This is a genomic window from Rhizobium sp. Root149, from assembly GCF_001427345.1.
GTDB lineage: Bacteria > Pseudomonadota > Alphaproteobacteria > Rhizobiales > Rhizobiaceae > Neorhizobium > Neorhizobium rhizoryzae.
Window position 1 is genome coordinate 288,013 of sequence record NZ_LMGD01000023.1, and the last position, 57,179, is coordinate 345,191.

The window sequence follows — 57,179 nt, forward strand, 5'->3', positions numbered from 1 at the left end:
TCCCTGCGCCGCCAGAAGCGGCTAAACCTCGCCCTGCTTCGCGAAGGAAAAGTCATGCAATCTGACGAGATCCGTTCGAACCTAATGCATCTTCTGTCGGAAACGCTCGGCGCTGATCCAGAACAGCTTACGAACTCAACCTACATAGAAGACCTGGCGGCAGATTCCCTTGAGGTGACACAGCTAGTGATGGAAATCGAAGCAAAATTTGGTCTCGAGATAGCAGATCGTGATGCTGAAGCCTTCAGGACGGTAGGCGACGTGGTAACCTTCCTGGAGATAAAGAAGAACCCGCAGCACTGAGCAACAGGTTCTATTGCGCATTGAGTGATTCAACGTGACGGCAACAACCGGTCTGGCATCTTGGTCAATCGAGATGCTTTGCTTTGATCCAAGCCTTTGACGATATCTTTGAATGAGAGCTGGAACTGCAGGCCATCTGAAGCATAGGTGACGGAGACCTCTGGTGCATAGGTCACCGGAAAGGCGCGTCGGATCAGTTTGGACCCAAAGCCTTCTTTCTCCGGAACAACGACGGGCGGCCCCTCATGTTCCGTCCATCGCAGCACGATGCGCCCGGCCTCGCTTCGCCAGCAGATGTCCACATACCCATCGTCTGACCGAAGTGAACCGTATTTTGTCGCGTTCGTGGCAAGCTCATGGATGATCAGCGACAAGGCCAAACNTTCGCCAGCAGATGTCCACATACCCATCGTCTGACCGAAGTGAACCGTATTTTGTCGCGTTCGTGGCAAGCTCATGGATGATCAGCGACAAGGCCAAACCAACCTCAGGATCGACCGGAATGGACGGTCCATCAATATGAAACCGTTGTCGATCAACGCTTTCGTAGGGTGTCAGAGTGTTGCAGATAACGGTGTCTATGTCGGCGCCGTTGCCTTCTTTTGCAAGCAGAAGATCGTAAGCCCGYGCCAATGCACTCARACGAGTTGCAAAAGACGCAAAACGGTCATCAGTGCCTTTGAAAGTTTGCCGGGCTATGGCGCCTACGATGGCAAGCGTGTTTTTCACCCGGTGATTCATTTCACGAGATAATAGATTACGCCGCTCCTCGGCTGCCTCCACCGCCGCAAGYCGCTGGTCGAGCTCGTCCAGAAGACGGTCGATCGAGTTACCGACCAGGCCCARCTCACTGCTATGTTCCGACATGCGCGTGCGGCTGGACGTGTTGCCTCTCTTCCAGTCTTCGAGAACATCGACGATGCGATAAATCGGCTTCAGGATGAAACGATTACCGACAAAGGAGGCAGCAAGGAATGCNGACGTGTTGCCTCTCTTCCAGTCTTCGAGAACATCGACGATGCGATAAATCGGCTTCAGGATGAAACGATTACCGACAAAGGAGGCAGCAAGGAATGCGAAGAGAGTGCTCAGAACCAGCATTGAAATGCTGGTAAGAGTAAGGCGATTGACGCCGGAAAATGCTTCGCTTTTCGCCAAACCGGCACTGACATAAAGCGGTTTGGCGGAGGAGATCGGATGGTATCCGAKAATCCGCTCAGTTCCGTCCTGGCTTCTTGCCTCGAATACGCCTGGTTCGGGCGCAGTTACCAAATACTGATACGCRTCAGGAATGCGAGTGCCWACAAACCGTTCGGCAAGCGGCTGCCGGGACAGAATAACGCCTTTGCGATCCGCAATCGTGATCGCGCTTCCGCCGGATATGCCCCATTCAGTCACCCTCGCCTGAAGCCAGTCAAGGCGTATTCCGGTCGCAATGACGCCNCTTGCGATCCGCAATCGTGATCGCGCTTCCGCCGGATATGCCCCATTCAGTCACCCTCGCCTGAAGCCAGTCAAGGCGTATTCCGGTCGCAATGACGCCAACGACCTGCCYRTCACGCTTCAACGGCATGGAAACAGGAAGAACTGCTCTCTGCGTCAACTTGCTGACGGTGTACTCCCCCACGACCATGTCGGGAGCGCTCARACCTTCCCGGACATAGGACCGATCCGAAAAATCCACGCCAGCGGCGTTGCCCTGGCTGTCACAGACAAGCTTCATGGACGTGTCCATCACGAGGATTGCACCCGTCATGGTCAAYCTGTCGGCAACCTGCCTTAAAACYRCGGTACAGTCTGCACTTTTCAGGTCTGTAACAGCAGGCAAAGCTGATACGGCAACCAGCAGACTACGCGTTCCCTCAAGTACTCGCCCGATTTCAGATGCAGCCAGCCTCGACGCCTGCAGGGCTTGAGCATTGATCTCTGCCGTTCGCTGTTGGCGATTAGCCATCTCGTTATATGCAATCAGGCCCAAAGCAGGCAAAAGAGCCGTAGCAGCGACTGCCAGTAGCCTCCTCTTCACCGTAGCTCTCCAGTGCTGGTTCTAAAGGGGGGTACGGGCCTACCCGGNCTTGAGCATTGATCTCTGCCGTTCGCTGTTGGCGATTAGCCATCTCGTTATATGCAATCAGGCCCAAAGCAGGCAAAAGAGCCGTAGCAGCGACTGCCAATAGCCTCCTCTTCACCGTAGCTCTCCAGTGCTGGTTCTAAAGGGACAGTTGCTTGAGATATGTTCCCTGGTATCTCACTCGCTTTTTCCAGACTCAATTCCGCACTTACTCAGCTGCATGTGCAGAGTGCCAATGCAGTTCGTTCAAGATCGTCGGGATGGAGCGCTTGACAGTATTCTTCCATAGACAGTCACGTCAAGCAAAGCATTCGAACTTGTTTATGGAGTTCGGCTATCGGTTGAAACGTCTATGCTCGACCTGTTGCAGCGGATAGTCGCGGACGCAGCGGCCGAGTGAACGGCGAAGACGTATCGTCCAAGGATTAGCCGTGACTGACGCCCGCAAGGCTCACCAATCGGCGTTCCATCCCTGAACCTGCTTCAGAACGAACGCGACCTGCGCTTCCGAAAACTTCGAGGCTCTCATCGAATTCTCCTCGTCTACCCATCAGGGATCACAAGTGGAAAATTCCAGTTCACAATGGCCTGATTTATCGGTTGCACGTCAAGCGGCGTGCCGCATCATCTCAGAAATTGTTCTTCGAATTGATCAAAGTCAAGTTTCAGTTCCTGATCCAGTTCTAAAAGTCAGTTGTGGGTTTATCAAGAATGGGCCTGAAGATGCCGAGAGAGGCGAAGACGCCTCGCCTGCATCTCTTCCAGTCATCTCGGGGAATACGAGCTTCCCCTAAAGCAGCGTTGCCTGAAGGAAGCGCTCAAGGATATCAATATGTTCAGTCACTCTCATCGCAGGTTCGGCGTTTGCTCGATCGCGATTCGTTGTCTTGCGCCGACGGCAATTGCTGTCCTCGCGCCTTCTACAGCCTCAGCACACGTAAAGTGGTTTGAAGCCTATGAGGTGGCGGCCAAGCCCACGTCTATCCTGACCACACTTGCACTTCCCTATTTCTGGGTGGCGCTTCTGCTGGTGCTGGCTTTCTTCATTGCGACGACTGTCCTCGAGCAGACACAACCAGGGAGGTTGGCACTGCAGGGAATGGACCGAGTAACTTCGGTACTACAGCTACGTGCCGACCAGTTTCTGCTGGGGGTACTTGCTGCATTCTTCGTCTCGCTCTTTGCAGTTGGCGGGACCTATTTGACGCCAGATCTGAAGACGCAGTCGGAGCTCGTCGCCTGGGCGCAGATCGGAATTGCGGCATTGATCCCCATGCGCCGCACCCGCCCAATCGCCGCAATTGCGATCGTTATCTTGTGGCTGTTTACCCTGCGGGACTACGATCTGTTCCATCTGTTCGACTATCTTGCGCTCGGCTTGGGTCTGGCGGGCTACCTTCTCTTGTCCGGTATGCCCGACGGGAAATGGCATGATCGTCGTTTCGGCGTACTGCGGTGGGGGATTGCCCTCGCACTTACCTGGTCCAGCATGGAGAAGTTTATGTATCCGCAATGGTTCATGCCGCTGCTGGAGGAAAAGCCGTTCCTTGCCTTCGGAATCCCGTTCCGTGAGTATACAACGATGGCAGGAGTCGCCGAGTTTACCCTGGGCTTCGGCCTTCTGTGGACGCCACTCGTTCGCCGGCTGTCTGCACTCGCTCTCTTCGCACTGATGTTTGCTGCTGTATACCCGTTCGGTCGCGTCGACATGATCGGCCATGCGACAATTCTTGCATCTCTCCTGGTGGTACTTGCGGACCCTCAGCGTGAAGACGCCCTGGAGATTGCGCCAAAGGGGAAACTTGCCACAATACTCGTGCCCGCAGGTCTGGCTGTTGCGCTGGCGGTGACCATGGTCTCATATGCCGGGCTACATAACGTAATCTACGATGGCACTACCGGCGTATTGGCAAACCTCCTGCGGCCAGAATCAAGAACGACTGCCAGTAGTACAGGCGCGGCTCCCGGTGCGTTTTGGCGCGGAAATGAACATTACCATGGTGATGCCACAGGAAACAGCGCGCCAGGCGCCGGGGCAGCTGCAGCGATGATTGAGCAAATGAACAACATGCATGCCAATACCAGCAGCGTCAGCGTAACCGGCGACGTGACACGTGATTTCATTGCTCTGATGGTGCCGCATCATCAGGCCGCAGTCGACATGGCTCGTATCTATCTCGAAACAGGCGACGATCCCCGGATGCGCCTACTTGCCGAACATATCATCTCGGAACAGGCGAAGGAAATCGAGCAGATGCACACCCTTGTCTCTGGAAAGAACAAGACGCAGACGCATCACTAAATCCAGCGGCGACGCAGTCCTTGGATGAAGTCGCCGCTTCTTTTCTCTTCTCTTCTCTTCTCTTCTCTTCTGTAAAGATATGAGGTCACACCTCCCGAAGCTGAAAAGGCCCAGGTCATCTTGGGCCGTTCCAATCCGCTACGATACTTAAGTTTCAAAACTTTAGCCAATCCTCGGCCCTGCTTGTCCGGTATTACCCCTCAACCCCGGTCAAACTTTGGCCGTTTCACCAGCTTCGCGCCGGACTACGAATTCCGACGTCACCTCGCGCAGATTATCGCTTAGCCAACGAGCCATTGCCTCTTCTTCGGAAAGGTTTTCCTTGAGGCCTGCGATGCTGCTTTGATGCCCACACATCTCCGCCATGACCAAGAGCGCATTATACGCCGCGATCTCGAAGTGCTCGAAGGCAAAATTGGCAAAGGAGTTCTTCAAGATCTCATCATCGGCCATCGTATGGCCCAACGCAGCCATGCTGCCGGTTGCAGACAGCATCCAGTCCTTCAGTGTCGAATTGTCTTCATTGAGGCCGGCGAGAATATCTTCGATACGTTTGATTTGAGCTTCTGTTTCGCGAAGATGCTGTTCCAAGCGGGCTGCGACCTGCGGATAATTCTCGATGCGCGAAAGCTGCGGCTTGATGATGGAGAGAGCCTGATTCTCCATGGCGTGAGCATTCTTGAGGCCAGCCACGAACAGGCTGCGTCGGTCTTCTGTCATGATGTTAAGTCTCCTTCGTCAGACCTGCCGAACTACGGGATCACGAGTGGGTTCCGTCCAATCAAGGATTGATCTGCCTTGATGCCACGGGCTGTCGGCCGGCGCCTAATCGCCTTTGGTCTTCATCGCGTCAGTGACCTTGCGCTTGACCGGATCGGCGTTGGTCTCGCCCACTGCATCCTGGTGCGTATCCGGATCGTCCTTTGCTGGCAGATAGCCTCTCGGTCTGTTCTCCTGTGGGCCTTCCCAACGTGGTGACTGGTCCGTCGTTCCCGGTGCTCCGTCCTTTGGTGAATCGATACCCATCATAGATCTCCTTTTGCTTGCTGGAACGAACATCGAAAACCCCCGCAAGTTCCGGGCACATCCTTTCCCGACACCAGTTTTCCATGCGGCCAGATGTCTCCACCCGTCCGGATACGTACCGAGACACGGTTATTCAGGCGAAAGGGAACCGGTGCCTTTTGCAACAGTTGGCGCACCGTCAACTCCTGGATTGGACCGGCGAAAACGTCCCCCTCTGCAGGACACGAATGACTACGAATGGCAGACAGATACGTTGAACAAATGACGTCCTGCTTCAGGGATCAGAAAGCGCCGGGATAGCGTCCGCTCATCGTTTGAAAAAGGAATGAATCTTTGCCCATTGACCAACAGATGATCGCAGTTGAACTCGGCGTAACGCCGGATTTTGATGTTGCTACAGAGGTACGCGCCCGCACAGAATTCCTGGCTCAATATCTGTCGCTGTCATCTTGCCAAACTTATGTTCTCGGGATCAGCGGCGGAGTTGACTCATTGGCTGCGGGCCTTCTCGCACAGGCGGCAGTTTCGCTTGTTCGCGCCAGAGGACAAGTCGCGCGTTTCATTGCCGTTCGATTACCGTACGGAGCACAGGCTGACGAAGCAGATGCGCAATGCGCCCTCAACGTCATCAAGCCTGATCGAACCGTGACCGTCGATATCAAAGCTGCCGCAGATCAGATGATGCGTGCCGTCACAGACCAGGCAAATGAGCTATTCGATCCGATGCGAAAGGATTTTCATCTTGGAAACATAAAGGCTCGCCAGCGGATGATCGCCCAATATGCACTGGCCGGCGCGAGTAAGGGGCTTGTGATTGGCACCGACCAAGCCGCCGAGGCTCTCATGGGTTTCTTCACGAAATTTGGTGATGGGGCGGCAGACATTCTCCCACTCTCGGGTTTGACGAAGCGCAGGGTACGGGCATTGGCGACACATATGGGGGCGCCAGAAAATCTTGTGTTCAAGGTGCCAACAGCTGATTTGGAAACGGACGCACCGCTAAGACCGGATGAAGAGGTCTATGGGGTATCCTACGACGAGATTGATGATTTTCTCGAAGGCAAGCCGATAAGCGAGGCGGCAAAAGCGATTGTCCTTCGAACTTATGCAGCAAGTGCTCACAAGCGACATCTCCCTGTCGTTCCGCCGCAGCACCCTTGAAAATGGCTGCCACGCTCGCTGCTCAGTCAGATGCGGGGAACTTCGAATTGTTGTCAGGGATCGCGTTCGGGAGGCCGCAATGACTTTCAAAAACTGGATCCATCTATGTATCGATATGCAGCGGATGTTTGCTGAGGATACGCCATGGCATGTTCCCTGGATGAAGGAAGTTTTGTCTCAGGTCGAGGAAGTTGCACGGTGGCACCCTGATCGAACGGTGTTCACTCGTTTCGTACCGCCCAAGCGTGCATCCGACATGCCTGGCATGTGGCATGACTATTACAGGAAGTGGGATATGATGACCTTGGATCGGCTGGGGCCGAGTATGGTAGATCTTGTTCCGTCGCTCAAAGTGCTTGTTCCACCAGCGCGTATTTTCGACAAGATGACCTATTCACCTTGGACCACCGGCGAACTTGACCGGGTGCTTCGAGCTGAAGGTATCGACGCTGTGGCCATTTCCGGGGGTGAAACTGATGTCTGTGTCCTGGCGGCAGCGATGGGAGCGATTGACCTTGGCTATCACGTCATTCTCCTCAAAGATGGCGTATGTAGCGGTGCTGATCAGACGCATGATGCCTCCCTTGAATTGTTGGGGGACCGTTTCTCGGTTCAGCTGGAGATCCTTTCAACAGAGGCCTTTCTGGCGCGTGCCTGACAGGATCACCGCCATCGACACGTAGAGTTTCAACCGGCGGATTACGCTCTGTCCACTCATGAACTCTGATTCCTCGAGTCCGTTGTTCGCCTGATTTCGTCTCGAATGAGTTTGAGCGACTGGCGACCAACGCCGGGAATCTTCAAGAGCTGCTCGTCGGAGAGAGTGGCAATAACGCTCATTCTCTTGATGCCACTTTGCCTCAGGACCCGGACAACCCACTGTGGCAGACCACTCCTCAGCACCAGATCAGTCGCTCGCGTCGGCGTCTTTTTTCCCAGTTGAAACCTTTGCTTCTGCATCGGAGCCTCGCGTCGTTTGCCGCTCGAGAACCAAGATGATGGTGGACAAGTTCCGCGGGTTTCACACGCCTGCATTTTTTCTCTCCACCCATGTCCTTGCTCTAGGCGCCAGTATAGATCCGGTCGATCACTTCAGCGACACAAACGAGATTTTCGGCCTCAGTATCGAATGTCCCGTTTCTGACGAGCTGCCTCGCCCACGCCGTGGCCGCACGTCCTCCCCATTCGTCTGGTGGACCGGCAAGCTGCTCTGTAACGGTCCCGGAGAAGCGGTGGGCGACAAAGTCATAAAATGACCCCCCGACGTTCCGCATGGCCGCCCCACCAGCAGTGCCATAGAAGGTGGCGTCGATGATACAGTCTTGCCCGGCGTTCAGACGCCAGGAGCAGGCCAACCGGACGACTGTGCCGGTTGCCAGAACCAGTGTCGCAACCGCGTAGTCCTCCACCTCTTCCGGTGTGCTGGATAAGGGCCGTCCCTGGGCAAACAGGTTGCTCGTCACGTCGATGACCTGAGGGAAATCGAGTGCCCAAAGAGCAAGATCGATCAGGTGGACGCCGAGATCTATGACACATCCGCCGCCGGAGAGCGCCTTGTCATAGAACCACGGCTTGTCCGGGCCGTAGGCATTGTGAAACGTCAGGTCTACAGCGCTGATCTGACCCAGATGCTGTGCCTGCAGCAATGCCTTGATGCGTTGCATCGCTTCGGTCTGCCGGTAGGAGAGGTCTACCCCGATGAGACGGTCTCTCTGTCTCGCGGCCTCAAGCACGGCTCCAACCTCCCGAGCCGTGCGGCCCAACGGCTTCTGGCAGAAAACCGCCACCCCGGCATTGAGGGCTTGAATGGTTTGTTCCGCATGTTGGGCGCTGGGTGTCGCAATGACCACCCCATCGAGGTCCTCTGCCAACAGCTCGTTGAAGTCGGACAGCACCTTGGCCTGAGGTGCCGCCTTCATTGCTGCCTCCCGCATTTCAGGAGAGGGGTCGACAATCGCGACGGCTTCCACAAGTCCCGTGGCAAGCATGGCCTCCATGCGATGGCGTCCGATCCAGCCAACTCCCAGGTAACCGACCCGTGCCGGGCGGCCGATGGCCTCCACATCGTTCTTCATCATGATCGTATTCATGAGTTTATCACCAGTGCCTTGATGAAATTGCCGGGACGGTCGCGTGTGTCATTGAGGGCCTGGTCAAGCTGAGCCAAAGGATAGCGGTGTGTGTATAGCGAGGAAGGATCAAGACGTCCGTCAACGACGGCATCGATCGCCTCACGGATCCCCTGGATGTAGATGGCAGGATCCCGCTCATGCGCATTGACGACGTCAAGGCCGCGCCAGTTCCAAAGCTGCATGTTGACCTGACGGGGACCGTCCTGATGGTAGCCAGCAATAATGAGACGTCCACGCTCCATAGCCAACTCGCCAGCCAGGTCGAGCGGCCATTGCTGACCGACCGCCTCTATCACCCGGTCGCAGAAGCGACCGTTCGTGAGCGCTTTGACGTCTTCAATGACGCGCCAATGATCATCCATTACGATCGTTTCGGCAGCACCCATCCGCTTTGCTGTTTGCAGCGAGGCATCGCGCCGGGAGATGGCAATGACGCGGGCTCCCGCTTTGGTCGCGAGTTGCGTCAGCAAAGCGCCCAGAAAGCCGATCCCGATGATCGCGACCGTCTCTCCGGCACGGATGCCGGAGCGCTTGAAGATGTTCATCGCACAACCAAGCGGTTCCCCCGGAAATGGTATGCCGTCCAGCACGGAGGGAAGCGGGACCACCATGCTCGCCGGAGCATAGTCGTGGGTCGCGTATGCATGGTAGCTCAGGACTGCAACCCGGTCGCCGATGCTCAATCCGTCGACACCCGGACCCAACGCATCGATCCGTCCCCAGCCTTCGTGGCCGAGACCGCCCGGCTCCGTGGGAAATTGCATCCACTCCGGTCCTGCCCAGGGCGTTAGGTTCGAGGCGCAGACGCCGCACCCTTCAAGGCGTACCCGCACCTGTTCAAATCCCGGTTCTTCAAGTGCCAGGTTCAAGAGTTGCGTCTTGCCTGCTTTGGGAATGATTACGGCGGAACGCTGCCCGGCAGCTCCCCGGTTGGACACATCCATTCGTCAACTCCTTGGAATACGAAAGAAACTCGATCAGAGGGGAGAGGCAGCGACCCAAGCCAAGGCGTGACTGCCGCGCCGCCACGATCGTGAACACATCGGGTGCCGAACTTCACAACCCATCGGGAGTTCCGGATGACATTGAAGAAGTCACTGATGTAAATGATGAAGGAACTTTCGCTGTCCCCTCAGGTTCGAGCACCGATTTCAAGCTTACGAACCAGGGAGGCCTCATGGCCAAGATTCTTGTGACCGGCGGATGCGGCTTTATTGGCCGGCATGTCACGGAAGAACTTCTCGATCAGGGCTACGAGGTCCGTATCCTGGATGCTTTGATCGAGCAGGTGCATGGCGACGCGGAGGCAGCGGTGGCACCGGAGGCCGAAGTGATCCGGGGAGATGTGAGAGACAAGGTTGTCGTAGAGCAGGCTCTCACGGGCGTTGACGCTGTAATCCATCTTGCTGCTGAAGTCGGGGTTGGCCAGTCGATGTACGAGATCGCTCGTTACGTCGGTGGAAATGATCTCGGCACCGCCGTTCTTCTCGAAGCCATGATTGGCAAAAAGATCAGACGCATCGTCGTCGCATCATCCATGAGCGTCTATGGCGAGGGGCGCTACCAGACACGCGATGGGCGCCCGCTCGATCTGGTGCGTCGAAGTGCTGACCAGATCAAAGCTGGACAGTGGGCGGCAACCGGTCCCCATGGCGAAGAACTCGTTCCGGTTCCGACCGATGAGGAAAAGCCTGTCGACCTCGCCTCGATCTATGCCCTGACGAAATATGCGCAGGAAAAACAGGTGCTGATTTTTGGGCAGGCGTACGGCGTGGAAGCCGTCGCGCTTCGCCTCTTCAACGTCTTCGGCGCTGGCCAAGCCCTTTCCAACCCCTATACCGGTGTTCTTGCCAACTTCGCGTCACGGCTTTCCAACGGGCAACCACCGATGATTTTCGAAGACGGCCGACAGCGCCGGGATTTTGTCCATGTGCGCGATGTCGCGCGCGGCTTTCGTCTCGCCATAGAAAAGCCCGCTGCCAACGGCCATGTCATTAACATTGGCAGCGGCCAAGCCTACACGATTGCCGAGGTTGCCGCCTTTCTGGCGGAGGCCATGGGGGTGCCGGAGATATCTCCCGACATCATGAACAAGGCGCGCTCAGGCGATATCCGCAATTGCTTTGCGGATATTTCGAAAGCGCATGAGTTGCTGGGCTTTGAGCCCCAGCACCGACTGGAGAATTCGCTCGGGCCGTTTGCCGAGTGGGTTCGCAGCGCCGGTGCAATCGACCGCGGCGCGGAGATGAAGCGGCAACTGGAAGAGCGGGGGCTCGTATCATGACGGAGCCCCAATCAACCACTGTCCGGAAGCCTCGCCAGTATGGTTTTGTCGAATGGTTCCGTCCAGGCGAATACGAAAGGACGGAGCGCCTGCTGCCGCAGATCATCGCCAGCGGTGCAAGTTATCTGCGCACACATCTCTCCTGGGCCGAATACCTTGCTCCCGGCGGCGAGGAATGGTTTGACTGGCTGATGCCACGGCTTGGCAGCCAGATCGAGCTGCTGCCGTGCCTTCACTATACCCCGCCGTCACTGTCCCGGACAGGTCGGGTCAACGGACCGCCGCAGGACCTGAAGTCCTATGCAGACTTTCTGGATCATGTGCTGACCCGCTACGGCAAGCATTTCACGCATGTGGAACTGTGGAACGAGCCGAACAATCTGCTGGATTGGGATTGGCGCGAAGACGCGGATTTCCTGCTGTTTTCCGAAATGGTCGGAGGCGCCGCCTATTGGGCCAAGCAGCGCGGTTTCAAACCGGTACTTGGTGGACCTTGCCCCTTCGATCCCTATTGGTTGAACATGATGGGTGAGCGTGGCGTACTCAACGTCGTCGACGCTGTTGGCTTCCATGGTTTCCCCGGCACGTGGGACAGCGAAGAAGGAACCTGGGGCGGCTGGGACATGCATCTGGGCGAAATGCGCCGGATCCTGGACCGCTTCAATCCCTCATCCGAAATCTGGATCACCGAAACGGGCTACTCCACTTGGCGCAGCGATGACATGGAACAGGCGCGCCGCTTCATGAGGGCGCTCAATGTTCCGGCAGACAGGATGTACTGGTATTCGTGGCAGGATGTAGCGCCGGATGTGCCTGTCCAGGAAGGTTTGTGGTTCGACCCGCGGCACTATCACCTCGGTGCAGTGACCTATGACAATCAGCCGAAATTGCTCGCCCGACTGTTGCTGGAAGGTGGCGTACATCGTGTGGAAGACGTGGCAAGGCTCGCTACGCCGAGCCTTTCCACGGGCGCGGCACCGATCCTGATTACGGGTGGCAGCGGCTTCATCGGGTCCAACCTCGCCGACAGCTTCCTCAAGGACGGTGAAGATGTCGTCATCCTGGATAATCTGGGCCGTCCGGGCGTCGATCAGAACCTCGGTTGGCTCACACAGCGCCATGGCGACCGTGTTCATCCGGTGCTCGCCGACATTCGCGACTTGCGAGGCATAGAGGCGGCTTTCACCGACGCGAAGGCAGTCTTCCATCTGGCAGCGCAGACGGCGGTAACGACCAGCCTCGTGCATCCGATCAACGACTTCGACGCAAATGCACGCGGCACAATCAACGTTCTTGAATCGGTTCGCCGGGCGGGCAAGCGCGCGCCGGTCATCTTTGCCAGCACCAACAAGGTTTACGGTGCCTTGGAAGACGTGGAGATGCTGGAACTGGACGACCGGTATGTTCCTGCCGATGAAGCGATCCGTGCACATGGAATAGGTGAAACCCGTCCGATCAACTTCTGCACACCTTATGGTTGCTCCAAAGGCGTCGCGGATCAATATGTGCTGGATTACGCGAAGTCCTATGACATGCCGACGGCGGTCCTGCGCATGAGCTGCATCTACGGACCCCGCCAGTTTGGTACGGAAGATCAGGGCTGGGTGGCGCATTTCCTCATTCGGGCGCTGGCTGGCGACGAAATCTCGATCTATGGCGACGGCAAGCAGGTACGCGACATTCTGCATGTGGACGATGCCGTATCGGCCTATCGCCAGCTGCTCTCTGCGATTCATCAGGTCAAGGGACAGGCGTTCAACCTTGGTGGCGGCCCCCGGAATTCGGTCAGCGTCCTCAGCGTATTGCACGAGATCGAGAAACTCACGGGCCAACCGCTGAACACGCAGTTCGGCGACTGGCGCGCTGGCGACCAATATTTCTTCGTGGCAGATACCCGGTCACTGGAGAGCCGGCTCGGCTGGCAGGCCAGCATTCACTGGCGCAAGGGCCTCCAGCACCTCGCAGAGTGGCTGGCCGATACCCGCTTTGGCGGACGCTCGGTGCTCCGGCCGGAAATGCGGAAGGTTTCGGCATGATGATGCCGAAGCGCCCGTCCCCTATCCGAATCCTCATGACGATCGACGCGGTGGGCGGCGTCTGGCGGTATGCGATGGATCTGGCTGCAAGCCTGCGGCCGCAAGGCTATGAGTTCCTGTTTGTCGGGCTCGGCCCCCAACCTTCTGTGCATCAGGAGAAAGAAGCGTCAGAGCTTGGACGTTTGCATTGGCTCCAGGCACCGCTGGACTGGATGGTAAAGAGCGAAGACGATCTCTCCCTTGTCGGGCCTGCCATCGCAAACCTGGCGCATGCGGAAGCGGTCGATTTACTCCATCTGAACCTTCCTTCCCAGGCGGCTGCAATCGAGACGAAGTTGCCGGTTATTGTCATGTCGCATTCCTGCGTGGTCACCTGGTTTGCTGGCGTCCGTCGCGAGGCGGTACCACTGGACTGTCAGTGGCACCACAAGATCAATCGCTGCGGCCTCATGCGCGCTGACGTCGCGCTTGCGCCGAGCAGAAGCCATGCCAGGATGCTCGAGAACGCCTATGGCGCAATGGATAGGCTGCATGTGGTCTATAATGCCAGCCGGTCGCAAAAGACCTCCCAGATAAAGGACAGGATCGTCTGTGCCGCTGCCCGCTGGTGGGACGACGGCAAGAACGGACAGACGCTTGATGAGGCCGCAGCACTGACTGCCTGGCCAATCATGATCGCAGGACCGAACACCGGTCCAGACGGCCAGACGCTGCCGATCCGCCATGCCCAACACCTCGGCGCGCTATCGCATGCGGATGTCATGGCGCTGATGGGCCGCTCGTCCATCTTTGCTTCGCCATCCCTATACGAGCCGTTCGGGCTCGCGGCGCTTGAAGCCGCTCGCGCCCATAGCGCGCTGGTGTTGGCGGACATTCCGACTTACCGCGAACTGTGGAGTGAAGCTGCCCTTTTCGCAGACCCTGGAGCCCCCGAGGCCTGGGCAGCCGGGATCAATCGCCTCTGCGAGGATAACGATCTGCGGACACAACTGGCTGACAAGGCTGCGGAGCGTGCGAAACGCTTCGATCTTTCGTCTCAAGCCGAAGCCATGGCGGGTTTCTACACATCCCTGCTGCGACAAAAATCTGAGCTTTCTGCTGCGGAGTAAACGATGAAATTCGTGTTTTACACCCACTCGCTGATATCTGACTGGAACCACGGAAATGCGCATTTCCTGCGGGGCATCATGCGCGATCTGATCCGCCGCGGCCATCAGGCGGTGGCACTTGAGCCTCTCGAATCCTGGAGCCGCAACAATCTTGTGCAGGACCAGGGCGCAGCAGCACCGAATGATTTTGCCACGCAATTTCCGGAACTTGATGCAGAAATCTATGATGCCGGATTCAGCCATGAGACAGCTCTTGCCGATGCGGATGTGGTCATCGTGCACGAATGGACGGACCCGGCGATCGTGGCCGAAATCGGCCGCATCCGTGCCAGCGGTAACGCGTTTACCCTGCTGTTCCATGACACGCATCACAGGGCAGTGTCTTCGGCAGGCGACATCGCCGCGCTCAACCTTGCGGAATACGACGGCATCCTTGCCTTCGGGGAAACCCTACGCCAACGGTATCTGAAAGCCGGCTGGGGCAGTACCGTGTTTACCTGGCATGAGGCTGCCGATGACACCTTGTTCAGGCCGATACCTGAGGCGCACAAGACGGGCGACTTGATCTGGGTCGGCAATTGGGGTGACGATGAACGCTCCGCAGAGATCGTCGAGTTTCTGGTGGAACCGGCAAAGGCACTTCAGCTCAAGACGCTGGTGCATGGAGTGCGCTATCCCGACCATGCGAAGAAGGCACTGAAGGATGCCAACATCACCTTCGGCGGCTGGATTGCCAACGCAAAGGTTCCATTTGCCTTCGCCCAACATCGGGTGACGGTGCATATTCCGCGGCGCCCCTATGTGCAGAACCTGCCGGGCATCCCGACCATTCGTCCGTTCGAGGCACTTGCCTGCGGGATACCGTTGATCTCGGCGCCCTGGGACGATGCGGAACATTTGTTTCGCTCTGGGAAAGATTATCTGACTGCGAGGGATGGCGTGGAGATGACGACACGCCTGCGAGAGGTTCTCTCTGACGCGGACCTCGCTCAATCGCTTGCCAGCTCGGGCCGCGAAACGGTGCTGGCGCGCCACACCTGTCGCCACCGGGTCGACGAGCTCCTCACCATTCTGGCTCACTGCGGTACCCATCGCGTCATCCGCAAGATCGTTTCTCAGGAGGCTGCAGAATGAAGATCGCCTTTTACGGTTCCAGCCTTGTGTCCGCCTACTGGAACGGCGCTGCTACCTACTACCGCGGCCTGCTACGGGCACTGGCAGAGAAAGGGTACGACATTACCTTCTACGAGCCTGACGTCTACGACCGCCAGAAAAACCGCGATATTGATCCGCCCGAATGGTGCAAGGTCGTCGTTTTTGAGGGCACGATTGAAGCGCTCAAGGATGTGGCAGCACGGGCTGGTGAAGCAGACGTGGTCATCAAGGCGAGCGGCGTCGGCTTCGAGGATGATTTGTTGCTGGACGAAGTCCTCCGCGCCGCGAAACCTCAGGCTTTGAAGATCTTTTGGGATGTGGATGCGCCGGCGACGCTCGGGGAGCTGCGTGCAGCGCCGGATCACCCACTGCGCCATGCCCTTTCAAAGATCAACCTGGTGTTGACCTATGGTGGAGGCGATCCGGTAGTCGATGCCTACCGGGCAATGGGAGCGCGCGATTGCATTCCCATCTACAATGCGCTCGACCCGCAGACACACCATCCTGTCGCCCGAGACGTTCGCTTCAACGCCGATCTTGGTTTCCTCGGTAACCGACTGCCGGATCGCGAAGCTCGCGTCGAACACTTCTTCATGGAGCCGGCCGCAAAGCTTCTCAACGCGAGCTTCATGCTCGGCGGCTCGGGCTGGCATGACAAGCCGATGTCCGCCAACGTCAATTATATCGGCCATGTTCCCACCCGCGACCACAATGCATTCAACGTGACGCCCAGGGCAGTGCTCAACGTGTCACGCGACAGCATGGCGGAAAACGGATTTTCGCCAGCAACGCGCGTGTTCGAGGCAGCAGGCGCCGGCGCCTGCCTCATTACCGACTTCTGGGAGGGCATCGAATTGTTCCTGAAACCGGACAAAGAGGTTCTGGTGGCGCGCGACGGAAAGGATGTGAGTGACATTCTTGCAGGGCTGAGTGCGGACCAGGCCCAACTGATCGGCAAGCGGGCACTCAACCGCGTGCTGGCAGACCACACATATGCCAGCCGCGCCATGACCGTCGATGCGATCTTCCGCGCCTATGCAGCCCGACAGATGGAGGCTGCGGAATGACGCGGAAGCTCGACATTGTCATCATTGGACTTTCGCTCTCCTCATCCTGGGGCAATGGCCATGCGACCACATTTCGGTCGCTGATCCGTGGACTGGCTGCTGACGGTCACCGGGTGCTCTTCCTTGAGCGCGATGTTCCCTGGTATGCCAACCAGCGAGACCTGCCCGATCCCGATTTCTGCCATCTGGCCTATTACTCCAGTGTCACGGAGCTATCCGAAAGCTTCGGCACGGTCATCAAGTCGGCAGATGCCGTGATCATCGGCTCCTATGTACCCGAAGGGGTAGCCGTCATTGAAGCTGTGGCGGCTCTGTCGCCCAAGCTCTTGTGCTTTTACGACATTGATACACCGGTAACGCTCGCCAAGCTCGACCGCGGCGACGAGGAATATCTGACGCTTCAGCAGATTCCGGTTTTCGACGCCTACTTTTCCTTCTCTGGTGGAGAAGTACTGACCCGATTGGAAAAGAACTACGGCGCACGCCGGGCCATCGATCTTTATTGTTCCGTGGATGCGCAGCGTTACGAGAACACGGGAGAAACCTGCGAATGGGATCTTGGCTATCTCGGAACCTACAGCCCTGATCGTCAGCCGACTCTCGAGCAGTTGCTGATTGAGCCAGCGCATGCCTTACCGCATTTGCGCTTCGTCGTCGCCGGTCCGCAGTATCCCGATACGATTGACTGGCCCGCCAATGTGGAGCGGATTGAACATCTGCCGCCGCAGGGCCATCCGAGCTTCTACAGCCGACAACGTTTCACCTTGAACGTAACGCGCGCTGACATGATCGCGGCCGGCTGGTCACCAAGCGTGCGGCTGTTCGAAGCAGCCGCGTGCGGAACCCCGATCATCAGCGACGATTGGCGTGGGCTTGGCGAGCTTTTTCCAGAGGGCGAGGCGATCTGCATTGCGCGCAGTACTGATGACGTCGTTGACGTCCTCACCGGGATGAATGAGCGACGGCGAATGGACATGAGCACCACAGCGCGCGCCCGGGTCATGGAGTTGCACACTGGAAACGCCCGCGCCCTTCACCTGGTGTCGGCGCTAGAGCGACTAGCGGATGATCCGGCCGCACGGGGCGAAAGATCTCAAAGATTTCAGGACGAGGACCGAGGAGAACGCAATGTTGCAAAGAGTGCATGACGGAAAAACCAGAACTATCCTCGTGGCTGGCGGAGCTGGCTTTGTTGGCTCGCATCTCTGCGACGCCCTGCTGCTGCGGGGGGACAGAGTGATATGCGTTGATAGCTTCCTGACGGGATCGAGAACGAATGTCCGACCGCTGGAGAACCATCTCCGGTTCCGCCTGATCGAGGAAGATGTGTGCCGTCTCTCCGACATCGACGAGCCGGTTCACCAGATCTACAATCTGGCCTGTGCGGCGTCCCCACCCTTTTATCAAGCCGATCCGGTTCATACGATGATGACCTGCGTGACGGGCACGGGCAATCTGCTTGCGCTTGCGGAGCGCCACAAAGCGTCCTTCTTGCTGGCTTCAACCAGCGAAGTCTACGGCGATCCGGAAGAACATCCGCAACGTGAGGATTATCGGGGTAACGTCAGTTGCACCGGGCCACGCGCCTGCTACGACGAAGGCAAACGCGCCGCCGAAGCGCTTTGCTTCGATATGCTGCGGGCCGGTCGTGCTGATGCACGCGTGGTGCGCATCTTCAACACCTACGGGCCGCGCATGCAGCCAAATGACGGACGCATCATCTCGAACCTTCTCGTCCAGGCGCTCTCGGGGAACCCGTTGACGATCTACGGTAGCGGCGAGCAAACTCGGTCGTTCTGTTTCGTAACGGACCTTGTAGAAGGTTTGATGGCACTCATGGATATCGATCCAAATCCGGGCGTGCCCGTTAACCTGGGTAATCCAGGTGAGTTCACCATCAACGAGCTTGCCACAATGATCCGGGCGATTGTGCCCTCATCCTCCGAAATCGTTTTTCGACCTCTGCCGCAGGACGATCCGCTGCGTCGCCGTCCGGATATCGGCCGTGCCAAGGACTTACTGGGCTGGGAACCCAAGGTGCCGCTTTCGCAAGGGCTGCAGCAGACAGCCGATTATTTTGCATCGGTTCTTGCCCCGCCTGATCTGCGTAAAGCGCCCGTTCGTGAAAAGCCCCGTTCCGGGCTGACGGATACGCTGCAACTCGGAGCCTAGGGAATGGACGTCGCAAGAAAAGCAGAAGATGACATCAGGCGTCGACTCGTCGAACTTGGTCCATGGTTCCACAACATTGAAGTGCAGGGGGTGCCCACCGCCCCCGACCATTTTCTGGGGGATTACCCATCGTTCAAGTGGCAGGGTTTCAAGGAGGTGGTCCCGGAGGATCTGGCAGGGCGCAGCGTCCTCGACGTTGGGTGCAATGCCGGCTTTTATTCCTTCGAGATGAAGAAGCGCAATGCCGGGCGAGTGCTGGGGATCGACGCAGATCCACACTATCTCCGGCAGGCCCGTTTTGTGGCCGAGCAGACGGGCCTGGACGTGGAGTTTCGCCAGATGTCCGTATACGACGTCGGAAAGCTTGGAGAAAAATTCGACCTCGTGCTTTTCATGGGAGTGCTCTACCATCTGCGCCACCCTCTGCTTGCGCTCGACCTTCTCTATGAGCATGTCGTAGCGGACCAGATGTTGTTCCAGTGTCTTCAACGCGGGGACGAGCGTCTGCCGGAGCTTCAGGAGAATTACGACTTCTCCGAGTGGTCCCTTTTTGACCGGGCTGATTATCCCAAGCTGTTCTTCGTGGAGGAGCGCTACGCATCCGATCCGACGAACTGGTTCATTCCCAACAGGGCAGCCATGGAAGCCATGTTGCGCAGTTCCGGCTTCTCGATTGAGGCCCATCCGGAACGGGAGGTCTATCTTTGTCGCCGCGCTCAGCGGCACTACGCGGCCGAAGCTCCACCCCGGATCTGTTGAACAAGCGGCACCAAAACGCCTCGCGTTCGGTGGGACCTGCAACTAGTGGGTGCCAAACGGTGCCGGAAAAGGGATGCCGATGAACAGTGCAAATGCGGAAAGTCCGACAAGACCCGCACCTGATGGCCTTACGCCGGCTCTTGCGCGCAACATAGATGCAGTCATGCAGCGGCGGCGCGAAACAGCAAATGCGGCTTCGTTACAAGAACGCGCAGCGGCCGCGATCAGCCGCTTCGCAGGATCGATGATCTTCGTCTACATTCATCTTCTTCTGTACGGGACATGGATCCTGGCGAATCTAAACCTGCTGCCAAGAGTTCGCCCGTGGGATCCATCGCTCGTCATTCTCGCTATGGAGGCGTCGGTTGAAGCCATTTTTCTCTCCACTTTTGTTCTGATCAATCAGAATAGAATGGCCGCCGAAGACGATGTGCGGGCTGATCTCGATCTACAGGTGAATTTGCTGAACGAGCACGAAACCACCCGCCTGATCGCAATGGTGGAAGCGATCGCCAAAAAACTGGAGGTGCCGATCGAGGCTGGCGATGAGCTAAGCGAGCTGAAGAAGGATGTCGCTCCTGAAGCCGTGTTGGACCGAATTGAAGCGAAAGAGAATGATTAGGGTGAAGACCCGGTGGCATTCTCGAAGAAGTGTAGCTCCAATTCTTGAACTGCTATTCGCTGTATCATGAGACCGGCCATGGCGTCGAAAGAAGGCTCAACGCCATGATCCTGTTCAAGTCTGCAGCAAGCCGTTTTCAAATCTTCAGCTTGTGTCTGTCCAGTTTCACGCAGTCAAAACAACCTTGATGCAGTTGTCTTTCTTGTCGCGGAACGTCTCGTAGAGTTCCGGTCCCTGATCCAGCGTTGCGCGATGGGTAATGATAAAACTCGGATCAATCTGACCCTCTTCGATACGGCGAAGGAGATCGAGCGAGTAACGATTGACATGGGTCTGGCCGGTTCTGATCGTCAGCCCTTTGTTCATCGCCGCTCCGAACGGGATCTTGTCCAGGAAGCCGCCATAGACGCCGGGAACGGAAACGATGCCGCCGGGGCGGCAGGCCATAATTGCCGTTCTCAAAACATGCGGGCGGTCGGTTCCCAGCAAGGTTGCTGCTTTCACCTTGTCGACGATCGCGTCAAACGAAGCGGTTGCGTGGGATTCCGCGCCGACGGCGTCGATGCATTTGTCGGCGCCATGACCCGCGGTCATATCCTTGATGTGGTCAGGAATAGTGCCATCGATCTCATCGAAATTGATGATCTCAGCACCGGCTGCAGCAGCGAGAGCCAGACGCTCGGGCACATTGTCGATTGCGATCACACGCGCGGCGCCCTGCATGAAGGCACTTTTGATGCAGAACTGGCCGACAGGACCACATCCCCAGATCGCAACGATATCGGTCGGTTCGATCTCGCAATTGGCCGCGGCCATCCAACCGGTCGGAAAGATATCACCAAGGAAGAGCGCCTGCTCATCCGAAATGCCATTCGGGATAATGATGGGCGAGACGTCCGCATAAGGCACGCGCACGTATTCCGCCTGACCGCCCGCATAGGCTCCTGTCAGGTGCGAATATCCGAAGAGACCGGCGGTTGGATAACCGAACGCCTTTGTTGCATTCTCGGCCTTGCGATTGGACCGCTCACAAACCGACCAATTGCCTTTGAGGCATTGCGAGCACTCCCCACAGCAGATCGTGAAGGGAACGACGACGCGGTCTCCGACCTTGAGCTTTGTGTTGCCGTGACCAACTTCGACGACTTCACCCATGAACTCATGGCCGAGGATGTCGCCTTTTTCCATGAATGGAATATAGCCGTCCATCAGATGGAGATCCGATCCACAGATAGCGCAGGCCGACATCTTGATGATGACGTCGCGGTCGTCTTCGATTTGGGGATCGGGAACGCTATCGCAACGAATATCGCCTTTTCCGTGCCAGCAGAGTGCTTTCATTGTCATTTCCTTCTTTTTGTCAGGATGCGATGCCTGTCGCTCGGATTTTGGCGATCGCAGCGAGGAGAACGGCGAAGATGCCGATGACGTGGACGGGCCACCCAATAGCGGGGGACAGGTCGAACGGGGTCGGGATAGAAAGCATGAGAGCCTCGCCGGTAAATCAGTATGCTGCGAACAGGAAACGAGGGTCGAAGTTCCAAGTCAGGCCCAGAAGAAACGCGAGGGAACTCGGTCGTCGTCACCCCTATTCGTCAGCCGTGAAGCGAGTTGCCTCAGACGAGCTAGCCGTGAACTGGCCCCAATTTGGCCCGACCCTGTTGGCAGCATATGCCACTCACAACAGCGGAATAAGGATCATCATGACGGATCGGGAAAGTGTTTTCGGGTTCAACTCGATCAACGTTGATCGGCATCACGTGCCAGTTCCAAACTCCATCAGTATGCAAGCGCAAGAAAGACTTCACGGTGCCGTCCGAAGTGACGGGGTGCCACTGAATGCACTTCATCCTTTGCCCAGAGCCGATGATCGCGAGGCATGGCAAAAGCTTAGAGCCGTGGTGGATGCGAGCTATGCAGCAGCGGCGGCAGAGCAGGACTCATCGCGAGATGTCGAAATCACCACGGAGGCGATCGGCTCAGCCACGGCGTATCTGGCGACGCCTGCCCATCTTAAGCAAGATGATTGCGTCTACATCGATTTGCACGGAGGAGCGCTCGTATTTGGCGGTGGCAAGGCATGTCGTGAAGGAGCGCGGATCGCCGCATCTCGGCATGGCATCCGGTGCTACGGTATTGACTATCGCATGCCTCCTGAATTCCCCTTTCCTGCTGCGCTTGACGACTGCATGTGCGTATACCGGCACGCAGTCAACACGTATGGGGCCGACCGCATTATCATCGGTGGACGATCTGCTGGTGGCAATCTGGCATTGGCAACCGTCCTGCGCGCCCAGGATGAAGGGCAGGATTTGCCCCGCGCGATTGTGTTGCTTTCGCCTGAAATCGACCTGACGGAGTCAGGCGACAGCTTCCAGACCAACAAGATGATCGACGTAAATCTTCCAACCTCCTTGATGTCGGCGAACCTACTCTATGCCAACGGCGCCGATCTGGGCCATCCGTATATCTCACCTCTCTTCGGACGGTTCACCAAGGAATTCCCACCGACATTCATTCAGAGTGGCACACGCGACCTGCTGCTTTCGAATGCTGTGCGCCTACATAGGTCATTGTGCCAGGTCGGAGCCGTGGCCGAGCTGCATGTGTTCGAAGCCATGCCTCACGGGGGTTTCGGGGGCGCCCCGGAAGATGAAGAGCTTTCCCGCGAGTTGGTAACCTTCGTAGATCATGCACTTTCCTCTTGAGTTGCATTGGCATGGAATCCGCACCTAGCCCCATGGGAGCGGCAATAGGCGCCTCACAATCAGGCATCGGGAAAGTCTTTTAATTCCGCTGGCTTCGCCGCCTCTGGCGCATCGTCAGTCGAGCGCGGTCCGCTTGATGACCGGTATATGCCGGCCTTGTCAGGTCAGATCCTGCCCGGTAAGCAGGACCCGCCCGTCATCCGGCGCATAAAGACCCGAAAGACCATTGAAAATGGTTGATCTGCCTGCATCATCGGGCCGATGAGCTCCGTGCCGCCATCTTCGACGATATCCAGATCGACGCCGGTCACGACCTGAAGGCCGTAGAAGGATCGTGGAATCCCAAGCACAGACGTCCCCGTAAGTGTCTTCTCCGCCGAAGATCTTAGATTCTTGACATCCAGCACAGTCAGTTGACAACTCAACTTGTTTCAGCATTATTGGGGGCGAGTTGTAAACGCAACTCGTTTGGTGGCCAGAGGAGTGGTCGCCTACACCGTGGTTTGGGAGGATCACATGTCTATGGTCAAGCGTGCTGCCTTTGCGGCAGCAATTCTCGCACTTTGTTCCAGCGTGAGCTGGGCTGATACAATCAAGGTTGGTGTGATTGCCGAGTTCTCTGGCCCGTTTGCCATGTACGGCAGACAGTACAGGGAAGCCATCGAGACCTATGTGACGAAACACGGGAAGCAGGCTGGCGAGCATACAATCGAGTTCATCTACAAGGACGTAGGCGGATCCAATCCTGATGTCGCGAAAACGTTGGCGCAGGAACTGCTGATCCGCGAGCAGGTCGATTACCTTGCCGGCTTCACCTTCACACCGAACGCACTTGCTGTTGCGCCACTGATCGACCAGTCCCAAACCCCTACCGTCATCTTCAACGCTGCGACTTCATCGATCAACAAGGGATCGCAGTATTTTCTGCGCACGAGCTATACTCTACCGCAGGTGACTGCTCCGCTAGCGGATTGGGCTTTCGACCAAGGGATCAAGACCGTGGTCACGGCCGTATCTGACTACGGGCCGGGCATTGATGCGGAGAAGGCGTTCAAGGCGGCCTTCGAGAAGAAGGGCGGCAAGGTAGTCGATGCGATCCGAATGCCTGTCGCAACGACCGACTTCACGCCCTTCATACAAAGGGTACGCAGCCAGAATCCGAACGCTGTCTTCGCGTTCCTTCCGGGTGGCCCGCCGACATTCGGCTTCACCAAGACCTACAACGAGAACGGGCTCGCCAAGTCAGGCATTCGCTTCCTCGGAACTGCGGAAACCGAAGAGTCAAATCTTCAGGCGCTTGGCGATGCAGCCATTGGACTGACCACTGCGTTCCACTATTCGGCAGCACACGACAGCGATGTCGCGCGAGAATTCAACAAGGCAGTCAAAGAAAAATTTCCGAACGCCATCACCAACTGGGCCTCCGTTGGGGCCTACGACGGTACGCATCTCATCTACGAGATGGTCAAGGCCGCAGGAAGCGATGGGCCAAAGGCGCTCGAGGCCGTAAAGGCGCTGAAGTGGGAAAGTCCACGTGGGCCTGTCGAGATGGATCCGCCGACCCGAACCCTCAAGCAGAACGTCTATATCCGGGAGGTTGAACGCGATGCCGCGAGCGGTCTCTTGGTCAACAGGGAAAAGGGCGTGATCGCGACCGTTGGCGATCTGGGCTGGTCACAGTAATCAGGAAGCTCGGCCCTTACCCTAGAGCGCCAGTCCCTTCAGGTTTCACGACTGGCGGACGCCAGTCGTGAAACAAAGTTGATCCCGAGTTCACGGGAAGCGCTCCAGACCACAATTTTATACCCATCCTTGTCCAGTCGCCGGGCGTGCCGGCGGCACAAATCCGTTCGTCCACTGGAGTGGCTAATGTCGCTATTGCTGAACATTGCAGTCGACGGGATCGCCTATGGCATGATCCTGTTCATGATCTCCGTCGGCCTGTCGGTGACCATGGGTCTCATGCGGGTGATCAACCTGGCGCATGGCGCCTTCGCGCTGGTTGGCGGGGCGGTTGCTCATACGCTCATCTTGCGTTGGGGCCTCGGCTACTATGTCGCGGTACCCCTCGCCATCGCCGCGACCATTGGTTCGGCGTTTCTGAGCGAACGCCTTCTCTTCCGTCGCATCTACAGACTGGGAGAGCTGCAGCAGGTTCTGTCCACCATAGGGATCACGTTCATGGTGATCGCTGCCGTCAACAAGTTGCTCGGATCGAGCCTGCTGTCTATCCCCCTGCCGGCGTCTCTCCAGCACTCGCTCGATCTGGGTTTCCGGGTTCTTCCGGCCCATCGTCTGGTCGTCATTCTGGCAGGCATTGCCGTCATCATCGGGCTGGTTCTGACCTTGGACAGGAGCCGCTTTGGCACCCGGCTTCGCGCATCGGTCGATAACCGCAACATTGCAAGCTCGCTTGGCATCAACACCGACAGGATCTACGCGGCCACCTTCTGTCTTGGCGCAGGTCTGGCGGCACTGGGAGGAATTCTTGGCTCCGAACTCCTGCCTGTCGATGCCTATTATCCGCTTCGTTACATGGTGCTGTTCCTCATCGTCGTCTCCGTCGGCGGCATGGGCTCGATCACGGGATCATTCGCGGCGGCACTTGCCCTCGGCGTCCTGGAGACGGCATCCCGCTACCTCATCCCTGATGCGGGAACGATCGTGTTCTTTGCTCTGGTCATGGCGCTTCTCGCATTCCGGCCTGCCGGCCTTCTCGGAAAGGCATGACATGACCTCTGATCTCCAATCCCCAGATCAAACCCGTTCCTGGACGACTGCAGTCCGGGTGCCATTGTTGCCCGAGGCAGCCATGCTGACCTGTGCTGTGGCCGCCTTCTATGCCTTCCCCTACGACCTCGCCCTCATTACCCGCTTCCTTGTGATGATCCTGTTCGTGCTGTCGCTCGATCTCGTCCTCGGCTATGCGGGCATCGCGACCCTTGGTCACGCGGCTCTCTATGGCACCGGTGCTTATGCCGCCGGACTGTTCGCCGTGCATGTCTCAGGTGACCCTCTTACCGGTCTTGCGGTGGGGGCCATTGCAGGGGCCGTGCTCGCCTTCGTCTCCGGCCTGCTTCTGATGCGCTCACACGGACTGACGCTGCTGATGCTCTCGATTGCGGTGACCTTAATCTGTCAAGAGATCGCCAACCAAGCGCGCGATCTCACCGGTGGTGCCGACGGCCTGCGCGGCATTCGCATGGAGCCAGTGCTCGGCATGTTCAAGTTCGACTTCATCGGTCGCACAGGCTACTGGTATGCTCTGGCGGTTGTCGTTGTCTGCTACGCCGTTCTCAAGATCGTGACGCTGTCGCCACTCGGACTTTCGGTCCGAGGTATCAAGGACAGCGCCGCCCGCATGGTTGCCATCGGCAGCCCGGTATATTGGCGGCTCGTGACCGTCTATACCATCGGTGGTGCCATCGCAGGCGTCGCGGGCGCACTCGCGGCACAAGTGACGCAGCTTGTCAGTCTTGAAGTATACGCCTTCAACCTGTCGGCCGAAGCCCTCATCATGCTGATCCTGGGCGGGACCGGGCGTTTGTATGGCGCGGTGATCGGTGTCGTGATCTTCATGACGGTTCACCATGTCGCCGCGGCCGTCGATCCATTCAACTGGCTCTTTATCATCGGGGCACTGATCCTCGGCGTCGTATTCTTCGTGCCGTCAGGGGTGCTTGGCATCCCCAAAGCCATCTCAGACCTGTTTCGGAGGCGCGACAATGCAAGGTCTTGAAGTCCGTGGGCTCAGAAAAACCTTTGGCGGTCTGACAGTGGCCGAGGGCATAGACTTCGATCTGCCTCCGGGAGCGCGAAAGGCCTTGATCGGACCGAATGGTGCCGGAAAGACAACCTTTGCCAATCTGGTGACGGGCAAGCTCTCGCCCAGTGGCGGCACCATCCGCTTCGACGGTCAGGATATAGGGAAGCTTGGTGAAGCGGCACGGGTCAAGCGTGGCATCGCCAAGACCTTCCAGATCACGACGCTCTTCAAGACAATGACGGTGCGCGAGAACATCCGCCTCCCCATCCTCGAACGGTTAGGCCGCGGCGGGCAGTTGTTAGGACGTGCAGCAAGCTCCAAGACCGTTGAAGCGGAGGTCGACGCTCTGCTCGAGCAGTTCGCTCTCGTGTCTCTGGCAGACAAGCCAGTGGAATCGCTTGCTTATGGGCAGCAGCGGTTGATCGAGTTGGCGCTGACGCTTGCGCTGAAGCCCCGAGTGGTGCTTCTCGACGAGCCAGCCGCAGGTGTTCCTTCCAGCGAGAGTCATCTCATCGTCGAAGCCCTCGAGAAGCTGCCGACCGAACTGGCGGTACTGATCATCGAGCACGATATGGATCTGGTGTTTCGGGTGGCCCGTTCGATCGTGGTTCTCGTCAGCGGCCGTATCCTCACCGAAGGTACGCCACAGGAGATCAGCAAGGATCCCAAGGTCCGTGAGCTTTACCTCGGAGGCGCGCATGACTGAGGCTGCACTATCCCTCAACAATGTCACCGCAGGCTATGGACAGACGCACATCCTGCAAGATGTCACGCTGACGATAAACCGCGGCGACCGCGTCGCGATGATCGGGCGCAACGGAGCCGGCAAGACGACGCTGCTTGCGACCGTCATGGGTCTGACACGGCTCCATAAAGGCACGATCAAACTGCACAGCCAGGACATATCAAATCTTCGCCCTCATCAGCGGTCGATGCTTGGCCTTGGCCTGGTATCCCAAACCCGCGACATCTTCCCCTCGCTCACGGTGGAGGAAAATCTCACGTCGGTGATGCGTGGCGATGCCTCTCTGGATGAAGCCTATGCTCTGTTCCCGAGGCTGAAGGAGCGGCGCAAGAACGGCGGCACGCAGCTTTCGGGTGGCGAGCAGCAGATGCTTGCAATTGCGCGGACCCTGATGACGGAACCGCAGATCGTTCTTCTCGACGAGCCGCTCGAAGGTCTTGCCCCGGTTATCTGCGAGCAGTTGATGCAGGCATTTGAAGCGCTGGCGGCTGACGGAAAAAGGACAGTGTTGCTGGTCGAGCAGCACGCGGCGGCGGCTCTGCAATTTGCAAACCGCGCCGTCGTCATCACCAATGGGTCCATCGTCTACGACGGTGGGGCCGACGCTCTCAAACAACAACCGGAGCTGCTGGAGCGCCATATCGGCGTTGCTCAAGCCTGACCTGAGGAGGAGGTAAAATCCATGAACATGATTGAAGGCCATATGGCGTTCGAGCCATCCTCCGACATCCCTGTGTGGGATGTGGATCCATACGCGGAAGAAGTGCTTCTCGATCCGGCTTCCTACTATGCAGAACTGCGGGCGCGAGGACCGCTCGTCTATATCCCGAAGTGGTCCGTTCTGGCTTCAGGCCGATACGAGGAGACACGCGAGATATTCTCCGATCACAACAGGTTTGTTTCCTCTCGCGGCGTTGGTCTCAACGATTTCAAGTATGGCAAGCCCTGGAGACCACCTTCCATCATCCTTGAAGTGGACCCACCGGATCACACGAAGACACGCAAGGTGATGGCGCGGGCACTGTCGCCGAAGGCGATAGCCGGATTGAAGGAGCAGTTTAGACAGACTGCAGAGGCGATCCTCGACCAGTTGATCATGCGAGAGAGCTTCGAAGCCGTCGCCGAACTCGCTGAAGCTTTTCCGGTGGCTGTTTTCCCGAAAGCAGTCGGAATGGTGGACAGCGATCGCCGCAGGCTCGTCGACTACGGTGCCATGGTATTCAACGCCTTGGGGCCGGACAACAAGTTCCGCAGGAACGCCATGGCGATGGCGCCGGACATCGTGCCCTGGATCACTGCCGCCTGCGCCCGCGACCGCCTGACGAAGGATGGCCTGGGTGCCCTGATCTATGGCGCCGCCGACGATGGCGAAGTCACGGAAGCCGAAGCAGCCATGCTTGTTCGCTCCTTCCTCTCCGCTGGCGTCGACACGACCGTGACGGGGATCGGGAATGCCTTGTGGTGCCTCGCCTCCAATCCCGATGAATACAGGAAACTGAGAGCAGATCCCTCCTTGGCCCGTCCGTGTTTCGAAGAGGTCCTGCGCTTCACCTCCCCCGTCCATACGTTTGCTCGCACCGCCAATCATGACACGCAAGTCGCAGGGCGACATATCGCGGAAGGAACCAAGATCCTCTGCGTTCTAGCTTCGGCGAATCTGGATCCGCAAAAATGGGATGACCCGGAAGTCTTCCGGGTCGAGCGGAAGCCTGTGGGCCACATGGCGTTCGGAGCAGGAATCCATGGATGCGTCGGTCAGAACCTGGCCCGCCTCGAGCTGGAGACTGTCCTGACAGTCCTTGCTGAGAAGGTGGAACGTGTGGAGTTCGCGGGCGAGCCGATATGGCGACCTAACAATGCCATCCACGCCCTCGACCACATGCCGCTGCGCTTCATCGCACGATAGGATCAACATGACCAGGATCATCTTTATATCTCACGACGGCAACGAAACTGCTGTCGACGCCGCTGACGGAGACAACGTCATGCGCGCGGCCCTCGCCAACGACGTGGATGGCATTGTCGCCGAATGCGGCGGCTCCATGATGTGCGCCACATGCCACTGTTATGTCGACGAGGCATGGGTGGAGCGAGTGGGCACCCGCGCGGATGGGGAAGAAGACATGATGGAGAGCGCGGCCTGCGAGGTGAAGCCGACAAGCCGCCTTTCCTGCCAGATCCGTATCCGGCCGGAGCTCGATGGGCTGGTCATCCATCTGCCGGAAAGTCAGACATGAGCGACGGCGTCGTCATTATCGGAACTGGCCAGGGCGGCTTTCAGTTGGCGGCCAGCCTGCGGCAGGAGGGATACCAGTCACCGATCACCATGATCGGAGATGAAGACTGTCTGCCCTACCAGCGTCCGCCTCTTTCCAAGGCGTATCTGAGAGACGGAAGAGTAGAAGCGGTACAGCTTCGTCCTGCAAGCTTTTTCGAGCGAAGCAGGATAGATCTCATTGCACCGGAGCGGGCCGTCGGCATCGATAGGATTGCCAGGACGGTACAAACGTCGACGGGCCGGATGCTGCCGTACGAGCATCTCGTTCTCGCAACTGGCGCACGCAACTTCGTACCTCTCATACCGGGCCTGGAAGCCCCAAACGTCTACAGCCTCAAGACCACGGTGGATGCCGACCGGCTGCGTGATGCTCTCGCCACATTTCGCAAGGTCATCGTCATAGGGGGCGGCTTCATCGGCCTGGAGTTTGCTGCGGTGGCCGTTTCTTCCGGTCACCAGGTCACGGTCATCGAAGCGGCACCACGGCTGATGGCGCGCGTGGTTTCGGAGGCGATGTCACAGACTTTCCGGGAGTTTCATGAAAAGCTCGGAAACGAATTGCTTCTTGGTGCGTCAGTGGTTGAGGTAACAGTAGGTCATGATGGTCTTGCAAGCGGGGTTCGGCTTTCGGATGGCCGCAGCGTCGAGGGGGACATGATCCTGCTCGCCGCAGGCGTCCGCCCCAATACCGAGCTTGCTGAAGAGGCTGGTCTTCAGGTTGCAAACGGTGTCGTCGTAGACAATACCTTGCTGACAGCTGATCCTTCGATTTCGGCACTCGGCGACTGTGCAGCCTTCCCTTGCCCTACATCAGGAGGCATCATCAGGCTTGAATCAGTGCAGGCGGCGACCGACCATGCTCGAACAATCGCCCGGCGGATCATTGGCAAGAGTGTGGTGTATGAGGCTGTCCCTTGGTTCTGGAGCGACCAGGGAAGCCTGAAGCTGCAGATTGCAGGTCTTGGTCAGGCAGCGGACGAGGACATTTCAGTGGTGGGCCCAGACGGGCGACAACTTGTTTTTCGATTCAAGATGGGTAAATTCTTGTCGCTGGAAACAATCAATGCCGCCGGCGAACATATGGCCGCGAGAAAGCTTCTTCGACAGCCAGATGGCGTGTCGCTGGACATTCTAGCAGCTCGAAATTTTGACATCGTCGAATTGGCAAAGGCGCTGAAAGAACCTGCCTGATGGATCAACATGAGACGCGGAAGAAGCGGCCATCCGCTGAACGCGAGGCTGTCTGCCCCGAGGCACGAATTTCCCGCTCCACGACCCTAAGAGACGATGTCGAGATCCTCGACATTACGAATTATATACCCTTCTTCCTCTCGAGCATCAACAATGCCCTCTCCCGAGGTGCGTCTGCTGTCTATCGCGATCGGTTTGGCATTGGTATCACTGAGTGGCGCACCGTCTCCATGCTCGCGATCGAACCCGAAATCACCGCCGCCCGAATCTGCGAAGTTGTCAACCTGGACAAGGCAGCGGCCAGCCGTGCGCTGGCGACCCTTGATGAGATGGGCTACCTGGGATCCGTCACCTCAGAGAAGGACCCCAGAAAGCGTACGTGGTGGCTAAACGACAAAGGTTACGAACTCCACGCGACCATCATCCGCATTGCGCTCGCGCGTGAGGAGGCGTTGATTCAGGGGGTTGACCCGCAGGATCTTGAGGCGGCGATCCGTGCGATGCGGATTATGATGAAGAACGTGAAGACAGTCTGAAACGTCGAGAACATGATCCGCTTCAATGCTCTTGAAGAGAACTGACGTGGCCTTGTGCAGAACTTGTCTTGCTGTGTGACGGCCCAGTCGCTAATGCTTGTCCGCACTTCGATTCAAAGAGGATAAGATGGCAACTGGTACCGTAAAGTTTTTCGCTCAGGACAAGGGCTTCGGCTTCATCACTCCGGACAATGGTGGTCCGGACGTGTTCGTCCACATCTCGGCTGTCGGCTTCGGCGCTTCCCTGACCGATGGTCAGAAGGTGAGCTACGACGTTGGTCAGGATCGCAAGACTGGCAAGTCGAAGGCTGAGAACGTAACCGTTCTCTAAAGTCGACAATCCCTGATCTCGTCAAAACGGCGAGATCAGGGTTGATGCGATGGCTGTGCTCTCGCGATTCTCATTTCCCTTTTCTATTCACTCATCCATAGCGACCAGCTCCAGTTGCCGATAGATCGAATTCTTCTGTCGAGTGGTGTCGACAACGCAGGTCGCTTCTTGCTCCCCTCGGACCAGGCAGCCTCACAGGTCGAGCTGCAAATTCTCGTCTGTTTGGGCAGGCACCGAACAGCAAATCAGCGCCTCATCACCCGCTACGGGGTAACTGGGCTCTGACGCATATCTCACCCTGCCGCTAACAATCCTGGTCCGGCATTCGCCGCAATTGCCAGCCCGGCAACCATAAGGCGGGCTGAGACCGCTTTGTTCCGCGAGCTCCAGCAATGACCCGTCGCCCGGCTTCCAGAGCGCGTCCCGTCCTGATCGAGTGAACGCAACGGGGGTTGGAGCCAGAGCCGGAGGATTGAGCGGCGGCGGCGATGAGGGAGCAGCATGATCGCGCTTCAGGCCAGAGGGGCCGAACGCCTCCGCATGGATACGGTCGTCGGCAACGTTTAGACGACGCAGTCCGTCATACATCGACTGCATGAAGGATGCCGGTCCACAGAGGTAGAAATCATAGTCGCCAAATGGCAGATGCGCCTTCAGGAGCGCCATGTCGATACGACCGGCTGCATCGAAAAGGCCGTCATCTGCGGCCTCGGGGGTTCCGAGCACTCTGATATCCCGAAGCGTCCCCTCGCTGCGGGCCACCAGTTCACCAATTTCGCGATCAAAGGCTCTCTCTTTGAAAGTGCGTGACGACCGGAACAACCAGACGGGCCGACGATAGCGTGTTCTATCGCCGGTTTGCACCAGATGGTGAAGCATAGACAGCAAGGGCGTGATGCCGATGCCGGCGGCTAGCAGAACCGCCGGACGGCTGCGTTCCATGGCGTCGATGGTGAACGATCCCACTGGCGCCAGCGCCTCGATCTCGTCGCCTTCCTGCATTGCGTGCAAGAGGGTGGAGGCCCTTCCCTCACGCTTCACGCTCAGCCTGTAGACGCCATCCGATGGGGCGCTGGAGATCGTATAGCTGCGACGGAGCGTCGAGGTATCGTCCTGAATGCGGATCGGCAGATGCTGACCTGCAAGGTGCGGGATAACGGCCTCGCCATCGACCGGCACGAGGTGCAACGAACGGATCGTCGAGCTTTCAAGGATGGCCCGTTCCACGCGAAAGCGCCTCCATGTCCTGGCCTTTTCGGCAACCCTCAAGCGGCTTTCGGCTTTACTCCATTCCCCGGTCATTAGGCTGCTTGGTGACACGCCGCCTTCCAGAAGCCCCCACCGCAGCGGCAATGCATCCTTGCGCAGAACCACCTTTTCCGGCTGGACGCGCCAGAGACGTTCTGCGCCGTCAAAGGCAGCGATTTCGGGCGAATCCAGTATGACTTGGACCCTGCCGGTCATCTGCAACATGTCACCCGTCTCATGATCCACGAACAGCAGCCCGGCACGCGGGTTGATGACGAAATTGCCGAGCGTGTTGAAGAACAGGTTGCCATTGAAATCCGGCACGGTCAGTCCGCCATCGGCATCAATGCGGACAAAACCTGGCCGACCACCGCGATGGGAGACATCCACTTGCCGCTCTTCGCTGGTTCGATCCACGTAAGAGGCGACGAAAAAGGTGTCGGCAGCTTCGATGATACGCCGTGCATCTGCGTCTAGCCGGTCTGAAACCAGCACTTCCGAGGGCCTGGGTTCTGCAGGATCGCGCACAAAGTTGAACTGCCTGTTTTGGATGTAGCGCGGACAATTTCCGAAGCTCTGCCCGACGGATACGGAGAAATGGTCGGCACCCTTGCGGACAACGGTACCGTTCAGCCGGTTGCGGCGGCGCGTGAGGAGGTCGACGCCCACCAGACCGATTGCATCACCGTCGTTCAGTCCGGCTTCTGCCGGGTCGTCAGGATCGCTGGCGGCATCGATATTCAGCGTCAGCGGATCGGGCGAATGCAGGAAGCCCGGCGGGCCGGAGCGGATCGTGGCCCAGGGCATGCCGTCGCGATCAACGGAGCCAATGACAATGAAGGGCAGCAGCTCGTAGAACTCACGGTGCTGGTCGAGCAGGAATGTCCGCAAGACCTTCCGCCCGACAGGATCCATCTGGTCGACCACGCCCGCTTGGCGCTGCAACTGCAGTTCTCCGGCATGCCATGGCGATGAGGGTGAGACGTTTTCAGCAGGCATTAAAACCTCCTATGAGAAGTAGCGGCCGGGGCAAAAGCCCCGACCCCGAGCCCAATTGAGAGCGCGATTGCGAGATTGTTTCAGGCGGCGAGGCCGACGGGCGTCTTCGGAAGTGCCACAAAACCGGGCAAAGCCTCGATCCGCGCCAACCACTGGCGAACCTGCGGGTGCGGCGTCAGATCGACGTTACCTTCCGGCGCGCCTGCGATGTAGCTATAGAGCGCGACATCCGCGATGGTCGGCGTTTCGCCGATGATGAAGGGATGTTTTCCAAGTTCCGCATCAATGAGGGAAAGAATGCGGTGTGCGCGTGCAATCACTTCATCGGCCCGGAAATCCGCCCCGAAAACCGTGATCAGGCGAGCAGCGCACGGGCCATAGGCAATTTCTCCGGCCGCCACCGAAAGCCACTTCTGGATTTTCGCAATCGAAGCCAGATCATCCGGCAACCAATCCTTGGCGCCCAGCTTCGTGGCGACATAGACGAGGATTGCATTGGAATCGTTGACGACGACATCTCCATCTTCCAGCACAGGCACCTGACCGAACGGGTTAAGCTTCAGGAATTCAGGCGTCTTGTGCGCGCCATTTGCCAGATCGACGTCGATGATCTCGGCTTTCGCATTCAGGAGAGAAAGGAAAAGGCGGGCGCGGTGGGCGTGTCCCGAAAGAGGAAAGTGGTAGAGTTTCATGGTTGGCTCCCTTGGCGTCCGGATACCATCATCCGGGGATGGGAGAAAAATAGTGGCATCCACATTTTTAGAGTAGAGTGCGATTTCTGTAGTTACCCTCTCGTTTAGTGGAAGGCACACATGGATCGACTGGATGCGATGGCGGTTCTTTTATCTGTTGCGAAACACGGCAGTCTCTCGGCCGCGGCACGCGCCCTGCACACACCTTTGCCGACCGTCAGCCGCAAGATTGCCGAGCTGGAAGCCTATCTCGGCGTTCGCCTGTTCACGCGCACAAGCCGCCGCATCCTGCTGACAGAGGCTGGGGAACAGTATGTTGCTGCGGCGCGCGAGATCCTGGAGCGGGTAGAGGAAGCCGAACGCCGCGCCACCGGGGAATATGCGGCGCCCAAGGGAGACCTGAGCGTGACGGCGCCAATTGTCTTCGGTCGCCTCCATGTGCTGCCCATCATCACGGATTTCCTGAAGAAATTTCCGGACATCAACATTCATCTGACGATGAGTGACCGAATGATCAGTCTTGCCGACGACCACATCGATGTTGCTCTGCGCATCAGCGAGCTTTCGGACAGCAGCCTGGTCGCGAGCCGTCTCGGTTCGATCCGCACGACCACCTATGCCAACCCGGATTATCTCGAGCGGCAATCGCGTCCATTGCATCCTGACGACCTCAAGGACCACGATTGCATAGCCTTCAATGGAGTGCTTTCCACTGAGATATGGTCGTTCCGCGACGGCGCTAAAGAGATCACCGTGCCAATCCGGACACGCCTTTCCGTGAATACGGCAGAGGCAGCGGTTGACGCTGCGGCGGCGGGTCTTGGCATAACGCGTGTCATGGCCTATCAGGCAAAGCGGGCGGTTGATCTTGGCTTGCTGGTTCCGGTGCTGGAGCAGTATGAACGTGACGCGTCACCGGTTCATCTCCTCCATAAGTCGGAAGGCCTGATGCCGCTGAAACTCAGAACGTTTCTTGATTTTGCAACACCACGGCTGAGGGCATTGTTGAAATAGAGCGCACGGTTCTCTAGTCATTCCATCGCTAGCGATGGATCCATGATAAAACCGATTTCAAGGAAAGTCTCAGGCCTGGGGTGAGGAGAGCTTACTGGCGAACGTCTGTCGAGGTCGCGATCTCCTGCTGCAAGATCAGCGGGAAATGTTCGAACGCGATTTCCAATGCGGTGTCGAACTCGTTCAACCGCGCGATGTACACGCGGTCGGGCAGGATCACGAAGTCGGCATCGAGTTCAAGACTGGGTAAGTGCATCTGAAGCGGATCAATTCCGTGCCTGCGCGATACCGTCTTTTGCCATGACGTTTCCAGATTGTGCACCAGCCTGCATTCTGCCAAGGCAAATACGGCGCGTCCGAACGCGGTGGTTTCGCTGGCATGCGCAAGTGCGGACTGAACATCAATATGTGGAGGGGCATAGTGCTTGCGCCAGACAGTGTCTCGTGCGTCTGACGTCAGGGACCTTGCTACGATCCCGTCTGCCCAATCCGCCGGCAAGCCATGAAGAAGGCGACTGCGCCATTTCGGATTGGGGTTGGTGAAGCGAAATGCCGCCAGCAAACCGTCACTGATATGACCCAGCAGATCCTGCGAGGCATAGAGAAGCGAATGCCAGTCCCCTAGACGCTGATAGCCTACCATGTCTACCTGCACGGTTCGCGCCATGTGACGTGCGGTGTGCAACTTCAGACGGGCCACCTGATCGCGATCGGGCAGCAGCCCGCGCGCCGTTTGCTCCTCCTTGCCGCCCGACAGCGGAACGCCCGTGCACAGGCGATGTAGCAGAAGCAGTTCGGCAGTGGTGAACGGAGCAAGCCTGCTGACGTCCCAAGCCTCTGATGCCCAGGCCTCCAGCCGGGCGAGAAGCGCCTGCATACGCGAAGCCGAGAGTATCTGCATATCCACGATACAATCGCCGGACACCCAGGAACACTCGGCTTGCGCCCCCTCCTCCACACCGTCATCCTTCGGGAGCAACAGCAAATCCAGATCGGATTTGCTGTTGCCCAGACCTTCTGCCACCGAGCCCACGGCCAGAATGATCTCCTCGCCGTTCGAGTTTGCCAGCAGACGCGCCGCATCGCGTATCGCCGTCTTCGACGTGCGCTTGAACGCCAGATAATTCTCGAATGACATCGAATTCACGGTACGCAAATCTCCGCGTCAATGGCAGGCCGGTGCTGGGGCCGGTGCTTGGGTCGCTCCCTGGGACGGTTCAGCGGACAGATCCGGCAAGGGAGCATCGCTGTAGCTGAAGGGCGAGGCGGACGGCCCAGCGCGACACCATTCACGCTTCGCACAGCATTCAAGACTGCATCCGAAGGAATTGTCGCCCAGTTCCTGTGTGGTTATGAGGTTGAAATCGCGGAATCTTTTTCGAAATAGCGCGCCGACCCGGTTCCCCGGGGTGCGGGCAGCCACCCTGTCGATCAGCATGGCCGTATAGCCAACATGGGCAAGTTCGTCGTCCAGAAGCTGATCCAGCACCTTCAGAGCCTGCGGCAGGTTTTCTTCCGGACAATATGCCTGGATCGCGGTGCGCTGCATCATGTGGTGGATCGTCGTGCGGATCTCGGCGATATTCATTTGCAGATAATCGTCGATGGTCGGCGGGCGAGCATAAGGCGATCCCTCTATCGGATAGAGCTCCTTGTGCATTGAAAAGCCCGGCGACAGCTGCCTCAGTTCCTGGCGAAAGCCAGGTTCGATGGCATCCGGAAAAGCGAGGTCGAGAAGCGCCAGATAATAGAGAGCATGCCTCGATTCATCCACGGCATGCTGCTTGAGGAGGTCACGCTCCTCGCCGTTCTCTGCGAAGGTCGCCAATGACCACAAACGTCGTGCGCCGTCGCCTTCCATCTCGGCATTGGTCAGGATCGATGTCGCCAACCAGCGCGGGTCGAGGGCGGAATTGCGATAGGTGGACGAATAGCCTTCGGTATCGAAGGGTGGCGGCTCATTATCCAGCGCTTCCGCAATTGCCTGCCGATAGAGTGGAAAGGCATCGCTGCCCCCATATTGATGAACCGCGACCTGCGCAATGAACGAGACCCGCTCCTTCTCCCGCTTCAAGTTCAGCAAATCGTTTTTGTTCAATGTCATGCCCGTCCTCCTCTGACCCAAGTGGCCTGTTCGTCGATGCGAACAGGCCTATTGCGGACACCTGTCAGGCGCACTGCGAGACTGGGTCGAAGGGCGAATTCATGGCAACGAAAGCGCGGTCTGCATCGGGAAAGCGCTTTTCGATTTCCTTCAATGTTTCCTTGTCCAGCTCAAGCTTGCCATTGCGAATGCGCCCGGTCAGCAGCAGTCCGGTGCTGGTCTTGCGCAGAACTTCACCGGCACGTGTCACGTCTTCAGCCGAGAGATGATCCTTGTTCATGAAAGCCTCCTTGTTCGAGTTGAGAGCGGGATTCGCTCAGTTGCATTAAAACGGTGCGTCAATTTTTAGTTGTTGTCAATTTGAAAATCGCGTAGAAGGATACTAGGGCTAAAACGCACTCCAATAACGTGTATCGCTCCTGAAAAACAGGTGTGCACCGATACGACCTATCTACCTAAGTATATGAATTACAATATTTTATATCTTGAGAGAGGCCGATGACATTCCTCCCCTTCCCGCATCACCGTGCCCCGTTGGCAGTATTCCGGAAGCTGGATCGGTTCCTGCCCCCACATATTGCCTGGGCGGCAGATCACGGATCAGCTTCATCCCATACCGTGCGCTTCAGCCCCAAGGTTCTGGGAGAATTGCAAGCGAACAGGGCGCTGCTTCAGGAGGAAATTCCGCTTGCAGGCCTTCCTCTGGAGAACAGCGCCTTTCCTCGCCTTTGCGAGGCAGCGGCTATGCTGCAACGGCAGTGTCTGCAAACCGGATCCGGCTTCGTGATCGTGACCGGGCTGGCTGACGTACTAGATCGTCAGATAGAGCTGGAAAACGCTTTCTGGCGTCTCTGCCTCGAACTTGGCAGGCCTTTCGTCCAGAAATCCGGGTTCGTTCGTTTTGGTCGCGTGGAAAATCTTGGCCGGCCTTTGCATGAGAGGCCGCGCTATCATGAAACCGGAACCGGCGGCTCGATCCACACGGATAGCCCTATCATGCCCGCTGTCGCAGACTATGTCGGACTGTTGTGCGTCCGGCCTGCCCTGTCTGGCGGGGACAGCAAGTTCATCAGCGTGGGCAGAATTCACAATATCCTCCTCGAACACGCTCCCGACCTGCTGGATGAATTGTACCAGCCTTTCTTTTTCGACCGGCGCCTGAAGGCCGGCGAGATCTCAACGGACAATCCGGCAACCTTGTACGAGCCAATTTTCTCTTATGATCCAGTGCTTGGAGATCACGGCCTGCGCCTACGGTGGCAGCCCGAATACATATGGCAGGCGCCGCAATTGCCGAACGTGCCGCCGTTGACCGAGAGGCAGCATCTGGCCTTGCATCTCCTGGAGGGCCTGCTGGAAGACCGGACGGGAGAGCTGACGATCAAGGCCGGGATGCAGGCTGGCGATATCCAGCTGCTCAACAATCATGTGATCGCGCACGGACGAACGGCCTTCGAGGATCATGTCCTGACCGATGACCCGACAGTAATCGATCCCGATCGTCGCCGCCTGTTGCGCCGCGTCTGGCTCCACGCACAGGCATAGCACGAGATTGGTTCAGACAATGAAAGCACTGATTTTGGTGGCAGGTCATGGGTCGCGCCTCAAATCCGTGGCGGGAGAGACGCCAAAATCTCTGATCGAGATCAATGGCAAGGCGCTGCTTGATCGCCAGATCGAGACGATGACAGCGCTCGGAGTGAAGCGGATCTGTCTTGCCACCGGCTTTCGGCACGAGGTTTTCGCAAGCCGATACGGCGAACGTGTCGATTTTCGCTACAATCCCTTCTACCGGGACTGCAACAACATCGTCAGCTTTCTGTTTGCCCGTGACTGGATGACGGGCGATGACCTTCTCGTCTGTTATGGCGATCTGATTTATGATCCGGAGCTTTTGGCGGCGGCCATCCAGTCCCCCGCCGATATTGGCCTGGTTGTCGATCGAAGCCGTGTCGAAGAGGGGCATGCCCTAGTCTCATTGAAAGACGCCGCTGTTGCGGCCGTGGGGCCTTCGGTTCCGGCAGAGAGCGCCGATGCACGTTTCGTCGGCATCACGAAACTGTCGGCAGCAGCCGTGTCCCATCTGATGCCTGCGACCGAAGCAGCCCTGCGCGCCGGCAAGTTGCGCGACTACTACCTCGCGGGAATTCAAATCCTCATGGAACAGGGCCACCGCGTGGAGCCAATCGACGTGTCAGGCTTGCGTTGGTCGGAGATCGACCTTCCTGCGGATCTTGCCGCCGCGCGCGCGCTCTGGGGCTCACACCGGGAGAAATGATCCATGTGCGGCATATTTGGAACCGTATCGTCCAGTCCCCTTCAGGAGCCCCGCCCTGTCTTGGAGGCGCTGACCGACCTGATGCAACATCGAGGCCCGGATGGCAGGGGTAGTTTCATGGAACCTCATGCCTTTTTCGGTCACCGCAGGCTGGCCATCATAGACCCTGATGGCGGTCATCAGCCGATGCAATCGCTCTGCGGGCGATACGTCATCACCTACAACGGCGAAATCTACAATTTCGAAGAGGTTCGCGAGCAACTTCGGCAACGGGGTCACAGGTTCAGGACGAACAGCGATACGGAAGTCGTCTTGCAGGCCTTCGTGGAATGGGGGCCTGACAGCGCCAGGAAGCTCAACGGTATTTTCGCCTATGGTGTACTGGATCGGACCGAGCGGCGCTTATGGCTGATCCGGGATCGCCTGGGGGTGAAGCCGCTCTACTATACCCGGATGGGCCAGCAAATCGTCTTCGCGTCCGAGATGAAATCGCTGACCACGCATCCGCGTTTCATCCGTCGGGCAAATCTGTCCGCGGTCTCGAGTTACCTGGCCTTTCGCACCGTTGTTGGCCATAGCACAGTATATGAAGGGATCGAGAGCCTGCCGCCCAGCAGCTGTCTTACCTATCGCAACGGCGAGATCAGCATAGGAACCTACTGGCACCTGCCGCATCCCGTCGCGGGGGAAGACCATGGCGAGGATTATTATCTCGCGCGAGCAGGCGAACTTCTTCGGGCCGCAGTGACGCGGCAGATGATCAGCGATGTGCCGGTCGGGGCCTATCTGAGTGGCGGCGTCGATTCCAGTCTCCTGGTGGCACTGATGCGGGAGGTTACAGGCAAGCCACTCAGGACCTATTCGATCGGCTTCGACGCAGACGGCTATGACGAAAGCGCTTTCGCCAAGATTGCCAGTCGGCATATCGGCACGGATCACAGGCATCTGGTCCTCAGCGCTGACGACTATAGGGACGAACTGGAAACTCAGATCCGGCATCGCGACCAGCCGCTGTCCATTCCGCACGAGGTTGCGCTGAACGTCCTGTCGAGAAACTTGAAGCAGGATGTCACGGTGTGCCTGTCAGGGGAAGGCGCCGACGAACTGTTTGGCGGCTATGGCCGCGTGCAGGGTTCACCCTTTGACTTTGCGCGTTTGCGCCTGTTTCACCGGCTGCCGTGTCCCGTCAAATCCTGTCTCGCTTCCCGCGTCCGAGATCCCGACATCAAGGCGCGGCTTGAGATCACACAGGAACTCGACCACTTCTTCCATGTCTACAACTGGTGGAGTTTCGAGGACAAGCAGTCCGTTCTGACGGAAGAGGCAAAGGCCCGGATCGACGGCGATGCCGCCCTGCGCGGGCATTTTGTGGACATGTTTGCGCGTCTCAAGGACTTGAGCCCCTATGATCGAATCCTTCATGTGTTTGAGACGACGCATCTTCCCGATCTGCTCGACCGCCTGGACATGCAGAGCATGGCGGCCTCGGTCGAGGCACGGGTGCCGTTCACCGATCACGAACTGGTCGAATTCATCACCGCCATGCCGATACACTACAAGATCCGCTGGAAATCGCCTCTCAGCATGCTTCGGGCCTGCTTCTACAAGACTGCCGAGTTCAGCGAGAGGTTCGATACGACGAAATATCTGCTGCGCCGGATGGCGGACGCAAAGCTGCCACCCTCGATCTCTCGACGCAAGAAACTCGGATTTCCCGTTCCGCTGGACAATTGGCTGGCGCATTCGATGCATGACTTTGCCGCCGATATTCTGCTCGACGGCCGGACGCGAGAACGCGGGATCTTTAAGACTCAACAAATTGAACGGATGTTACAGTCAACGCGTCAATCAGCCTATGATGGGCACGGCAAGCGCATCTGGATGCTTCTGAACATCGAATTGTGGTTTCGTAACCACATCGACGCACAGTCTCACCTCATTCCGCAGCCTCACCCTGCCGTGCTGGAAACCGGGAGATGACCAGTGCTGCCGCCTCAGTGGACAGCTCTTGCGTTGGCCGCAACGCATCGAAGATGTGCCATCCCTGCTCCTCCGCCCAGCGATCAAGGCGCTCGACCAGTTTTGTCTGATGGGAAATAAAGCTTTCGCGCTCGCAGGCGGGGTCCATTCCGCATTCATAGGCCACCAGATCGCCAATCTTGCGCTCGTAGAGCGCGGTGGGTGATGCCTTGAGATAGATGATGAGATCTGGCTTGGGCAGAAGGTGGCCGGCAGAGACGGCCTGTTGTTCCTTCGCGCCATAGGCGATCTCGACGGCCACATGCTTGATCCAGTAACTGTCGTAGATGATCACCTGCGGCGCGTCCGGCTTTGCCATGGTTGATGTGACCGTAAGCGCCATGGACCAGAGATAGAACAGAAGCCGTGCAGGGGCAGACATATCGAGTGCATACTGGCGCAGTTCATCGACATTCGCATGAACGAAGGCCGCCGCCGGTGCCTCGGCACGATCAAGGATGCCGAACCGGTCAAGCCGGCTGGTGGAGATTCCGGAGTTGCGCAAGGCCTGATCGAGCGCTTTGCTCAGCGAGGTTTTTCCGGCTCCGTCCGTTCCTACAATCACCACAAGCATGGTGCCGCTCCTCCCTGATCTGTTCATTGGGTCGTGGCTCGCAATTTCCGCGACATAAACGTGGCGAATACACTATAAAAATGCAACTTTCATTTGATACAGCCAAAAGATGTTGTTGTCTATTGCGGTTCCAGGGATATTGACGAGGATAAATCATTGAATACTCATTCATTTCACCGACAGGCTATTCTGCAGGCCGCCAACGGTTGCGCGCATCATGTCCGTGTCACGCTGCACGGCCATCCGCTGGATTTCTGTTCCGACGAAGCAGACACAGGCGAGATCCTGCAGTTTCTTTTCCATCTCCAGGGGAAAGTCGTTCAGTTGCCGAAAGAGCAACTCGATTCATCCTCAGCCCCAGCCCCGTGGCGGATCGCGGTCATACGCTCCGATGCGATCTGGACTGGCTGGGCCGATCGACGCCTAGTCGATCCAGAGGGGGAAATGGCCGGCCTGAAAACCTACTGGCGTCCGGATTTCCCCTCGGTTTTTGTTGCTCTGTCTGAGGAGTTGACCGTCGTCCGCCACGGGGAGCCATTTCGCGGCCTGACTGTTCTTCTGAATGAGGAGCGCCTCCTCGTCTATGTGCGGCCGGAAGCTGAAGACGCATTCATTCCGCATGTCGAGACCCTCGCCGGATATGTCTGGCGGCGTGCCTTGTGGAGCGAAGGCTTCCTTGATCTCCATTCGGCCATGCTGCGCTATCGCGGACGCGGAGCGGTGATCATCGGCCCCAAGATGGCGGGCAAAACATCCTTGGCGATGCATTTTCTGGCCCGTGGCGCGGAGCTTCTGGGCAGCGATTTCGGGGAAGTCACCATCACGCCGCAGGGTAAACTCCAGGCGAAGGCCGTACCTCACATCTGCAGGATCACGCCGGAAACCATCACGGACAATGTTTTTCTGCACAATGCCCTCGACACACGGCGCCGGGATGGCTTCGCCTATCGCGATGGTCCGGTTTTTTCCCATGGCAAATATGAATTCTTCGCTCCGGGACTCGACCATCTGTTTCGTCGTCGGGTCAATATCTGCTCCATGGACGTGGATCTTCTGATCTTTCCCAAATTCTCCACGGATACCATCCGTCAGCGCATCACGCCGATCGATGCTGCAACGGCACGCGCACGGCTTGTTCACAGTATTGCGCGTGACAGACCCTTGGCCGACTGGTTGCCATTTCCCGACGTCCTGAACCGGCAGGACCGGGAAGCTCCCTTGCTTGATGCGCTTGGCAAGGCACAGTTGCGCGCCGTTCAGGTCGAATTCGGCCAGGAGCCTTCGCTGGCATGGGAGGAAATTGCGGCACTGTTCACGCCCGATCCCCACAACAGATGATCATCTCGCGGTCAGCCGATATGCCACACACCCTGGCTGGTGGGCGTTCGCATATCAACCAGTTCGACACGTCCTGACCCATGGCGCGCCATGAGAAAAAGAAAGCTCAGATGCGTGGCCCTTCTCTGCCGCATATCTTCCCGGTAGGCGGCAAGAACACGGTCCGGATCCTGCCCGATTTCACGCGCAACGGCAGACGCCATCGCTTCCAGATAGCCATCAGCTCCGGCCATCTCCTTCATGGAAACCACAGTCGCAGTGATATCGAGATGATGGGTCTTCGCGGCGGTGGCTAGAAGATCGCGAAGATAGTGATTGTCCGGATCGGCAAGACAGCTTGCGATGAGATGCGCCCGCCCCGAAGGTGACAAGGCCGTTGGCAGCCCTTCAAGAATACGGCAGCACGCGCGCATGCCGTCATATCCACCATGCCCGATAAACAGATCCGGCAGACCATCGGGCACAGGCAATAGCGGCGGGTTGGCGACCACGAGATCGAACTGTCGACCGTCCACGGGTTCGAACATGTCTCCCTGCAGGACGTCGATCTTTTCCTCAAGCCGGTTCAGCGTCACGTTGACCCGGGCAAGTTCAACCGCATCCCTGTTGCGCTCGACCGCCGTGATGCGGCGTGCAAATCCCGCACAATGCAGTGCCTGCAACCCGCTTCCCGAACAGAGATCGAGCACGGTCGCGTTTGCCTTTGGCTGAATGCGCAACATCAACGCAATCGAGTCGTCGCCAAGATAGTGGCTTAATCCCGCGCCGGGAGGAGTACAGAACAGCCATCGCCCGGCGACTGGAACGAGCCGCAGTCCAGCCGTGAGCTGGAGGTTTCTGCCATCGAAAATAGCAACGCCCGCGCGCGGTAGTTCCACTGAAATCCAGCCCAGCTCCTGCGGAAGCTCCCGCGCGTCGATCTCTGCACCGAATGCAAACAGATCCACCAGAACGCGCAGGCGATCCGGTACGCGATCGCGATAGGGCGGCCAATCGAGCGGACGGAGATGCAGCGGACTGAAGCTGGCCAGAAACTCCCCCAGACCGCTATCGGTAAGCGTTTCGATCAGATCGCCAAGCGCGGGCAAGGGCTGCTCCCGTTCGGTTGCTTCGAAATAATGATGCACTTTATGCGATAATTCATTTCTACTAGCAATCATAAATTGCTATTGTGCAGCTGTGTTCTCGCACCGGTCACGGACCGAGACCTGTGCTTCCAGCGCTGCCTTATGTCGGGAGAAAAAAATGGCGCATGGTCTTCGCAATCTCATGGATACAAACCGCCTTGTACGGGTGCTCGAAGCGCATACACCGCTCTGCGGCCTGATTGCCCAAGCGGCGGAGTTCAAATCCGCGACCGTAACCCGCAAGTTCGACGCCGTATGGTCAAGCAGCCTTTCCGACTCCGCGATCCGTGGCAAACCGGACATCGAGGTCGTTGACCACTCCTCACGTCTCCTTTCACTCCACGAGTTGATGGACGTCTGTTCCTTGCCGGTCATTTATGATTGCGATACCGGCGGGAACCACCTTCAACTGCGCTCCACCGTTCGCAGCCTGGAACGAGCCGGAGTCTCTGCCACGATCGTGGAAGACAAGGGAGGTCTGAAACAGAACTCGTTGAAGGGCAACATGCCGGGTCAGTTGCAATTGCCGATCGAGGATTTCTGCGCCAAGCTTCAGTCCGCAAAAACCTGGCAGCGCAATTCGGATTTCATGGTGATTGCGAGGATCGAAAGCCTGGTTCTCGGAAACGGGATGCAGGATGCCCTCACGCGCGCCCGTGCCTATCTGCGGGCCGGTGCAGACGGCGTGATGATCCACAGCCACCATCAGGACCCTCAAGAGGTTCTCGAATTCAGCAAGGAGTTCAGGCGTTCGGGCGAGAAGGCCCCGCTCGTTGCCGTTCCCACCACGTATAACGCCGTAAACGAGGAAACCCTGTTCCAGGCAGGCGTCAACGTCATCATCTATGCAAACCATCTCCTGCGTTCCTCCCATAAGGCCATGAAGCAGGCTGCGAGTTCGATTCTGCAATATGGTCGGGCCGCCGAATGCGAGGAGCTTTGCACCCCGGTCGGAGACATCCTTCGCTGTTTCGACACGTAGAACTGGCATCGGGCTCAGCCCGACTGGAGGTGAGCCCGGAAGCGCAGCATGTTTCCCATCGGCGTGGCTGAAGGCCTCGGCAATTGCGGCGGACTTCCGGGCGCTACATGGGCATGGATGGCAACCGGTCCTTCACCGGCTTGCAGTGCTTCTTCGAACGCGTCCGAAAAGTCAGTGATGCCGAAGGTTTCGAACACGCGTGGAAAACCGGTAAAGGCAGCGATCTGGGAGAAAGAAACGTTTTTCGCAACCGTCTCCTGCCCGCCGGTGGAATCGTGCACACCATTATCGAGAACGATATGGATGAGGTTATCGCCAGCATAGCTTCCGATCATGGCGAAAGCCCCCATCTGCATCAGCGCCGCACCGTCTCCATCGAGAACGACGATCTTGCGCTCTGTCGTGAGCGAGATGCCAAGGCCAACGGTGGAAGCAAGCCCCATGGAGCCCACCACGTAGAGATTGCGAGGGCTGTCATTGATCAGCAGAAGTTCGCGGCTCATCTTGCCGGTCGAGGACACGATTCCCGCCGTTTTGGGTGCATTTTTCTGAACCGTGTCGATGACGGACATACGGGTCGGAAAGGAAGACTCGGCGATCTCCATCGGGGCCTCTCGCCGGGCACTTCGGCAGTTCCGAATGCGGCCCTTGCTCTGCGGCTGGGGAGAAAACGTCTTTTCCTTGATGACGATAGCGAAGCTCTTTGCATTGCGAAAGCAATGATCTGCCTTGTCCAGCAGCATGTCGGCATTGCTGCCGTCGCGAGACAGGACCTCGAAAGGAATATCGAGCAATTTCAGCGTATCCAGCAGGATCCTGCCCATGGAATCATGCTGTGGTTCGTCGCCGGTACCGGGCTCGCCGCGCCAGCTGATCAGCAATAGCAAAGGTATGCGTTGAACGGCTATCAACGAGGTCAGCTCGTCGAATGCGTTTCCCAATCCCGAATTCTGCATGAAGACGACCGGTTTGCACCCGCCGATATAGGCACCGGCAGCAAGTCCTACGGCCAGACCTTCGTTGACAGCGCTGATGTAGCGCCAGTTATCCTCAAGCGTGAACTGATTGATGAGCGGACCCAATAGGGAGCATGGAACGCCGGTCGCAAAATCATATCCGCGCACTGAAAGTCTGTCCGTGATTTCGGAAGGGGTTATCATTCTCATCTCCGGGACGGAAAATCTAAAGGTTGCAGGTGTTTGCTGCCGAGTGTCATCGAACGGAAGAAGCCGCTCATGCAAACCAATGAATATAATCAATAAAATTTATGATCTCAAAATTCAGCCTCTCGCAGTGCGAGTATCGCCATGCGACCATAGATATTTTCTTCGTATTTAAAACGCAAGCCATGATAGTATCTGTGAAGCAGTGTTGTGGGAGAAGGGAACAATTTTTGATAGGTATTACTAAATGGATGCAACACGGATCAGCTTGATCGGATATGTGATCAACACCCATAAATTCTCCGATGAGCATGCCCGCTTCTCAGGGCTTGAGACCTTTGCATGAAACTCCACATCCGGGCAGAGATTTACGCGCTGCTGGCGGCGCTTGCCAATGGCACAATCGGACCGCTGAACCGCTTCGCCTTTCAGGGCGGCGCCAGTCACCACGAGGTTGCGTTCCTCAAATGCTCTGGGGCCTTTCTGGTTCTCTTTCAGTGGTGCCTGTTCCACCCTGCCCAACGCCGCATCCTTTTCGGTCTTGCGCGCCGGGCTCGTGCCTTTGCGCTTCTGAGCGCACTCGGCGTCTTCAGTCTCTACTTTTTCGAAACCTGGGCGTTTGCCGAGGCGAGTATCCCGCTCGTTTCCTTCCTGACCTACGCGGCGGGTGGCGGTACTTTGATCCTTTCGGTACTGATCCTTGGCGAACGCCTGACGCTCGCCAAGACGCTCGCATTCTTTGCCATCCTGGGCGGTGTGGGTGCCATTTTCATCTTCGAAGGACGCATCGCGGGCACTACATTGGGCATTCTTCTCGCTCTCGCCGGAGGACTTGGATACGCACTGTTTACCTTCTTTGCCAAGAAGCTCGAAATGGGCAGTGGCCTGCCGCATCTGGTCTGGCTGTTCAGATTCGGCAGCCTCTATCTTGCGGTGCCGTTGACGCAGCAGCCTCTGACGCCAGTGCCTGCCTCCGTAGTCTGGCCCATCGTGGCGCTCATCATCGTTCCAACCATTGGAGGATTTTGGTTCACGACGCGTGCGGTCCAGGAAGGCAACGCAGGAAGCGTCCAGATCATTGAAACGAGTGACCCACTCTTTGCATCCGGTTTCGCGCTGGTTCTTTTCAACGAGACTCTCGCAGCATCAGGCTGGGCTGGCGCCGCCCTGATCATGCTGGGCCTTCTTCTGGCACTTCGGCGCGATCCTCCTGTTCCAGCGCCTCAACCATCATTATCAGCTCGGCAAACATTGCCGCCGTGCCCGGCCCCGCCTAAGACCTGACTCCTGCCAAAGGAAGAATGTGGTCCCTGCAGATCGATTTCAGGGAAGAGAAGCTCGGAAGGCCTTTCAGCCTCTTCGAGACGTCAGTGCCGTCGCGGCAAACTGCACGAGGTCAAATTTCACTTGCGATCCGATACTGCTGCATCGCATGTATCGTATGGTCGGAATGATCGCAGCGCCGGGAAGTCGATGAGGAAGCATGGCTCGCCAGAACCCGTTTGATGGATTGGCTGAATTCCTCGCGGTCGCGAACAACAAGAGCGTTCGCAAAGCGGCCTTGGATCTCGAGGTCACGCCGGGAGCGATCAGTCAGGCACTGCAGAAGCTCGAGCGGCGACTTGGCACGCCGCTGTTTCACCGGACCACCCGACGCATATCGCTGACCGAGGCCGGGGAAGCGCTGCTTGCCGAGGTCGCCCCTGCCGCACAGGCTATCGAGGCAAGCCTGGATCAAGCCTCGGGCTCGTCCAGCGAACCTTCCGGGACTTTGAAGCTGCTCGTCGAACGCCTTGCCGTGCCGTTTGTCATCGAGCCGATCCTGCCCGAATTCTGTGCGGCATGGCCGAAGGTCAAGGTCGATATCACGGTCAGCAACCGGCATCATGATTTCGTGGCGGGCGGCTACGATGCTGGGATCATCATCGGGCCATATATCGCCCAGGATATGATCGCCGTGAGGCTGTCACCGCACTTCCACTGGGCTGTCTTCGGATCTCCCGACTATTTCCGCAAGCATGGCCGCCCCAGGGTCCCCGTGGACCTCGCCAGTCACAACTGCATCAGGTTTCGTCGGCCCGAGAAAGGCGATATCTACCGCTGGGAATTTTTGGAGAATGGACAAAACATCAGCATCGAGCCCAGCGGTCCCGTGACCGTCAACGATGGCGAGTTGATGCAAAGGCTCGCGGCACGCGGTCAGGGCCTGATCTACTCCTCGACCTATCATGCGTCACACCGGGTCGCTGCCGGGCAACTTGAACCCGTTTTGCTCGACTATTCGCCTGGCACGGATGGGTTGTTTCTCTACTTCACAAAGGCAGCCCAGACGCAACCGAAGCTGCGCGCCTTCATCGAGGCCTGTTCTGAGCTTAGACGCTCCTCAGCCGATTGATCCGCGGCTTCGGCAACCAGGTTCATTGTTTAGCTGGGCTATATAACAAGTGCAGGAAACGGCAGTTTATCCGCGCCAATAATCCAGCCATGTTCCGCCGGACGACAGGTCCTTAACGGAGCATACGCATGGCTTTTTCCATCACGATCAACGGGCAAACCCATACAGCCGATGTAGATGGTGACACGCCGCTGCTGTGGGTCATCCGCGACGTCATCGGCATGACGGGAACCAAGTTCGGCTGCGGCCAGGCGCTCTGTGGTGCCTGCACGATCCATATTGACGGTGTTCCGACCCGATCCTGCGTCACGCCCATTGACAGCATCGCCGAGAGCCGGATCACGACGATCGAAGCCCTGGAAACCCTGCCGCACGGGAAGGCGCTGCAGGACGCCTGGATAGAGCTGGAAGTCCCGCAATGTGGCTATTGCCAGTCGGGCCAGCTCATGTCCGCCGCTGCACTGCTGGCTGAAACGCCGCAACCAACCGATGCCGACATCGACAGCGCCATGTCCGGGAACGTCTGTCGCTGCGGAACCTATCAACGCATTCGTGCAGCCATCAAGCTCGCCAGCGCCTGAAAGGAGAAGAGATCATGTCGAACACCTTTTCTGCTCCCCGCCTGAACCGACGCAACTTCCTGAAGGCAAGTGCCGCACTTGGCGGCGGTCTTGTCGTCAACCTTGGATTTGCGGCAAATTCCCTGCTCGCGGCGCAAGAATTTGCACCAAACGCCTTCATCCGCATCGACCGCAGAGGCCTTGTCACCTTCGTCATGCCGCAGGTGGAAATGGGGCAAGGCATCTATACCGCACAGGCGATGCTGATTGCCGAGGAGCTGGATGTGTCCCTCGACGATGTGAGGGTAGAGGCTGCACCCGTGAACGAGGCGCTATACGGGCATCCCATGCTTCGGCGCCAGACGACTGGCGGATCGACCTCCATCCGCGCGTTCTGGACGCCGCTGCGAGTGGCGGGTGCGACGGCGCGACGGCTGCTGATGCAGGCCGCAGCCACGGAATGGAATGTCGACGTCGCGTCCTGTCGCACGCAGGATGGGTTCGTACTGCATCCGGATGGGCGGACCAGACGAGCCTATAGCGAACTTGTCGACAGGGCCGCCTCTCTCCCTCAGCCGCCAGACGAAGCCATCACGCTGAAACAGCCTTCCGACTTCAAGCTTCTGGGGACCGCAAGGAAGCGTCTCGACACGCGCGGGAAAACCAACGGCATGCTGAAATATGGCATCGACGCCCTTCCGGCCGGAACCAGAATTGCAGCCATTGCGATATCGCCCGTGCTGGGCGGCAAACCGATCTCCGTCAACCAGACGGCGGCCTTGGCGATCAAGGGCGTGCGGCAGGTCGTCATCACGGACGATTCCGTGGCCGTGGTCGCAGACCATACGGGCGCTGCCAAGAAGGGGCTGGAGGCTGCGGCCATCACCTGGGATGACGGTCCGAACCGAGCCGTGTCCCAGGTCGATATCCTCCGGCTGCTTGATGAAAAATCGCAGCAGGCGGGCGCCGTGGCGCGCAGCGAGGGCGATGTGGCAGCAGCACTTTCCGCCGCTGCAGTGCGGATCGATGCCGTCTATCAACTGCCCTTCCTTGCGCATACGGCGATGGAGCCGATGAACTGCACCGTTCATGTGCGCAACGATGCCTGCGAATTGTGGGTTGGGACACAGAACATGTCGTCCGCCAAGCAGGCCACGGCGGCGCTGACAGGCCTGCCGCCGGAGAAAGTCATCATCCATAATCACATCGTGGGCGGCGGCTTTGGCCGGCGGCTGGAGGTCGATGGCATTGTCCATGCGGTGAAGATCGGAAAGCAGGTCAAGGGCCCGGTCAAGGTTATCTGGAGCCGCGAGGAAGACATTCAGCACGGCTACTATCGACCCTATTATTACGACCGTCTATCCGGCGGCATCGATGGCGCGGGAAACCCCGTCGCCTGGAGCCACCGCATTTCTGGATCCTCGATCTTTGCTCGCATTGCGCCGGCTGCCATGCGCAACGGTGTGGACCCTGATGGCGTCGAAGGGGCGTCCCATCTTCCCTACAAGCTTCCGGCCATCCACTTGGAGTTCAAGCAGGTTGAGCCGCAGGGCGTGCTCACAAGCTGGTGGCGCGGTGTCGGGCCGTCGCACAACATCTTCGTAGTCGAGAGTTTCATCGACGAACTGGCCGCAGCGGCGAAGGTGGATCCGGTCGAGTATCGCATAAGGCTCCTCTCGGAGAACCCGCGCGCATTGAAAGTCTTGCAACTCGTTGCCGAAAAGGCGGGCTGGGGCAACGTGCTTCCCGAGCGGCAGGGCCGTGGCGTGGCGGTCCAGTTCGCCTTTGGCACCTATCTGGCCATGGTTGCCGACGTATCGGTGGCGAAAGACGGAACTGTTCGCGTGACACGCATCGTCACGGCGGTCGACTGTGGGCTGACGGTCAATCCAGATACGATCGCGGCCCAGATGGAAGGGGGAGCGCTCTATGGGCTCACGGCGGCGCTCTATGGTGCGATCACATTTTCAGAAGGCCGCGTCGAGCAGGGCAATTTCGACACCTATCTGCCGCTCCGCATCGATGAGGCACCGCATGTGGAAACGCATATCGTGCCAAGCGCCGAAGCGCCCGGCGGCATCGGCGAGGCCGCAACATCCGCCGTCTTTCCCGCCGTGACCAACGCCATCTTTGCGGCGACGGCCAAGCGCATCCGAACCTTGCCCATCAATCCGGAGGACTTGAAGGCGTGACCATGGAAAAAGCACTACGTTTGATCTCGTCTTTGGCCATGCTTGCTATCGCTGACCAGGCCGCAGCCGCCGGAACCGGCGACCCGGCTAACGGCCAGCGGCTGTTCAGCCGCTGTTCCGGTTGTCATTCGATCCAAGGCGACAACAAGTCAGGGCCAGCTCTGAACGGTGTGTTCGACCGGAAAGCAGCGGTTGTCGAGGGCTATAGCTATTCATCTGCGCTGGCGAACTCCGGCATTACCTGGACCGAGGACAGGCTCGACACCTACCTCGCGGGGCCGACACGCCTGGTGCGTGGAACCCGCATGACCATCAGCGTGTCCAAGGAGCAAGACCGCGCGGACATCATCGCCTACCTCAAGTCGCATGGTGGCTCTTAACATACACTTTCACATACGTCGAACTGCCGACAGCGCACTCGGTCAGTCCCGGTGTCATATTATCGGTGCGACGACGATGCGGAAGCCGTTGCCGCGCCAGAAGCCATCCGGCTCCAGACTGCCACGATAGGTGCAGCAGGCCTTCATCTGGCCGCTGCTAAAGCAGCCGCCACGCAGCACACGGCGAACGGCAGGCCCGGCATTGCTGTCCTCGCGGCCATCATTTTTATAAGGATAACGGAAGCTGGGTGTTGCCATGTCTTCTCCCCACAGCGTCGTGCACCATTCCCAGACCTGGCCCGCCATATCGTAGCAGCCATAGGGAGAGCGCCCCTTGGGAAAGAGCCCGACGGTGCAGGTGGTGTTGAAGCCCGCCTCTTCCGAATTGGAGGCATCGTCCTGCCATTCATGACCCCAGGGATAGATGATGGCCTGTCCCCGGTCAGGCTGATCGCCGCGTGCGGCCCGCTCCCATTCCGGTTCCGTCGGAAGACGCACGATTTCGGTCTCAGTGAGGCGCCCTTCGCGTCGCCAGACATCCGTCAACCAGGCACAAAAGGCATTGGCATCCCGCCATGTGAGATCCGTGGCGGGCGCACTTTGCCGCTCAGGCGAAAAGCCGTCCGGGCTTTGCCAGGGCCGGTTCGTGGCCCGGACGAATTGGCCATAGCGCCTGTTGGTCACCGGGTAGACGCCGATCCGGAAGGTGGCAACAGTCAATGCATGTGGAGGGGCGGAATTCGGGTGCGTATCGGAACCGAAGGTAAAGGAGCCAGCGGGCACGCTGGCCAGCGCTTCCAGATCGCGTGGGTCGCCCAGGGCTGAAAGCGCCCGTCCCGCCTGTTCACGCTCGCCGGGGGTCAAAGCCCCGGTCTCGACGATCTTCAGCAGTCTTTCGGCCAATGGCAGGTGGAATGCGCCGTCAGTTGAAAGCTCCGATGCCAGCAGAGCCCCTCGCAGCGAAGCATCGCCCTCGCCTTCCAGAAGATCGCCCACCAGTTCAGCAAGGATAGCCGTTCCGGAAAGCCGTCTGGCGAGGCTCCTCAGAACCGGAGCCCACAGCGGCGGATTGACTCGGAAAGCCGCAACGGCGGATTTCGGCGTCTGATCTGCCAGATGGCGAGCGGCCAGCAATTGCCGCACACGGGTGACAGGCATAAGGTCGGGCTCATCCAGTGTTCCGCAAAGGGCATCGGATGCGAGCCCGGACAGCAGCGTCGCAGTCTGCTTGTCCTTCGCCACATGCGCCAGCCACGCATCGGCAATCTCTTCGGCCGTCGTGCCATGGACGGAAGCGCTGAGCGCCATGGCGAACTGCGCCGGATTGGCCGCCGCCGAACCAAGAGCGATACCACTCGCCTCAACATCGAGCGCTGCAATGGTTCGCGCGGCGTCAATGCGCTGGGCCTTGAGAAGCGGCAGCAGCATGAAGCGCACGAACGGCGCTGGCGGCACCAGCCCAGCGCTTGCCTCCTTTTCAGCCAGAGCCAGGATTCGCAGGCGTGGATAAGCCGCCTGCATGTCAAGCGCCTCTTCGAGCAGCTTGGCCGAATTGGAACCTGCATTCTCCAGCGCATCCAGGATGATCAGCAATGTGGCAGAGGATGAAGACCAGGTATCGGACGCAAGAAGCGTCTCCAATCCGGGAGCGGCAACATCCACCAGCGCCTTCAGGCCGGTATCCTTTTGCGCCTGAAGATAGAGCGGCAGCACGTCGCCAGCATCCCAGATTTCTGCCTGACGCGCGCCCAGTTCGTTGCGCGCCAGCATGCGCGGCGTCTTGTCAGCGCGAGCGAGCGTGAGGCTCAGATGTCGGGCGAATGTCGTCTTGCCGCTGCCGGTTTCACCCATCAGAACGAGTGCGGCATGATTCCGGGCCATTTCGAGAGCGGAGAAATAGACCGGAGGCTCCGGTTCAGCCTGCTCGCGTAATTTGCGCAGTCCCTTGGCAGCCTTGTCCTCGACCGTGAAGTTGACGAGAAGCGGGATATAGCCTTCTGCAAGGCTCGCAACGTCTCCATCGGGACGCGCCATCAACGGGCGCGCGCCAAAGGCAAGGGCCTGCTCGAAAAGGGTCTTGCGCAAACGGTCCAGCGACATGCTCATTCCATTCGCCTCGTCAGAACAGCTTGGCGATATCGGGATTGTGAAACAGCTGGATCTCTATCGCGTAACCGGCTGGATCTTCAAAGAAGAAATGCTCGCAGAACCGTCCGCGCAGCAATTCGGAAAGACCGGGAACACCGGCAGCCTTCAGCTTTGCGTGCCAGCCCTCCACATCCTGCGCCACGATTGTCAGCAGGACGGCGCTTTTCTCCTGATGCTTCAGGTGACCGCGATTGCCGTCGACGATACCGAAATAGCATTTTCCGGCAATACGATAGATGCGGGCAAGACCCTGATCGAGGACCAGCTCAAGCCCCAGCACATTCTCATAGAACGGCGCGACGGCATGGATATCCTCATAGTAGAAGAAGGTGATCGAGTAGTCCTTTTCCATGATGGAAGCTCCTTAGCGGATAGTGAGGGTGCCCTTGTGATCGATGCCGAGGCCCGCAACACCGGGACTGGCGGCGAAGACATCGATCGGATGGACAATGTAGAGCCAGGGCGGATTGCGATGTAGCCGGGTCAGGCAACGCGCATAGGCCTCTTCGCGCGCCACATCGTCCACCGCCTGATTGGCGGCAGCGATAAGCTGCTCTGTCTCGGCATCGTCATAGCCCTGCCACCACACGGCCTGCGGCACGCTGGAAATCTTGTCATTCAGGATGCGGTACGAGCTGTGCGGCGAGGAATCGAAGATAGCCATATCGCCCATCTCCTTGCGACCGATCTGGCGGGCATATTCGGGCCGATCCAGCTCCGTCTCCACCTCGACCTTCAAGCCGACAGCCTCCAGCGAGGCCGCGACAAAGCGGCTGATTTCAGGCGCTCGCTCCGGCATGAAGGTGGGCGTGCGTAAATGAACGATGCCATCGGTATCTACCGTATCCAGCAGTCGGCGCGCCTTTTCCGTATCATAGGCGATTGGTGACAGACCTGCCTTCGCAGCCCCCAGATGAAACGGGCTGACGATGGTTGCGGAAGGCACGGCGAGCCCATGGAAGATGTCTGTGGCAATGGCTGCCGTATCAACCGCATGATTGACGGCAAGGCGTGCGTTCTCGTGGCGGAAAATGCCGTCCCGGCAGTTGAGATAATACATTACGGACAGTGTGTTGACGGCCTGCCCCCACCGGAACCTGGAATCCATCTCCAGTCGATGTTCCACCCGTTCCAGATTGAGCGCCGCATCGACAGTCCCGGCCTTCAGCAGGTCAAGCCGCGCTTCGGCGCACTTGCAGGCCGTGACCAGGATTTGATCCGGGCCTTGAGCCAGGGGCATTCGTTCCAGAACCGCAGTCTTGCCGGGCTCGAACTCCGCCACGCGGTAGCGTCCCGTCCCGAGGATCGGACGTCCTGCCCCATCGCGTCTGCAGATGTAGAATTCGGAGAAGATGTCGAGGATATCGGCAATTGGATAGGGATTGCGAACCTCGACAACACGCGGCGACGCGGCACTGATCGTGGCGTCCTTCAGATAGCGCGCGTAGGACCATTTCATCCCGAAGGTATCGACCGCCTGCAGGATTCCTTCGATAAACTCCAGAATATCGGCAGCGACGCAGGGTTTGCCATCATGAAAGGTCGCGTCCTCCCGGATCACGAACTGCCAGTGGCAGCCGTCCGGCGAATGCGTCCAGCTTTCAAACAGAGCGGGCCTGACAAAGCCATTGTCCCAGCGCAGAAGCGGCTCGAACACCAGATTCTTCAGGGTCAGGACGCTCGTATCGTCCGTCACGCGATCCGGCGGCAGAAAATCGATCTTCTCGAGCGTGATGCGCAGTTTTGTCATGGGTAATGGTCTATTCCAGTTCACTGCGGCGGCGCGGGTTGAACCAGTCCGCAAGCGAATCGCCGATCAGGTTGAAGGATAGAACGGCGAGCAGGATCGCCATCCCGGGCGCCAGCGCCACCCAGGCGGCACCGCGGACATATTGGAGATTGGCAGAAACATCGGCGCCCCACTCTGCCATGGGCGGCTGTGCGCCAAGCCCGAGAAAACCAAGGCTTGCCGTCTGAAGAATGGCGCTGCCGAGAGCGAGCGTGGACTGCACCAGAAGCGGCCCAAGCCCGTTGAGGAATATGTAGCGCAACAGAATACGATGACTGGGCAGCCCCAGCGAGATGGCGGCTTCAACATAGGGCTTGACCGAAATGCTCAGCGCCTGACTGCGCGCCACGCGGGCAAACTGCGGAGCAAGCGTGATCGCGACTGCCAGCATGGCGTTCTGCAGGCTGGGCCCAAACGCCGCAG

53 protein-coding genes (1 of these 53 running past the window's edge) are annotated in these 57,179 nt (G+C 58.3%); 35 read left to right on the forward strand and 18 right to left on the reverse strand.

What is annotated here, in order from left to right; all coding sequences use genetic code 11:
• Window positions 1–54: 54 nt before the first annotated feature.
• Window positions 55–303: an acyl carrier protein gene (locus ASD54_RS21215; RefSeq protein WP_062556558.1), complete on the forward strand. Its 249-nt coding sequence runs from the start codon at window positions 55–57 to the stop codon at window positions 301–303.
• Between the two features lie 2,903 nt (window positions 304–3,206).
• On the forward strand, window positions 3,207–4,676 hold the full coding sequence (locus ASD54_RS26315; protein ID WP_082547317.1) for a DUF305 domain-containing protein: 1,470 nt from the start codon (window positions 3,207–3,209) through the stop codon (window positions 4,674–4,676).
• 210 nt (window positions 4,677–4,886) lie between these two features.
• Here ASD54_RS26315 and ASD54_RS21240 read toward each other — a convergent pair whose 3' ends face one another.
• A complete protein-coding gene (locus ASD54_RS21240; RefSeq protein ID WP_062556562.1) occupies window positions 4,887–5,396 on the reverse strand; it encodes a ferritin-like domain-containing protein in 510 nt (169 codons plus the stop codon).
• A 105-nt stretch (window positions 5,397–5,501) separates the two neighbouring features.
• The gene (locus tag ASD54_RS21245; RefSeq protein WP_062556563.1) at window positions 5,502–5,702 is read right to left on the reverse strand and encodes a hypothetical protein; all 201 of its coding nucleotides are present in this window, start codon (window positions 5,700–5,702) and stop codon (window positions 5,502–5,504) included.
• A 351-nt stretch (window positions 5,703–6,053) separates the two neighbouring features.
• Between ASD54_RS21245 and nadE the strand changes: the two genes are divergently transcribed.
• Window positions 6,054–6,863, forward strand: a complete 810-nt coding sequence (gene nadE / locus ASD54_RS21250) for an ammonia-dependent NAD(+) synthetase (protein WP_062556564.1) — start codon at window positions 6,054–6,056, stop codon at window positions 6,861–6,863.
• 79 nt (window positions 6,864–6,942) lie between these two features.
• On the forward strand, window positions 6,943–7,521 hold the full coding sequence (locus ASD54_RS21255) for a cysteine hydrolase (RefSeq protein ID WP_062556565.1): 579 nt from the start codon (window positions 6,943–6,945) through the stop codon (window positions 7,519–7,521).
• 403 nt (window positions 7,522–7,924) lie between these two features.
• Here the strand turns inward: ASD54_RS21255 and ASD54_RS21265 are convergent, their stop codons facing one another.
• A complete protein-coding gene (locus tag ASD54_RS21265; protein ID WP_062556567.1) occupies window positions 7,925–8,953 on the reverse strand; it encodes a Gfo/Idh/MocA family oxidoreductase in 1,029 nt (342 codons plus the stop codon).
• Window positions 8,950–9,939: a zinc-binding dehydrogenase gene (locus tag ASD54_RS21270; protein WP_062556568.1), complete on the reverse strand. Its 990-nt coding sequence runs from the start codon at window positions 9,937–9,939 to the stop codon at window positions 8,950–8,952. The genes ASD54_RS21265 and ASD54_RS21270 overlap by 4 nt, the downstream gene beginning before the upstream one ends.
• A 233-nt stretch (window positions 9,940–10,172) precedes the next feature.
• Between ASD54_RS21270 and ASD54_RS21275 the strand changes: the two genes are divergently transcribed.
• From ASD54_RS21275 to ASD54_RS21315, 9 genes are all read left to right on the forward strand, one after another.
• On the forward strand, window positions 10,173–11,279 hold the full coding sequence (locus ASD54_RS21275) for an NAD-dependent epimerase/dehydratase family protein (RefSeq protein ID WP_062556569.1): 1,107 nt from the start codon (window positions 10,173–10,175) through the stop codon (window positions 11,277–11,279).
• The gene (locus ASD54_RS21280) at window positions 11,276–13,315 is read left to right on the forward strand and encodes an NAD-dependent epimerase/dehydratase family protein (RefSeq protein WP_062556570.1); all 2,040 of its coding nucleotides are present in this window, start codon (window positions 11,276–11,278) and stop codon (window positions 13,313–13,315) included. Before ASD54_RS21275 ends, ASD54_RS21280 begins: the two co-directional genes overlap by 4 nt.
• The gene (locus ASD54_RS21285) at window positions 13,312–14,424 is read left to right on the forward strand and encodes a glycosyltransferase family 4 protein (protein WP_244484814.1); all 1,113 of its coding nucleotides are present in this window, start codon (window positions 13,312–13,314) and stop codon (window positions 14,422–14,424) included. Before ASD54_RS21280 ends, ASD54_RS21285 begins: the two co-directional genes overlap by 4 nt.
• 3 nt (window positions 14,425–14,427) lie before the next feature.
• Window positions 14,428–15,558 carry a glycosyltransferase gene (locus ASD54_RS21290; protein ID WP_062556571.1) on the forward strand — a complete coding sequence of 377 codons (1,131 nt, stop codon included), beginning with the start codon at window positions 14,428–14,430 and terminating at the stop codon, window positions 15,556–15,558.
• Window positions 15,555–16,646 (forward strand): glycosyltransferase, encoded by a 1,092-nt coding sequence (locus tag ASD54_RS21295; RefSeq protein WP_062556572.1) that lies wholly within the window; start codon window positions 15,555–15,557, stop codon window positions 16,644–16,646. The genes ASD54_RS21290 and ASD54_RS21295 overlap by 4 nt, the downstream gene beginning before the upstream one ends.
• Window positions 16,643–17,794, forward strand: coding sequence for a glycosyltransferase (locus ASD54_RS21300; RefSeq protein WP_082547318.1), 1,152 nt, complete (start codon window positions 16,643–16,645; stop codon window positions 17,792–17,794). The genes ASD54_RS21295 and ASD54_RS21300 overlap by 4 nt, the downstream gene beginning before the upstream one ends.
• A complete protein-coding gene (locus ASD54_RS21305) occupies window positions 17,775–18,818 on the forward strand; it encodes a UDP-glucuronic acid decarboxylase family protein (protein WP_062556573.1) in 1,044 nt (347 codons plus the stop codon). The genes ASD54_RS21300 and ASD54_RS21305 overlap by 20 nt, the downstream gene beginning before the upstream one ends.
• Before the next feature lie 3 nt (window positions 18,819–18,821).
• Window positions 18,822–19,577 carry a TIGR04290 family methyltransferase gene (locus ASD54_RS21310; RefSeq protein ID WP_062556574.1) on the forward strand — a complete coding sequence of 252 codons (756 nt, stop codon included), beginning with the start codon at window positions 18,822–18,824 and terminating at the stop codon, window positions 19,575–19,577.
• Window positions 19,578–19,656: 79 nt separating this feature from the next.
• On the forward strand, window positions 19,657–20,199 hold the full coding sequence (locus tag ASD54_RS21315; RefSeq protein WP_156379336.1) for a DUF1003 domain-containing protein: 543 nt from the start codon (window positions 19,657–19,659) through the stop codon (window positions 20,197–20,199).
• 165 nt (window positions 20,200–20,364) lie between these two features.
• Here ASD54_RS21315 and ASD54_RS21320 read toward each other — a convergent pair whose 3' ends face one another.
• Window positions 20,365–21,540: a zinc-dependent alcohol dehydrogenase gene (locus tag ASD54_RS21320; protein ID WP_062556576.1), complete on the reverse strand. Its 1,176-nt coding sequence runs from the start codon at window positions 21,538–21,540 to the stop codon at window positions 20,365–20,367.
• Window positions 21,541–22,028: 488 nt separating this feature from the next.
• Here ASD54_RS21320 and ASD54_RS21325 point away from each other — a divergent pair, with 488 nt between their 5' ends.
• Window positions 22,029–22,907, forward strand: a complete 879-nt coding sequence (locus ASD54_RS21325) for an alpha/beta hydrolase (RefSeq protein ID WP_244484815.1) — start codon at window positions 22,029–22,031, stop codon at window positions 22,905–22,907.
• Window positions 22,908–23,071: 164 nt separating this feature from the next.
• Here ASD54_RS21325 and ASD54_RS21330 read toward each other — a convergent pair whose 3' ends face one another.
• Entirely contained in the window at window positions 23,072–23,257 is a 186-nt protein-coding gene (locus ASD54_RS21330; protein ID WP_062556578.1) for a hypothetical protein, read from the reverse strand.
• A gap of 166 nt (window positions 23,258–23,423) precedes the next feature.
• Between ASD54_RS21330 and ASD54_RS21335 the strand changes: the two genes are divergently transcribed.
• From ASD54_RS21335 to ASD54_RS21380, 10 genes are all read left to right on the forward strand, one after another.
• Window positions 23,424–24,590, forward strand: a complete 1,167-nt coding sequence (locus tag ASD54_RS21335) for an ABC transporter substrate-binding protein (protein WP_062556579.1) — start codon at window positions 23,424–23,426, stop codon at window positions 24,588–24,590.
• A gap of 186 nt (window positions 24,591–24,776) precedes the next feature.
• On the forward strand, window positions 24,777–25,637 hold the full coding sequence (locus ASD54_RS21340; RefSeq protein ID WP_062556580.1) for a branched-chain amino acid ABC transporter permease: 861 nt from the start codon (window positions 24,777–24,779) through the stop codon (window positions 25,635–25,637).
• 1 nt (window position 25,638) lies between these two features.
• The gene (locus tag ASD54_RS21345; RefSeq protein ID WP_082547319.1) at window positions 25,639–26,646 is read left to right on the forward strand and encodes a branched-chain amino acid ABC transporter permease; all 1,008 of its coding nucleotides are present in this window, start codon (window positions 25,639–25,641) and stop codon (window positions 26,644–26,646) included.
• A complete protein-coding gene (locus tag ASD54_RS21350; RefSeq protein ID WP_062556581.1) occupies window positions 26,633–27,379 on the forward strand; it encodes an ABC transporter ATP-binding protein in 747 nt (248 codons plus the stop codon). Before ASD54_RS21345 ends, ASD54_RS21350 begins: the two co-directional genes overlap by 14 nt.
• Window positions 27,372–28,079 (forward strand): ABC transporter ATP-binding protein, encoded by a 708-nt coding sequence (locus ASD54_RS21355; protein WP_062556582.1) that lies wholly within the window; start codon window positions 27,372–27,374, stop codon window positions 28,077–28,079. The genes ASD54_RS21350 and ASD54_RS21355 overlap by 8 nt, the downstream gene beginning before the upstream one ends.
• Window positions 28,080–28,100: 21 nt before the next feature.
• The gene (locus ASD54_RS21360) at window positions 28,101–29,324 is read left to right on the forward strand and encodes a cytochrome P450 (protein WP_062556583.1); all 1,224 of its coding nucleotides are present in this window, start codon (window positions 28,101–28,103) and stop codon (window positions 29,322–29,324) included.
• 7 nt (window positions 29,325–29,331) lie between these two features.
• Window positions 29,332–29,655, forward strand: a complete 324-nt coding sequence (locus ASD54_RS21365; protein WP_062556584.1) for a 2Fe-2S iron-sulfur cluster-binding protein — start codon at window positions 29,332–29,334, stop codon at window positions 29,653–29,655.
• Entirely contained in the window at window positions 29,652–30,887 is a 1,236-nt protein-coding gene (locus ASD54_RS21370) for an FAD-dependent oxidoreductase (protein WP_062556585.1), read from the forward strand. The genes ASD54_RS21365 and ASD54_RS21370 overlap by 4 nt, the downstream gene beginning before the upstream one ends.
• The gene (locus ASD54_RS21375; RefSeq protein ID WP_062556586.1) at window positions 30,887–31,423 is read left to right on the forward strand and encodes a MarR family winged helix-turn-helix transcriptional regulator; all 537 of its coding nucleotides are present in this window, start codon (window positions 30,887–30,889) and stop codon (window positions 31,421–31,423) included. The genes ASD54_RS21370 and ASD54_RS21375 overlap by 1 nt, the downstream gene beginning before the upstream one ends.
• 127 nt (window positions 31,424–31,550) lie before the next feature.
• Window positions 31,551–31,754, forward strand: a complete 204-nt coding sequence (locus tag ASD54_RS21380) for a cold-shock protein (RefSeq protein WP_062556587.1) — start codon at window positions 31,551–31,553, stop codon at window positions 31,752–31,754.
• A 192-nt stretch (window positions 31,755–31,946) separates the two neighbouring features.
• Here the strand turns inward: ASD54_RS21380 and ASD54_RS21385 are convergent, their stop codons facing one another.
• Both ASD54_RS21385 and ASD54_RS21390 read right to left on the reverse strand, forming a co-directional pair.
• Window positions 31,947–34,001 (reverse strand): pyridoxamine 5'-phosphate oxidase family protein, encoded by a 2,055-nt coding sequence (locus ASD54_RS21385; protein WP_062556588.1) that lies wholly within the window; start codon window positions 33,999–34,001, stop codon window positions 31,947–31,949.
• A gap of 80 nt (window positions 34,002–34,081) precedes the next feature.
• A complete protein-coding gene (locus ASD54_RS21390) occupies window positions 34,082–34,693 on the reverse strand; it encodes a glutathione S-transferase (RefSeq protein WP_062556589.1) in 612 nt (203 codons plus the stop codon).
• A 120-nt stretch (window positions 34,694–34,813) separates the two neighbouring features.
• Between ASD54_RS21390 and ASD54_RS21395 the strand changes: the two genes are divergently transcribed.
• On the forward strand, window positions 34,814–35,707 hold the full coding sequence (locus tag ASD54_RS21395; RefSeq protein ID WP_062556590.1) for a LysR family transcriptional regulator: 894 nt from the start codon (window positions 34,814–34,816) through the stop codon (window positions 35,705–35,707).
• Between the two features lie 91 nt (window positions 35,708–35,798).
• Here the strand turns inward: ASD54_RS21395 and ASD54_RS21400 are convergent, their stop codons facing one another.
• The 3 genes from ASD54_RS21400 to ASD54_RS21410 all read right to left on the reverse strand — a co-directional run bounded on the left by ASD54_RS21400 (window position 35,799) and on the right by ASD54_RS21410 (window position 38,091).
• On the reverse strand, window positions 35,799–36,854 hold the full coding sequence (locus ASD54_RS21400) for a hypothetical protein (RefSeq protein WP_156379322.1): 1,056 nt from the start codon (window positions 36,852–36,854) through the stop codon (window positions 35,799–35,801).
• 18 nt (window positions 36,855–36,872) lie between these two features.
• Window positions 36,873–37,811, reverse strand: a complete 939-nt coding sequence (locus ASD54_RS21405; RefSeq protein ID WP_062556592.1) for a hypothetical protein — start codon at window positions 37,809–37,811, stop codon at window positions 36,873–36,875.
• A gap of 64 nt (window positions 37,812–37,875) precedes the next feature.
• Entirely contained in the window at window positions 37,876–38,091 is a 216-nt protein-coding gene (locus tag ASD54_RS21410; RefSeq protein WP_062556593.1) for a hypothetical protein, read from the reverse strand.
• Window positions 38,092–38,309: 218 nt separating this feature from the next.
• Between ASD54_RS21410 and ASD54_RS21415 the strand changes: the two genes are divergently transcribed.
• From ASD54_RS21415 to asnB, 3 genes are read left to right on the forward strand one after another with little or no spacing between them, the layout of a single operon-like run.
• Complete coding sequence (locus ASD54_RS21415; protein WP_062556594.1) at window positions 38,310–39,356, forward strand: TauD/TfdA family dioxygenase; 1,047 nt, start codon at window positions 38,310–38,312, stop codon at window positions 39,354–39,356.
• 19 nt (window positions 39,357–39,375) lie between these two features.
• The gene (locus ASD54_RS21420) at window positions 39,376–40,089 is read left to right on the forward strand and encodes a phosphocholine cytidylyltransferase family protein (RefSeq protein ID WP_062556595.1); all 714 of its coding nucleotides are present in this window, start codon (window positions 39,376–39,378) and stop codon (window positions 40,087–40,089) included.
• Between the two features lie 3 nt (window positions 40,090–40,092).
• Window positions 40,093–42,069: an asparagine synthase (glutamine-hydrolyzing) gene (gene asnB, locus ASD54_RS21425; protein WP_062556596.1), complete on the forward strand. Its 1,977-nt coding sequence runs from the start codon at window positions 40,093–40,095 to the stop codon at window positions 42,067–42,069.
• Here asnB and ASD54_RS21430 read toward each other — a convergent pair.
• Window positions 42,026–42,682 (reverse strand): hypothetical protein, encoded by a 657-nt coding sequence (locus ASD54_RS21430; RefSeq protein ID WP_062556597.1) that lies wholly within the window; start codon window positions 42,680–42,682, stop codon window positions 42,026–42,028. The genes asnB and ASD54_RS21430 overlap by 44 nt on opposite strands.
• A 156-nt stretch (window positions 42,683–42,838) precedes the next feature.
• On the opposite strand from ASD54_RS21430, the gene ASD54_RS21435 reads away from it, so the two are divergent.
• Window positions 42,839–44,020, forward strand: coding sequence for a hypothetical protein (locus ASD54_RS21435; RefSeq protein ID WP_156379323.1), 1,182 nt, complete (start codon window positions 42,839–42,841; stop codon window positions 44,018–44,020).
• An 11-nt stretch (window positions 44,021–44,031) separates the two neighbouring features.
• Here ASD54_RS21435 and ASD54_RS21440 read toward each other — a convergent pair whose 3' ends face one another.
• Entirely contained in the window at window positions 44,032–45,108 is a 1,077-nt protein-coding gene (locus ASD54_RS21440) for a methyltransferase (protein ID WP_162249602.1), read from the reverse strand.
• 157 nt (window positions 45,109–45,265) lie between these two features.
• Between ASD54_RS21440 and aepX the strand changes: the two genes are divergently transcribed.
• Window positions 45,266–46,129 (forward strand): phosphoenolpyruvate mutase, encoded by an 864-nt coding sequence (gene aepX, locus ASD54_RS21445; RefSeq protein ID WP_062556600.1) that lies wholly within the window; start codon window positions 45,266–45,268, stop codon window positions 46,127–46,129.
• Window positions 46,130–46,143: 14 nt separating this feature from the next.
• Here the strand turns inward: aepX and aepY are convergent, their stop codons facing one another.
• Window positions 46,144–47,289, reverse strand: coding sequence for a phosphonopyruvate decarboxylase (gene aepY / locus ASD54_RS21450; protein WP_062556601.1), 1,146 nt, complete (start codon window positions 47,287–47,289; stop codon window positions 46,144–46,146).
• A 345-nt stretch (window positions 47,290–47,634) separates the two neighbouring features.
• On the opposite strand from aepY, the gene ASD54_RS21455 reads away from it, so the two are divergent.
• The 5 genes from ASD54_RS21455 (at window position 47,635) to ASD54_RS21475 (ending at window position 52,819) form a co-directional block, all read left to right on the forward strand.
• The gene (locus tag ASD54_RS21455) at window positions 47,635–48,576 is read left to right on the forward strand and encodes a DMT family transporter (protein ID WP_082547323.1); all 942 of its coding nucleotides are present in this window, start codon (window positions 47,635–47,637) and stop codon (window positions 48,574–48,576) included.
• Between the two features lie 199 nt (window positions 48,577–48,775).
• The gene (locus ASD54_RS21460; RefSeq protein ID WP_062556602.1) at window positions 48,776–49,687 is read left to right on the forward strand and encodes a LysR family transcriptional regulator; all 912 of its coding nucleotides are present in this window, start codon (window positions 48,776–48,778) and stop codon (window positions 49,685–49,687) included.
• Window positions 49,688–49,815: 128 nt separating this feature from the next.
• The gene (locus ASD54_RS21465) at window positions 49,816–50,268 is read left to right on the forward strand and encodes a (2Fe-2S)-binding protein (protein ID WP_062556603.1); all 453 of its coding nucleotides are present in this window, start codon (window positions 49,816–49,818) and stop codon (window positions 50,266–50,268) included.
• A gap of 14 nt (window positions 50,269–50,282) precedes the next feature.
• Window positions 50,283–52,439, forward strand: a complete 2,157-nt coding sequence (locus ASD54_RS21470; RefSeq protein ID WP_062556604.1) for a xanthine dehydrogenase family protein molybdopterin-binding subunit — start codon at window positions 50,283–50,285, stop codon at window positions 52,437–52,439.
• A gap of 2 nt (window positions 52,440–52,441) precedes the next feature.
• A complete protein-coding gene (locus ASD54_RS21475; protein ID WP_062556605.1) occupies window positions 52,442–52,819 on the forward strand; it encodes a cytochrome c family protein in 378 nt (125 codons plus the stop codon).
• Between the two features lie 54 nt (window positions 52,820–52,873).
• Here ASD54_RS21475 and ASD54_RS21480 read toward each other — a convergent pair whose 3' ends face one another.
• The 4 genes in view from ASD54_RS21480 to ASD54_RS21495 are tightly spaced (at most 13 nt apart) and all read right to left on the reverse strand, a layout consistent with a single transcriptional unit that may run on beyond the window.
• Entirely contained in the window at window positions 52,874–54,925 is a 2,052-nt protein-coding gene (locus tag ASD54_RS21480) for an SUMF1/EgtB/PvdO family nonheme iron enzyme (RefSeq protein WP_082547324.1), read from the reverse strand.
• A 13-nt stretch (window positions 54,926–54,938) separates the two neighbouring features.
• Window positions 54,939–55,319 (reverse strand): glyoxalase/bleomycin resistance/extradiol dioxygenase family protein, encoded by a 381-nt coding sequence (locus ASD54_RS21485; RefSeq protein ID WP_062556607.1) that lies wholly within the window; start codon window positions 55,317–55,319, stop codon window positions 54,939–54,941.
• A 12-nt stretch (window positions 55,320–55,331) separates the two neighbouring features.
• The gene (locus ASD54_RS21490) at window positions 55,332–56,717 is read right to left on the reverse strand and encodes an ABC transporter substrate-binding protein (protein ID WP_062556608.1); all 1,386 of its coding nucleotides are present in this window, start codon (window positions 56,715–56,717) and stop codon (window positions 55,332–55,334) included.
• A 10-nt stretch (window positions 56,718–56,727) separates the two neighbouring features.
• Window positions 56,728–57,179 carry the 3' portion of an ABC transporter permease gene (locus ASD54_RS21495; RefSeq protein WP_062556609.1) on the reverse strand. Its footprint extends 388 nt past the window's final position, so the window shows 452 of its 840 coding nt (coding positions 389–840); the start codon falls outside the window, past its right edge; the stop codon is at window positions 56,728–56,730.

Bases quoted from the DNA above. Each gene is read 5' to 3' on its own strand.
- ASD54_RS21305 (WP_062556573.1), top strand. From the start codon at position 17,775: ATGTTGCAAAGAGTGCATGACGGAAAAACCAGAACTATCCTCGTGGCT.
- ASD54_RS21350 (WP_062556581.1), top strand. From the start codon at position 26,633: ATGCAAGGTCTTGAAGTCCGTGGGCTCAGAAAAACCTTTGGCGGTCTG.
- ASD54_RS21460 (WP_062556602.1), top strand. From the start codon at position 48,776: ATGGCTCGCCAGAACCCGTTTGATGGATTGGCTGAATTCCTCGCGGTC.
- ASD54_RS21405 (WP_062556592.1), bottom strand. From the start codon at position 37,811: ATGACATTGAACAAAAACGATTTGCTGAACTTGAAGCGGGAGAAGGAG.
- ASD54_RS21375 (WP_062556586.1), top strand. From the start codon at position 30,887: ATGGATCAACATGAGACGCGGAAGAAGCGGCCATCCGCTGAACGCGAG.
- ASD54_RS21490 (WP_062556608.1), bottom strand. From the start codon at position 56,717: ATGACAAAACTGCGCATCACGCTCGAGAAGATCGATTTTCTGCCGCCG.
- ASD54_RS21355 (WP_062556582.1), top strand. From the start codon at position 27,372: ATGACTGAGGCTGCACTATCCCTCAACAATGTCACCGCAGGCTATGGA.
- ASD54_RS21300 (WP_082547318.1), top strand. From the start codon at position 16,643: ATGACGCGGAAGCTCGACATTGTCATCATTGGACTTTCGCTCTCCTCA.
- ASD54_RS21345 (WP_082547319.1), top strand. From the start codon at position 25,639: ATGACCTCTGATCTCCAATCCCCAGATCAAACCCGTTCCTGGACGACT.
- ASD54_RS21455 (WP_082547323.1), top strand. From the start codon at position 47,635: ATGAAACTCCACATCCGGGCAGAGATTTACGCGCTGCTGGCGGCGCTT.
- ASD54_RS26315 (WP_082547317.1), top strand. From the start codon at position 3,207: ATGTTCAGTCACTCTCATCGCAGGTTCGGCGTTTGCTCGATCGCGATT.
- ASD54_RS21480 (WP_082547324.1), bottom strand. From the start codon at position 54,925: ATGAGCATGTCGCTGGACCGTTTGCGCAAGACCCTTTTCGAGCAGGCC.
- ASD54_RS21410 (WP_062556593.1), bottom strand. From the start codon at position 38,091: ATGAACAAGGATCATCTCTCGGCTGAAGACGTGACACGTGCCGGTGAA.
- aepX (WP_062556600.1), top strand. From the start codon at position 45,266: ATGGCGCATGGTCTTCGCAATCTCATGGATACAAACCGCCTTGTACGG.
- ASD54_RS21465 (WP_062556603.1), top strand. From the start codon at position 49,816: ATGGCTTTTTCCATCACGATCAACGGGCAAACCCATACAGCCGATGTA.
- ASD54_RS21485 (WP_062556607.1), bottom strand. From the start codon at position 55,319: ATGGAAAAGGACTACTCGATCACCTTCTTCTACTATGAGGATATCCAT.
- ASD54_RS21285 (WP_244484814.1), top strand. From the start codon at position 13,312: ATGATGATGCCGAAGCGCCCGTCCCCTATCCGAATCCTCATGACGATC.
- aepY (WP_062556601.1), bottom strand. From the start codon at position 47,289: ATGATAACCCCTTCCGAAATCACGGACAGACTTTCAGTGCGCGGATAT.
- ASD54_RS21290 (WP_062556571.1), top strand. From the start codon at position 14,428: ATGAAATTCGTGTTTTACACCCACTCGCTGATATCTGACTGGAACCAC.
- ASD54_RS21310 (WP_062556574.1), top strand. From the start codon at position 18,822: ATGGACGTCGCAAGAAAAGCAGAAGATGACATCAGGCGTCGACTCGTC.
- ASD54_RS21315 (WP_156379336.1), top strand. From the start codon at position 19,657: ATGAACAGTGCAAATGCGGAAAGTCCGACAAGACCCGCACCTGATGGC.
- ASD54_RS21270 (WP_062556568.1), bottom strand. From the start codon at position 9,939: ATGGATGTGTCCAACCGGGGAGCTGCCGGGCAGCGTTCCGCCGTAATC.
- ASD54_RS21265 (WP_062556567.1), bottom strand. From the start codon at position 8,953: ATGAATACGATCATGATGAAGAACGATGTGGAGGCCATCGGCCGCCCG.
- ASD54_RS21240 (WP_062556562.1), bottom strand. From the start codon at position 5,396: ATGACAGAAGACCGACGCAGCCTGTTCGTGGCTGGCCTCAAGAATGCT.
- ASD54_RS21475 (WP_062556605.1), top strand. From the start codon at position 52,442: ATGGAAAAAGCACTACGTTTGATCTCGTCTTTGGCCATGCTTGCTATC.
- ASD54_RS21320 (WP_062556576.1), bottom strand. From the start codon at position 21,540: ATGAAAGCACTCTGCTGGCACGGAAAAGGCGATATTCGTTGCGATAGC.
- ASD54_RS21335 (WP_062556579.1), top strand. From the start codon at position 23,424: ATGTCTATGGTCAAGCGTGCTGCCTTTGCGGCAGCAATTCTCGCACTT.
- ASD54_RS21415 (WP_062556594.1), top strand. From the start codon at position 38,310: ATGACATTCCTCCCCTTCCCGCATCACCGTGCCCCGTTGGCAGTATTC.
- ASD54_RS21370 (WP_062556585.1), top strand. From the start codon at position 29,652: ATGAGCGACGGCGTCGTCATTATCGGAACTGGCCAGGGCGGCTTTCAG.
- ASD54_RS21470 (WP_062556604.1), top strand. From the start codon at position 50,283: ATGTCGAACACCTTTTCTGCTCCCCGCCTGAACCGACGCAACTTCCTG.
- nadE (WP_062556564.1), top strand. From the start codon at position 6,054: ATGATCGCAGTTGAACTCGGCGTAACGCCGGATTTTGATGTTGCTACA.
- ASD54_RS21365 (WP_062556584.1), top strand. From the start codon at position 29,332: ATGACCAGGATCATCTTTATATCTCACGACGGCAACGAAACTGCTGTC.
- ASD54_RS21385 (WP_062556588.1), bottom strand. From the start codon at position 34,001: ATGCCTGCTGAAAACGTCTCACCCTCATCGCCATGGCATGCCGGAGAA.
- ASD54_RS21280 (WP_062556570.1), top strand. From the start codon at position 11,276: ATGACGGAGCCCCAATCAACCACTGTCCGGAAGCCTCGCCAGTATGGT.
- asnB (WP_062556596.1), top strand. From the start codon at position 40,093: ATGTGCGGCATATTTGGAACCGTATCGTCCAGTCCCCTTCAGGAGCCC.
- ASD54_RS21275 (WP_062556569.1), top strand. From the start codon at position 10,173: ATGGCCAAGATTCTTGTGACCGGCGGATGCGGCTTTATTGGCCGGCAT.
- ASD54_RS21340 (WP_062556580.1), top strand. From the start codon at position 24,777: ATGTCGCTATTGCTGAACATTGCAGTCGACGGGATCGCCTATGGCATG.
- ASD54_RS21215 (WP_062556558.1), top strand. From the start codon at position 55: ATGCAATCTGACGAGATCCGTTCGAACCTAATGCATCTTCTGTCGGAA.
- ASD54_RS21295 (WP_062556572.1), top strand. From the start codon at position 15,555: ATGAAGATCGCCTTTTACGGTTCCAGCCTTGTGTCCGCCTACTGGAAC.
- ASD54_RS21420 (WP_062556595.1), top strand. From the start codon at position 39,376: ATGAAAGCACTGATTTTGGTGGCAGGTCATGGGTCGCGCCTCAAATCC.
- ASD54_RS21430 (WP_062556597.1), bottom strand. From the start codon at position 42,682: ATGCTTGTGGTGATTGTAGGAACGGACGGAGCCGGAAAAACCTCGCTG.
- ASD54_RS21395 (WP_062556590.1), top strand. From the start codon at position 34,814: ATGGATCGACTGGATGCGATGGCGGTTCTTTTATCTGTTGCGAAACAC.
- ASD54_RS21380 (WP_062556587.1), top strand. From the start codon at position 31,551: ATGGCAACTGGTACCGTAAAGTTTTTCGCTCAGGACAAGGGCTTCGGC.
- ASD54_RS21255 (WP_062556565.1), top strand. From the start codon at position 6,943: ATGACTTTCAAAAACTGGATCCATCTATGTATCGATATGCAGCGGATG.
- ASD54_RS21390 (WP_062556589.1), bottom strand. From the start codon at position 34,693: ATGAAACTCTACCACTTTCCTCTTTCGGGACACGCCCACCGCGCCCGC.
- ASD54_RS21360 (WP_062556583.1), top strand. From the start codon at position 28,101: ATGAACATGATTGAAGGCCATATGGCGTTCGAGCCATCCTCCGACATC.
- ASD54_RS21245 (WP_062556563.1), bottom strand. From the start codon at position 5,702: ATGGGTATCGATTCACCAAAGGACGGAGCACCGGGAACGACGGACCAG.